Origin of the sequence: Microbacterium pratiae, from assembly GCF_047302165.1 — a bacterium.
Taxonomy (GTDB): domain Bacteria; phylum Actinomycetota; class Actinomycetes; order Actinomycetales; family Microbacteriaceae; genus Microbacterium.
This window is the reverse complement of sequence record NZ_CP154843.1, coordinates 2,156,032-2,210,217: the sequence shown is the minus strand read 5'-3', so window position 1 is coordinate 2,210,217 and position 54,186 is coordinate 2,156,032. Positions and strand designations below refer to the sequence as shown.

At 69.5% G+C, this 54,186-nt stretch carries 59 protein-coding genes and 2 tRNA genes (2 of these 61 cut by a window edge); 16 read left to right on the top strand and 45 right to left on the bottom strand.

Translation table 11 applies throughout. The features are described 5' to 3' along the window. Window positions 1-830, bottom strand: the 5' portion of a protein-coding gene (rpsB, locus tag AA0Y20_RS10480; RefSeq protein ID WP_412939160.1) for a 30S ribosomal protein S2. 67 nt of this gene lie to the left of the window's left edge; only the first 830 of its 897 coding nucleotides appear in the window; the start codon lies at window positions 828-830; its stop codon lies beyond the left edge, outside the window. A 278-nt stretch (window positions 831-1,108) separates the two neighbouring features. On the opposite strand from rpsB, the gene AA0Y20_RS10475 reads away from it, so the two are divergent. Next, window positions 1,109-1,612 (top strand): murein hydrolase activator EnvC family protein, encoded by a 504-nt coding sequence (locus AA0Y20_RS10475; RefSeq protein ID WP_412939159.1) that lies wholly within the window; start codon window positions 1,109-1,111, stop codon window positions 1,610-1,612. A gap of 2 nt (window positions 1,613-1,614) precedes the next feature. On the opposite strand, the gene AA0Y20_RS10470 is transcribed toward AA0Y20_RS10475, so the two are convergent. The 10 genes from AA0Y20_RS10470 to AA0Y20_RS10425 all read right to left on the bottom strand — a co-directional run bounded on the left by AA0Y20_RS10470 (window position 1,615) and on the right by AA0Y20_RS10425 (window position 9,336). Then, window positions 1,615-2,199, bottom strand: coding sequence for a DUF3060 domain-containing protein (locus AA0Y20_RS10470; RefSeq protein WP_412939158.1), 585 nt, complete (start codon window positions 2,197-2,199; stop codon window positions 1,615-1,617). 63 nt (window positions 2,200-2,262) lie between these two features. After that, a complete protein-coding gene (locus tag AA0Y20_RS10465) occupies window positions 2,263-3,174 on the bottom strand; it encodes a tyrosine recombinase XerC (protein WP_412939157.1) in 912 nt (303 codons plus the stop codon). 58 nt (window positions 3,175-3,232) lie between these two features. Then, window positions 3,233-4,414 carry a DNA-processing protein DprA gene (gene dprA, locus AA0Y20_RS10460; protein ID WP_412939156.1) on the bottom strand — a complete coding sequence of 394 codons (1,182 nt, stop codon included), beginning with the start codon at window positions 4,412-4,414 and terminating at the stop codon, window positions 3,233-3,235. Next, window positions 4,411-5,958, bottom strand: a complete 1,548-nt coding sequence (locus AA0Y20_RS10455; protein ID WP_412939155.1) for a YifB family Mg chelatase-like AAA ATPase — start codon at window positions 5,956-5,958, stop codon at window positions 4,411-4,413. The genes dprA and AA0Y20_RS10455 overlap by 4 nt, the downstream gene beginning before the upstream one ends. Then, window positions 5,955-6,317: a YraN family protein gene (locus AA0Y20_RS10450; RefSeq protein ID WP_412939154.1), complete on the bottom strand. Its 363-nt coding sequence runs from the start codon at window positions 6,315-6,317 to the stop codon at window positions 5,955-5,957. Before AA0Y20_RS10450 ends, AA0Y20_RS10455 begins: the two co-directional genes overlap by 4 nt. Before the next feature lie 88 nt (window positions 6,318-6,405). After that, window positions 6,406-6,729 carry a DUF2469 family protein gene (locus AA0Y20_RS10445; protein ID WP_023950963.1) on the bottom strand — a complete coding sequence of 108 codons (324 nt, stop codon included), beginning with the start codon at window positions 6,727-6,729 and terminating at the stop codon, window positions 6,406-6,408. Between the two features lie 68 nt (window positions 6,730-6,797). Further along, on the bottom strand, window positions 6,798-7,457 hold the full coding sequence (locus AA0Y20_RS10440) for a ribonuclease HII (protein ID WP_412939153.1): 660 nt from the start codon (window positions 7,455-7,457) through the stop codon (window positions 6,798-6,800). Beyond that, a complete protein-coding gene (gene lepB / locus AA0Y20_RS10435) occupies window positions 7,454-8,197 on the bottom strand; it encodes a signal peptidase I (protein WP_412939152.1) in 744 nt (247 codons plus the stop codon). The genes AA0Y20_RS10440 and lepB overlap by 4 nt, the downstream gene beginning before the upstream one ends. Before the next feature lie 141 nt (window positions 8,198-8,338). Then, window positions 8,339-8,686, bottom strand: a complete 348-nt coding sequence (rplS, locus tag AA0Y20_RS10430; protein ID WP_210004668.1) for a 50S ribosomal protein L19 — start codon at window positions 8,684-8,686, stop codon at window positions 8,339-8,341. Between the two features lie 155 nt (window positions 8,687-8,841). Continuing rightward, on the bottom strand, window positions 8,842-9,336 hold the full coding sequence (locus tag AA0Y20_RS10425) for an MFS transporter permease (protein WP_412939151.1): 495 nt from the start codon (window positions 9,334-9,336) through the stop codon (window positions 8,842-8,844). A 52-nt stretch (window positions 9,337-9,388) separates the two neighbouring features. On the opposite strand from AA0Y20_RS10425, the gene map reads away from it, so the two are divergent. Then, complete coding sequence (map, locus tag AA0Y20_RS10420; RefSeq protein ID WP_412939150.1) at window positions 9,389-10,171, top strand: type I methionyl aminopeptidase; 783 nt, start codon at window positions 9,389-9,391, stop codon at window positions 10,169-10,171. 24 nt (window positions 10,172-10,195) lie between these two features. Here map and trmD read toward each other — a convergent pair whose 3' ends face one another. From trmD to rpsP, 4 genes are read right to left on the bottom strand one after another with little or no spacing between them, the layout of a single operon-like run. Continuing rightward, complete coding sequence (gene trmD, locus AA0Y20_RS10415) at window positions 10,196-10,897, bottom strand: tRNA (guanosine(37)-N1)-methyltransferase TrmD (RefSeq protein ID WP_412939747.1); 702 nt, start codon at window positions 10,895-10,897, stop codon at window positions 10,196-10,198. Window position 10,898: 1 nt separating this feature from the next. After that, the gene (gene rimM, locus AA0Y20_RS10410) at window positions 10,899-11,519 is read right to left on the bottom strand and encodes a ribosome maturation factor RimM (RefSeq protein WP_412939149.1); all 621 of its coding nucleotides are present in this window, start codon (window positions 11,517-11,519) and stop codon (window positions 10,899-10,901) included. A gap of 1 nt (window position 11,520) precedes the next feature. Next, window positions 11,521-11,751, bottom strand: a complete 231-nt coding sequence (locus AA0Y20_RS10405; protein WP_023950977.1) for an RNA-binding protein — start codon at window positions 11,749-11,751, stop codon at window positions 11,521-11,523. 4 nt (window positions 11,752-11,755) lie between these two features. Next, on the bottom strand, window positions 11,756-12,178 hold the full coding sequence (gene rpsP, locus AA0Y20_RS10400; RefSeq protein ID WP_412939148.1) for a 30S ribosomal protein S16: 423 nt from the start codon (window positions 12,176-12,178) through the stop codon (window positions 11,756-11,758). Between the two features lie 183 nt (window positions 12,179-12,361). Between rpsP and AA0Y20_RS10395 the strand changes: the two genes are divergently transcribed. Continuing rightward, window positions 12,362-13,531 carry a glutamate--cysteine ligase gene (locus AA0Y20_RS10395; protein ID WP_412939147.1) on the top strand — a complete coding sequence of 390 codons (1,170 nt, stop codon included), beginning with the start codon at window positions 12,362-12,364 and terminating at the stop codon, window positions 13,529-13,531. A gap of 28 nt (window positions 13,532-13,559) precedes the next feature. Here AA0Y20_RS10395 and ffh read toward each other — a convergent pair whose 3' ends face one another. Continuing rightward, on the bottom strand, window positions 13,560-15,110 hold the full coding sequence (gene ffh, locus AA0Y20_RS10390; protein WP_412939146.1) for a signal recognition particle protein: 1,551 nt from the start codon (window positions 15,108-15,110) through the stop codon (window positions 13,560-13,562). Between the two features lie 12 nt (window positions 15,111-15,122). Beyond that, window positions 15,123-15,710, bottom strand: a complete 588-nt coding sequence (locus AA0Y20_RS10385; protein ID WP_412939145.1) for a TetR/AcrR family transcriptional regulator — start codon at window positions 15,708-15,710, stop codon at window positions 15,123-15,125. 58 nt (window positions 15,711-15,768) lie between these two features. On the opposite strand from AA0Y20_RS10385, the gene lipB reads away from it, so the two are divergent. Together lipB and lipA are read left to right on the top strand one after the other, a co-directional pair. Beyond that, a complete protein-coding gene (gene lipB, locus AA0Y20_RS10380) occupies window positions 15,769-16,407 on the top strand; it encodes a lipoyl(octanoyl) transferase LipB (protein ID WP_412939144.1) in 639 nt (212 codons plus the stop codon). Then, a complete protein-coding gene (gene lipA / locus AA0Y20_RS10375) occupies window positions 16,404-17,426 on the top strand; it encodes a lipoyl synthase (protein ID WP_412939143.1) in 1,023 nt (340 codons plus the stop codon). The genes lipB and lipA overlap by 4 nt, the downstream gene beginning before the upstream one ends. Window positions 17,427-17,452: 26 nt before the next feature. Here the strand turns inward: lipA and AA0Y20_RS10370 are convergent, their stop codons facing one another. The 4 genes from AA0Y20_RS10370 to smc are packed head-to-tail and all read right to left on the bottom strand — an operon-like array spanning window position 17,453 to window position 22,842. Further along, window positions 17,453-17,896, bottom strand: a complete 444-nt coding sequence (locus tag AA0Y20_RS10370) for an MSMEG_6728 family protein (RefSeq protein WP_412939142.1) — start codon at window positions 17,894-17,896, stop codon at window positions 17,453-17,455. A 1-nt stretch (window position 17,897) separates the two neighbouring features. After that, the gene (locus AA0Y20_RS10365) at window positions 17,898-18,398 is read right to left on the bottom strand and encodes a DUF2004 domain-containing protein (protein ID WP_412939141.1); all 501 of its coding nucleotides are present in this window, start codon (window positions 18,396-18,398) and stop codon (window positions 17,898-17,900) included. A 60-nt stretch (window positions 18,399-18,458) separates the two neighbouring features. Then, on the bottom strand, window positions 18,459-19,331 hold the full coding sequence (gene ftsY / locus AA0Y20_RS10360; protein ID WP_307222304.1) for a signal recognition particle-docking protein FtsY: 873 nt from the start codon (window positions 19,329-19,331) through the stop codon (window positions 18,459-18,461). Window positions 19,332-19,335: 4 nt separating this feature from the next. After that, window positions 19,336-22,842, bottom strand: coding sequence for a chromosome segregation protein SMC (gene smc, locus AA0Y20_RS10355; protein WP_412939140.1), 3,507 nt, complete (start codon window positions 22,840-22,842; stop codon window positions 19,336-19,338). A gap of 368 nt (window positions 22,843-23,210) precedes the next feature. Here smc and AA0Y20_RS10350 point away from each other — a divergent pair, with 368 nt between their 5' ends. Further along, the gene (locus tag AA0Y20_RS10350; RefSeq protein WP_412939139.1) at window positions 23,211-23,462 is read left to right on the top strand and encodes a hypothetical protein; all 252 of its coding nucleotides are present in this window, start codon (window positions 23,211-23,213) and stop codon (window positions 23,460-23,462) included. A 48-nt stretch (window positions 23,463-23,510) separates the two neighbouring features. Then, the gene (locus tag AA0Y20_RS10345) at window positions 23,511-24,638 is read left to right on the top strand and encodes an N-acetyltransferase family protein (RefSeq protein ID WP_412939138.1); all 1,128 of its coding nucleotides are present in this window, start codon (window positions 23,511-23,513) and stop codon (window positions 24,636-24,638) included. Here the strand turns inward: AA0Y20_RS10345 and mutM are convergent. The 6 genes from mutM to AA0Y20_RS10315 all read right to left on the bottom strand — a co-directional run bounded on the left by mutM (window position 24,586) and on the right by AA0Y20_RS10315 (window position 29,660). Then, the gene (mutM, locus tag AA0Y20_RS10340) at window positions 24,586-25,482 is read right to left on the bottom strand and encodes a bifunctional DNA-formamidopyrimidine glycosylase/DNA-(apurinic or apyrimidinic site) lyase (protein ID WP_412939137.1); all 897 of its coding nucleotides are present in this window, start codon (window positions 25,480-25,482) and stop codon (window positions 24,586-24,588) included. The two genes, AA0Y20_RS10345 and mutM, sit on opposite strands and share 53 nt — an antisense overlap. Continuing rightward, window positions 25,475-26,167 carry a ribonuclease III gene (rnc, locus tag AA0Y20_RS10335; protein WP_412939136.1) on the bottom strand — a complete coding sequence of 231 codons (693 nt, stop codon included), beginning with the start codon at window positions 26,165-26,167 and terminating at the stop codon, window positions 25,475-25,477. The genes mutM and rnc overlap by 8 nt, the downstream gene beginning before the upstream one ends. An 11-nt stretch (window positions 26,168-26,178) precedes the next feature. Beyond that, the gene (gene rpmF, locus AA0Y20_RS10330) at window positions 26,179-26,388 is read right to left on the bottom strand and encodes a 50S ribosomal protein L32 (RefSeq protein ID WP_019179169.1); all 210 of its coding nucleotides are present in this window, start codon (window positions 26,386-26,388) and stop codon (window positions 26,179-26,181) included. Between the two features lie 2 nt (window positions 26,389-26,390). Beyond that, window positions 26,391-26,888 (bottom strand): YceD family protein, encoded by a 498-nt coding sequence (locus tag AA0Y20_RS10325; protein ID WP_412939746.1) that lies wholly within the window; start codon window positions 26,886-26,888, stop codon window positions 26,391-26,393. A gap of 105 nt (window positions 26,889-26,993) precedes the next feature. Continuing rightward, a complete protein-coding gene (gene coaD, locus AA0Y20_RS10320) occupies window positions 26,994-27,491 on the bottom strand; it encodes a pantetheine-phosphate adenylyltransferase (RefSeq protein ID WP_023951000.1) in 498 nt (165 codons plus the stop codon). 9 nt (window positions 27,492-27,500) lie between these two features. Continuing rightward, complete coding sequence (locus AA0Y20_RS10315; RefSeq protein ID WP_412939135.1) at window positions 27,501-29,660, bottom strand: ATP-dependent DNA helicase RecG; 2,160 nt, start codon at window positions 29,658-29,660, stop codon at window positions 27,501-27,503. Window positions 29,661-29,717: 57 nt separating this feature from the next. On the opposite strand from AA0Y20_RS10315, the gene AA0Y20_RS10310 reads away from it, so the two are divergent. Further along, on the top strand, window positions 29,718-30,332 hold the full coding sequence (locus AA0Y20_RS10310) for a 1-acyl-sn-glycerol-3-phosphate acyltransferase (RefSeq protein WP_412939134.1): 615 nt from the start codon (window positions 29,718-29,720) through the stop codon (window positions 30,330-30,332). After that, the gene (gene rsmD, locus AA0Y20_RS10305) at window positions 30,329-30,925 is read left to right on the top strand and encodes a 16S rRNA (guanine(966)-N(2))-methyltransferase RsmD (protein WP_412939133.1); all 597 of its coding nucleotides are present in this window, start codon (window positions 30,329-30,331) and stop codon (window positions 30,923-30,925) included. The genes AA0Y20_RS10310 and rsmD overlap by 4 nt, the downstream gene beginning before the upstream one ends. On the opposite strand, the gene thiL is transcribed toward rsmD, so the two are convergent. Further along, the gene (gene thiL / locus AA0Y20_RS10300) at window positions 30,895-31,893 is read right to left on the bottom strand and encodes a thiamine-phosphate kinase (protein ID WP_412939132.1); all 999 of its coding nucleotides are present in this window, start codon (window positions 31,891-31,893) and stop codon (window positions 30,895-30,897) included. The two genes, rsmD and thiL, sit on opposite strands and share 31 nt — an antisense overlap. A 53-nt stretch (window positions 31,894-31,946) precedes the next feature. On the opposite strand from thiL, the gene AA0Y20_RS10295 reads away from it, so the two are divergent. Next, window positions 31,947-32,459: a DUF3515 family protein gene (locus AA0Y20_RS10295; RefSeq protein ID WP_412939131.1), complete on the top strand. Its 513-nt coding sequence runs from the start codon at window positions 31,947-31,949 to the stop codon at window positions 32,457-32,459. A gap of 48 nt (window positions 32,460-32,507) precedes the next feature. Here the strand turns inward: AA0Y20_RS10295 and AA0Y20_RS10290 are convergent, their stop codons facing one another. The 7 genes from AA0Y20_RS10290 to AA0Y20_RS10260 form a co-directional block, all read right to left on the bottom strand. Continuing rightward, window positions 32,508-33,608 carry a D-alanine--D-alanine ligase family protein gene (locus AA0Y20_RS10290; protein ID WP_412939130.1) on the bottom strand — a complete coding sequence of 367 codons (1,101 nt, stop codon included), beginning with the start codon at window positions 33,606-33,608 and terminating at the stop codon, window positions 32,508-32,510. Beyond that, the gene (locus tag AA0Y20_RS10285; RefSeq protein WP_412939129.1) at window positions 33,508-34,644 is read right to left on the bottom strand and encodes an NAD(P)H-dependent glycerol-3-phosphate dehydrogenase; all 1,137 of its coding nucleotides are present in this window, start codon (window positions 34,642-34,644) and stop codon (window positions 33,508-33,510) included. The genes AA0Y20_RS10290 and AA0Y20_RS10285 overlap by 101 nt, the downstream gene beginning before the upstream one ends. Then, window positions 34,634-35,398, bottom strand: coding sequence for a lysophospholipid acyltransferase family protein (locus tag AA0Y20_RS10280; protein ID WP_412939128.1), 765 nt, complete (start codon window positions 35,396-35,398; stop codon window positions 34,634-34,636). The genes AA0Y20_RS10285 and AA0Y20_RS10280 overlap by 11 nt, the downstream gene beginning before the upstream one ends. 3 nt (window positions 35,399-35,401) lie before the next feature. Then, window positions 35,402-36,769: a UDP-N-acetylglucosamine 1-carboxyvinyltransferase gene (gene murA / locus AA0Y20_RS10275; protein ID WP_412939127.1), complete on the bottom strand. Its 1,368-nt coding sequence runs from the start codon at window positions 36,767-36,769 to the stop codon at window positions 35,402-35,404. 72 nt (window positions 36,770-36,841) lie between these two features. Then, on the bottom strand, window positions 36,842-37,438 hold the full coding sequence (leuD, locus tag AA0Y20_RS10270) for a 3-isopropylmalate dehydratase small subunit (protein WP_412939126.1): 597 nt from the start codon (window positions 37,436-37,438) through the stop codon (window positions 36,842-36,844). A gap of 2 nt (window positions 37,439-37,440) precedes the next feature. Then, window positions 37,441-38,889: a 3-isopropylmalate dehydratase large subunit gene (gene leuC / locus AA0Y20_RS10265; RefSeq protein WP_412939125.1), complete on the bottom strand. Its 1,449-nt coding sequence runs from the start codon at window positions 38,887-38,889 to the stop codon at window positions 37,441-37,443. Window positions 38,890-39,041: 152 nt separating this feature from the next. Beyond that, the gene (locus AA0Y20_RS10260) at window positions 39,042-40,115 is read right to left on the bottom strand and encodes a TerC family protein (RefSeq protein WP_412939124.1); all 1,074 of its coding nucleotides are present in this window, start codon (window positions 40,113-40,115) and stop codon (window positions 39,042-39,044) included. 116 nt (window positions 40,116-40,231) lie between these two features. Here AA0Y20_RS10260 and AA0Y20_RS10255 point away from each other — a divergent pair, with 116 nt between their 5' ends. Together AA0Y20_RS10255 and AA0Y20_RS10250 are read left to right on the top strand one after the other, a co-directional pair. Continuing rightward, complete coding sequence (locus AA0Y20_RS10255) at window positions 40,232-40,792, top strand: RNA polymerase sigma factor (protein WP_412939123.1); 561 nt, start codon at window positions 40,232-40,234, stop codon at window positions 40,790-40,792. Beyond that, window positions 40,789-41,901, top strand: coding sequence for a DUF4349 domain-containing protein (locus AA0Y20_RS10250; protein ID WP_412939122.1), 1,113 nt, complete (start codon window positions 40,789-40,791; stop codon window positions 41,899-41,901). The genes AA0Y20_RS10255 and AA0Y20_RS10250 overlap by 4 nt, the downstream gene beginning before the upstream one ends. A gap of 69 nt (window positions 41,902-41,970) precedes the next feature. On the opposite strand, the gene AA0Y20_RS10245 is transcribed toward AA0Y20_RS10250, so the two are convergent. Beyond that, window positions 41,971-42,046, bottom strand: a tRNA-Glu gene (locus AA0Y20_RS10245). A 121-nt stretch (window positions 42,047-42,167) separates the two neighbouring features. Here AA0Y20_RS10245 and AA0Y20_RS10240 point away from each other — a divergent pair. Further along, complete coding sequence (locus AA0Y20_RS10240) at window positions 42,168-42,806, top strand: MBL fold metallo-hydrolase (RefSeq protein ID WP_412939121.1); 639 nt, start codon at window positions 42,168-42,170, stop codon at window positions 42,804-42,806. A 62-nt stretch (window positions 42,807-42,868) separates the two neighbouring features. Here the strand turns inward: AA0Y20_RS10240 and AA0Y20_RS10235 are convergent, their stop codons facing one another. From AA0Y20_RS10235 to AA0Y20_RS10215, 5 genes are all read right to left on the bottom strand, one after another. Beyond that, window positions 42,869-43,138: an HPr family phosphocarrier protein gene (locus AA0Y20_RS10235; RefSeq protein ID WP_091498658.1), complete on the bottom strand. Its 270-nt coding sequence runs from the start codon at window positions 43,136-43,138 to the stop codon at window positions 42,869-42,871. A 12-nt stretch (window positions 43,139-43,150) separates the two neighbouring features. Beyond that, on the bottom strand, window positions 43,151-45,229 hold the full coding sequence (locus AA0Y20_RS10230; RefSeq protein WP_412939120.1) for a fructose-specific PTS transporter subunit EIIC: 2,079 nt from the start codon (window positions 45,227-45,229) through the stop codon (window positions 43,151-43,153). A gap of 38 nt (window positions 45,230-45,267) precedes the next feature. Then, window positions 45,268-46,218: a 1-phosphofructokinase family hexose kinase gene (locus AA0Y20_RS10225; RefSeq protein ID WP_412939745.1), complete on the bottom strand. Its 951-nt coding sequence runs from the start codon at window positions 46,216-46,218 to the stop codon at window positions 45,268-45,270. Beyond that, complete coding sequence (locus tag AA0Y20_RS10220; protein WP_412939119.1) at window positions 46,215-46,991, bottom strand: DeoR/GlpR family DNA-binding transcription regulator; 777 nt, start codon at window positions 46,989-46,991, stop codon at window positions 46,215-46,217. Before AA0Y20_RS10220 ends, AA0Y20_RS10225 begins: the two co-directional genes overlap by 4 nt. A gap of 144 nt (window positions 46,992-47,135) precedes the next feature. Beyond that, window positions 47,136-47,909, bottom strand: a complete 774-nt coding sequence (locus tag AA0Y20_RS10215) for a hypothetical protein (RefSeq protein WP_412939118.1) — start codon at window positions 47,907-47,909, stop codon at window positions 47,136-47,138. Between the two features lie 126 nt (window positions 47,910-48,035). Between AA0Y20_RS10215 and AA0Y20_RS10210 the strand changes: the two genes are divergently transcribed. The 3 genes from AA0Y20_RS10210 to AA0Y20_RS10200 all read left to right on the top strand — a co-directional run bounded on the left by AA0Y20_RS10210 (window position 48,036) and on the right by AA0Y20_RS10200 (window position 52,038). Then, window positions 48,036-50,048 carry a DUF262 domain-containing protein gene (locus AA0Y20_RS10210; protein WP_412939117.1) on the top strand — a complete coding sequence of 671 codons (2,013 nt, stop codon included), beginning with the start codon at window positions 48,036-48,038 and terminating at the stop codon, window positions 50,046-50,048. A 194-nt stretch (window positions 50,049-50,242) separates the two neighbouring features. Beyond that, window positions 50,243-51,832, top strand: coding sequence for an SDR family NAD(P)-dependent oxidoreductase (locus tag AA0Y20_RS10205; RefSeq protein ID WP_412939116.1), 1,590 nt, complete (start codon window positions 50,243-50,245; stop codon window positions 51,830-51,832). Continuing rightward, window positions 51,826-52,038: a hypothetical protein gene (locus AA0Y20_RS10200; RefSeq protein ID WP_412939115.1), complete on the top strand. Its 213-nt coding sequence runs from the start codon at window positions 51,826-51,828 to the stop codon at window positions 52,036-52,038. The genes AA0Y20_RS10205 and AA0Y20_RS10200 overlap by 7 nt, the downstream gene beginning before the upstream one ends. Window positions 52,039-52,126: 88 nt before the next feature. On the opposite strand, the gene AA0Y20_RS10195 is transcribed toward AA0Y20_RS10200, so the two are convergent. From AA0Y20_RS10195 to AA0Y20_RS10180, 4 genes are all read right to left on the bottom strand, one after another. Further along, the gene (locus tag AA0Y20_RS10195) at window positions 52,127-53,179 is read right to left on the bottom strand and encodes a 2,3-butanediol dehydrogenase (RefSeq protein WP_412939114.1); all 1,053 of its coding nucleotides are present in this window, start codon (window positions 53,177-53,179) and stop codon (window positions 52,127-52,129) included. Window positions 53,180-53,204: 25 nt separating this feature from the next. Then, window positions 53,205-53,753: a TetR family transcriptional regulator gene (locus AA0Y20_RS10190; protein WP_412939113.1), complete on the bottom strand. Its 549-nt coding sequence runs from the start codon at window positions 53,751-53,753 to the stop codon at window positions 53,205-53,207. A gap of 47 nt (window positions 53,754-53,800) precedes the next feature. Further along, on the bottom strand, window positions 53,801-54,043 hold the full coding sequence (locus tag AA0Y20_RS10185) for a hypothetical protein (protein WP_412939112.1): 243 nt from the start codon (window positions 54,041-54,043) through the stop codon (window positions 53,801-53,803). 96 nt (window positions 54,044-54,139) lie between these two features. After that, window positions 54,140-54,186 (bottom strand) — tRNA-Gln (locus AA0Y20_RS10180); it runs 25 nt beyond the window's last position.

Genomic DNA, 54,186 nt, shown 5'->3' with positions numbered 1-54,186 from the left:
GTCTCGGTCGCGGCGACCTCGGCGTCAGCGCCCTCGACCACAGCGGTCTCAGCCGGAGCGGTCTCAGCCGGAGCGGTCTCGAGCAGCTCGCGCTCCCAGTCGGCGAGCGGCTCGGCCTCGGCCGACTCGTCGGTCGGCTGGTGGCGCTGGATGAGGCCCTCGGCCGCAGCGTCGGCGATGATGCGCGTGAGCAGGCTCACCGAGCGGATCGCGTCGTCGTTGCCGGGGATCGGGTACTGGAACTCGTCGGGGTCGGCGTTCGTGTCGAGGATGCCGATCACGGGGATGCCGAGCTTCTTGGCCTCGTCGATGGCGAGGTGCTCACGCTTGGCGTCGACGACCCAGATGGCGGAAGGCGTCTTCTGCAGGTTGCGGATACCGCCGAGCGACTTGTGCAGCTTGTCGAGCTCGCGCTTCTTGAGCAGCAGCTCCTTCTTGGTGAAGCCGCTGGCAGCCGGGTTCTCGAAGTCGAGCTCCTCGAGCTCCTTCATGCGGGCGAGGCGCTTCGAGACGGTCTGGAAGTTGGTCAGCAGACCACCGAGCCAGCGCTGGTTGACGTAGGGCTGGCCCACGCGGGTCGCCTGCTCGGCGATGACTTCCTGCGCCTGCTTCTTGGTGCCGACGAAGAGGATGGTGCCACCGTGGGCGACCGTCTCCTTGACGTACTCGTAGGCGCGGTCGATGTACGACAGCGACTGCTGCAGGTCGATGATGTGGATGCCCGAGCGCTCGGTCAGGATGAAGCGCTTGACTTTCGGGTTCCAGCGGCGGGTCTGGTGCCCGAAGTGGACGCCGCTGTCGAGCAGCTGGCGAATGGTGACGACGGCCATGGCCGTTCTCCTTCTGTTTGGGTTGATTCCCCGGACCGACGGCCCGGTGCTCCTGGCGCCCGACGCACTTCCGCTCGCCGCCGGAGCGGGAGACCTGGGGAAGATGCGCCACGATCGGGAGACCGATCGCTCAGGGCACGCGTAGTCACCTCGACGAGCGAGGTGCGGTCATCAGTGTAGCAGTCGGCCGCTCCTCCCCGAGGCTGCCGTCGGTGCGTCGATCCCCGTGTCGGGGCAGCCGCGTTCCGCAGCGACGGCCTGGCGTCCAGCCTCGAAAGGTGACCCGCCCTGTGACCCGGCTCCTCGCAGCAGCCCTCATCGTGACGCTCGGCCTGCTGACCGGATGGTCGATGTCGGGCACGGATGCCGCGGCGCCGGGCGGCGGATGGGTGATGCCGCTTCTCGACGCGACGGTCGTCCGCGGATTCGAAGCGCCCGCGCACGCGTATGCCCCCGGCCATCGTGGGGTCGATCTGTCGGCTCCCGGAACCCCGGTCCGCGCTCCGGCTGACGGGACGATCGCCTTCGCCGGCCCGGTGGCCGGCCGGGCGGTCGTCACGATCGATCACGGACAGGGCTGGGTGACGAGCCTCGAGCCGGTCGAGACGGCCCTGCAGCCCGGAACGGCCGTGTCACGTGGAGATCACGTGGGCACCGTGTCGCCGGGCGGCCACACCGGCGACGGCAGCATCCATTTCGGTGTCCGTCGCGACGGTGAATACATCAATCCGCTGATCATGGTGACCGGCCTGACGCGCCCTGTCTTGTTGCCGTGCTGCTGAGGTCAGCCGGCCCCGACCGTGTTGCGGTCACCGCTCTGGGACACGGCTCCCAGGCGGTCCGCTTCGACACGATTGTCATTGCCCGCCACCGATACCGCGCCGATCTCGTCGGCTTCTACGACGTTCCGGTCTCCCGCGATCGTCACGGCTCCGACGAAGACGGCGTCGACGTCCGCGTTCTGTCCCGTTATCTCGAGCGCGTCGACCGATCCGAGGTCGATCTCGATGCCATCGCCGCTCGCGACCACTCTTCCGACGCGCGCTCGCTCCAGGTCCACGTCGAGCGAAGCGCCCTCGATGCGAACGACGGCGCACTCTCCGGCGAAGGCGACGTCGACGTCGGAGCCGCGAATCGCGACGACGTCGTCGATGCACGCGAAGTCGTCCGCCCCGGGCGCCCCCGGAGCCGTGGCGGAGGATGGCGTTCCCGGTGTCGCCCCGGGTGAGGCCGAGGGCGCCGACGAGCCTGCCGGCGACGTGGGCCGGACGATGCGGTCGGGTTCGTTCGACGTCACCGGCGTGCACGACGCGAGCATCGCGACGAGCACCGTCGCCCCCATCGTCGCCGCTGCGGCAGGTCTCCTCATGCGCGTCCCCCCGTCGTGAGCTTCCGTGATCCTCACGCTACGACGGGCGGGCCCGCCGCGCCATCATGCACGCGGGTGGGCTTGTCGATATGCGGCAGCGAGCCGCTCCCCCGACACGTGGGTGTAGATCTGCGTCGTCCCGAGGCTCGCATGACCGAGGATCTCCTGCACGGCACGCAGATCCGCGCCGCCGTCCAGTAGATGAGTCGCGGCGGAGTGCCGAAGGGTGTGCGGCCCGACGGCATCGACCCCGAGCGCGGGACCGAGTTCCGCTGAGACGGTCGCGTAGACAGCGCGCGGGGTCAGGCGACCGCCCCGAGAGCCGAGGAAGACCGCTCGGGCGCCGGCTGTTCCCGCGGTCGCCCGTGCCGCGAGCACCGGGCGACCACGCACGAGGTATGCCTGGGCCGCGTCGAACGCCGGGCCGCCCACGGGCACCACCCTGTCCTTCTCGCCTTTTCCCGTCACTCGCACCGTGCGGCGTTCGCGGTCGATGTCGTCGATGTCGAGGCCGCACAGCTCGGATACGCGGATGCCGGTCGCGTAGAGGAGCTCCAGGACCGCGTGGTCGCGCAGCCGCAGAGGATCGCCCTCGGCGGCGCGCACCCGCAGATCGTCGAGGACGGATGACATCGTTTCCGCGGTCGCGACTTTGGGCAGGGTCTGCGCCCGCTTCGGCGACGCCAGGCGCAATGCGGGATCCCTGGCGATCACGCCGCGCTCGGTCGCCCACGCGAAGAAACCACGCGCCGTCGCGGTACGGCGAGCGAGGGTGGACCGCGCGTCGCCCCGTTCGCTCGCGCGCCAGACCCAATCGCGGAGCACCTCGATGTCGACGTCTGCGAGCTCGATGTCGCCGGCTGCCGCCGCCAGATCGCCGAGGTCGTTGCGGTACGCGCGGACGGTGTTCTCGGAGAGTCTGCGGACGCGCAGCAGGTGGTCTGCGTACGCCTCCGCCGCCTCCGAGATGAGCATGCAGCAAGCATGACCGATACGACGTTGCCGCCATGCCAGGCTCGCGGGGAGCGGGCGGTCACCTCCCCGCCCGCCGCCACCCGCGCTCGCCGGACACGGCCCGCCCGTCGAGCGACAGGAGCCCCAGCCAGGCGCTCACCTCCTCGCTGGCCACGCCGGAGCGCCGCGCGATCTCGACGACATCCCGCGGCGTGCGCGTACTCAGCGCATCGAGCACCCGGGTGGCGTCATCCGTGTGCCCGTCCCGAGCGGATTCGGCGGCGCATGCGGAATCGTTCGACCATCCGAGCATCTCCCGCACGTCGTCTGCACTCGTGATGCAGCGACCGTCGTATTCGCGGAGGATCCGGTGGCATCCGGACGACGCCGCAGACGTGACCGGCCCCGGCACCGCGCCGAGGGCACGCCCGAGCGCCGACGCGTGCCCGGCGGTGTTCAACGACCCCGACCGCCACCCCGCCTCGATCACGACGGTGGCATCAGACAGCGCGGCGATGAGCCGATTGCGCTGCAAGAAGCGCCACTTCGTCGGTGCGGTGCCGCAGGGCACTTCGCTGACGACCGCGCCACGGCTCGAGACGGCCGTCAGCAACCCGGCGTGGCCGGATGGGTACGCCGTGTCGACGCCGCCCGCCAGTACCGCGACGGTCCGGCCGTCGACGGCGAGACAGGCGCGATGGGCTGCGGCATCGATACCGACGGCCGCGCCCGACACGATCGTCACACCGCTCGCGGAGAGGTCGCCGGCGAGCTCACCGGCGACCTGCACGCCGTACGCGGTCGCGGCCCGCGCTCCGACGAGCGCGACCGCCGCGCCAGGCATCGCGAGAGAATCGGTCACGCCTCTCGTCCAGAGCGCGACGGGCGCGTGGATGCCGAGATCATCGGCCCGTTCGGGCCACGCCGCGTCTCCCGGCACGATGAGCCGTACGCCCACCCGTCGCGCCCGCTCGAGCGCGTACGAGTGGTCATCCTGTCGCGGACGCCATCGCGCACAGGCACGACGCCAGTCGCGAACGCTCAGCTCGAGAACCCCCGGCGGCTCGTCGTGGCGCAGAGCGCTCTCAAGCGCGCCGAAGGCACCGAGATGTCGGATCGCGAGCCCGGCTATGCCGTCACCGGGCTCCGCGAGGACGGACCAGCGCGCCCGCGCCCAACGCTCGCGACAGCTCTCGGGATCTCCCAGATCTGCGGGAGGCGAGAGACCGACCAGCGCGTCCCGCGCCTCATCGCCGCTCATCGGCTGAGCCCTTTCTTCAGGAACAGCGCATGCCCGACATCGTTCGCGGTGAGCCGTTCGCGACCCGCGAGATCGGCGACGGACCACGCCACCCGCAACACCCGGTCGTACCCGCGCAGCGTGAGCGCGCCGCGCTGAAGAGCCGAGTCGAGGGGCGCGCGGACGCGCGGCTCGGGAGCGAGGGGCCCATCTCGCAGCCATGCCCCCGAGACAGCCGCATTGGTGCGCCAGGGCGTTGCGGCCAGTCTCGCGGCCGCACGCGACCGCGCGGCAGCGACCTCGGCGCGTGCGGTTGCCGTCGTCATCCCTCCGGGGCCGCGCGACGTCAGGTCGGCGAGCGACACGCGCGACAGCGAGAGCTCGATGTCGATCCGGTCCAGCAGCGGGCCCGAGAGCCGCCCGAGATAGCGACGGATCGCGAGGGACGGACACGAGCACGTGCCGCCGCGAACACCGTACTGTCCGCACGGGCAGGGGTTGGTGGCCAGCACCAGCTGGAACCGCGCGGGCAACGTCGCCCGGAATCCCGACCGATGAATGTCGATCGACCCCGCCTCGAGCGGCTGTCGGAGCGAGTCCAGTGCGTGGGCGCTGTACTCCCCGGCCTCGTCGAGGAAGAGCACGCCGCCGCTCGCGCGAGCGATCGCCCCCGGCCGAAGCGACCTGCTGCCCCCGCCCACGAGAGCCGCGACGCTGACGCTGTGATGCGGCGCCTCGAACGGAGGGATTCTGCTCAGCGTCTCGATGGTCGAGCCCGACAGGGACCGTATCGATGCCACCTGCAGGGCGGTGTCGTCGTCGAGCGGCGGCAGGATGCCCGGCAGACGCCGTGCCAGCATGGTCTTGCCGGCACCCGGCGGCCCGCTCATGAGCAGATGGTGTCCGCCGGCGGCCGCGACGACGAGGGCCGCGATCGCCTCCTCCTGACCTCGAATGTCCGACAGATCCTCCACGGGCGGATGGTCGCTCCCGCTCTCTCGCCCATCCGCAGGTACCGGGATAACGGCCACGGCCTCATCGTCGCCGTCGACCTCGAGCCCGTGCCAGCGCGCGACGCCCGCGAGCGTGCGGCATCCCACGACGCGGATGCCGTCGACGAGCGAGGCTTCAGCGCGGCAGGCCTCGGGAACGATGACCGTCCGCTTCCCCGCGCGCGCCGCGGCGATGACGGCGGGCAGGACGCCCGGCACGGGGCGCAGTCGTCCGTCGAGGCCGAGCTCGCCGATGTGCACGGTGTCACCGAGAGAAGCGGCATCCATCGGCAATTCGGTTGCGAGCGCCGCGACGGCGATGGCCACGTCGAATCCGGATCCCTGCTTGGGGAGGCTCGCCGGCGAGAGGTTCACCGTGACGCGGCGGCGCGAGAGGGGCAGGCCGCTGTTCTGACAGGCGTTGTGGACCCGTTGCTGCGCTTCGGCGAGGGCGCGGTCGGCGAGCCCGACGATACGGAACGCAGGTGTCTGGTTCGACAGGTCGGCCTCGACCTCGACGAGGTCGCCCGCGAGCCCCGTGAGCGACACCGCCCATGTTCGCCCGAGGCTCACCGCAGGTCCTCGACGTGCTCGAGGGCCGCTGTGTCGACGTCGTCACCCGTGATGCCGATGACGTCGAGGCGGATCCGTCTGCCCCGCACCTCCCCCGGGTGCGCGGCGATCCAGGCGCAGGCGAGCCGCCACAACCGGTCCTTCTTGCGCTCGTCGACCGCCTCGAACGGATGCCCGTACGCCGAGCTCCGCCGGGTCTTGACCTCGACGATGACGAGCTCGTCGCGCGAGACCGCCACGATGTCGATCTCGCCCTGGCGGTCGCGCCAATTGCGGTCGAGGATCTCGTAGCCGAGGCCGGTCAGGTACCGTGCGGCCCGTTCTTCGCCGGCTCGACCCCGGTCGTCTTTCGCTGCCATACGAGGACTCTCGCGTGGCAGCGGATTCCCCCGGCGTCGGTGCGCAGCGACCGGGGAGAACCGCCCCGGCGGCGGCCGCGGGGAGGAATCAGCTGTCGAGCGAGAGCTCGTCGGGCAGTTCGAAGTCGCGACGCTGGAGTTCCTCGACGTTGACGTCCTTGAACGTCAGCACTCGAACGGACTTCACGAAGCGGTCGGCCCGGTAGATGTCCCAGACCCACACGTCGTTCATCGTGAGCTCGAAGTAGAAGTCGTGCTCGGTGTCGCGCCGAACGACGTTGACATCGTTCGCGAGGTAGAAACGACGCTCGGTCTCGATCACGTACTGGAACTGCGACACGACGTCGCGGTACTCCTTGTAGAGGGCCAGCTCCAGCTCGCGGTCATAGTCTTCGAAGACTTCGTCATCCATGGTGCTTCCATCCTAGGCGGCGGCAGCGCGCGGTGAACGTCCTGCCCTCGGCCGCCCTGGGAACGAGGTCAGAACAGCGTCGGCGCGTCGGCGATCGCCCAGGACGCCCGGTGATGACGTGACAGTCCGTGCTCGCGGATCGCTGCCCGGTGGAGCGGGCTGGCGTAGCCCTTGTTCCGTGCCCACTCGTACATCGGCGTCTCATCATGCAGCTCGGTCATGTGGGCATCGCGCGCCACCTTCGCGATGACCGACGCCGCCGCGGCGCTCGCGCAGTCACGATCGGCCTTGATGATCGTCTGCACGGTCATGCCCGGCCCCGCCATGGGAGTGACATAGTCGTGATTGCCGTCCAGGATGACGACGGTCTCCGCGGCGAAGGGGTCGACACCGCCGAGCCCCTGGATCGCGCGGACCGCGGCCAGACCGAGCGCCCGCATGATCCCGATCTCGTCGATCTCGCCCGGCGTGGCCGAACCCACGGCCGACGCCACGACCCAATCGGCCGCGCGCACCGCCAGCTCGGGACGGCGCAGCTCCGTCACGAGCTTGGAGTCGCGGAGTCCCTCGGGGATGCGGCGGCGTGCGCAGCGCGCGTCGAGCACGGCGGCGCCCACCGAGACCGGGCCCGCCAGCGCGCCCCGCCCCACCTCGTCGAGGGCGATGACGTACGCGTGCTCGCGCAACAGCCGCCGCTCGACGGTCAGCCGGGGCGCGACGATCGTCATGGCGTCACGGGTGCGGGGACCCCCGCGAAGACGTCGTGGTGGAAGTCGATGAGGCCGAAGCGATCGAGCGGCCACGTGATGAGGAATGCTCGTCCCACGACGTTGTCGAGCGGAACGAAGCCCTGCGAGGGCTGGTCGCGGTTGTAGCGCGAGTCGCGGGAGTGATCGCGGTTGTCGCCGAGCACCCAGAGAGAGTTCTCCGGCACCGTGACGTCGAACGGCACCTCCTGCGGCGCCGACTGGCCGTCGGCGAGTGAGACGTAGGGCGTCTCGTCGATGGGCACGTCGTTGACAGTGATCTGCCCGACCGCGTTGCAGCACACCACGTGGTCGCCCGGCATCCCGATGATCCTCTTGATGAGGTGGTCCTTACTGTCCGGGGCGGACAGACCCACGACCGAGAGCACCCAGTCCATGCCCTCGACGAGAGGCGGACGCGCCGGCTCGACTGTCGCGGGGAGCCAACCGCCCGGGTCGCGGAAGACGACGACGTCGCCCCGTGAGTAGCCGCCGAACCGAGGCGTGAGCTGGTCGACGAGAATCCGATCGTCCTTCAGGAGCGTGCGTTCCATCGACCCGGAGGGGATGTAGAACGACCTGACGAGGAACGTCTTGACGAGGAACGACACCGCGAGGGCGATGGCGATGATGACGAGGATGTCGCGCAGCAGCAGGCCGAGGCGACGTGATCGTGAACGCGCGGGCTTCGGCGCCTGCGCGGCAAGGTCATCGGTGGTCATTCATCGCCTCTCATCCGACTCGCCCGCCGGGGAGCCCTACCCAGGGTCGCACATTCCGCGACCATCGCCGGTCACCGCGCAGCGGAGACGACGGATGCCCCGAGCCTGAGCCCGGGGCATCCAGAGAATGCGTCGCTGCGATCAGCGGTCGCGCTTCTCCTTGATCTTGGCCTTCTTGCCGCGCAGGTTGCGCAGGTAGTAGAGCTTCGCGCGACGGACGTCACCGCGCGTGACGACCTCGATGTGGTCGATCACGGGGCTGTGCACGGGGAACGTGCGCTCCACGCCGACCTGGAAGCTGATCTTCCGGACGGTGAAGGTCTCGCGAACGCCGTCGCCCGAGCGGCCGATGACGACGCCCTGGAAGACCTGGATACGCGAGCGGTTGCCTTCCGTGATGTTGACGTGCACCTTGACGGTGTCGCCGGGAGCGAAGGCGGGGATGTCGTTGCGCAGCGATGCTGCGTCGACGGAGTCGAGGATCTGCATGATCTGTTCTTCCTGCGACCGCCTCAGGTCGACCACGAAAAAGTTGAATAAGGATGCGGTGCCCCGGGCACCCGCCGGGCGCCGCTCCCCTGAGGCAGAGATCTGTCAGGGCACAAGCGTTCATTCTGCCACGGTGCGCCCCACGGACCAAAACGTCAGCTGTCGCTGCGCCGGACCTCTTCGATGATGACGACCTTCTCGTCCGCACGGCTGTCGGGGTTCGGCCGCATCGCCTCGCGGAGGGAGGTCGGATCCGTCGCGACGGAGAAGAGCGAAACGGGGCGAGCCTCGCGGAAGAGCTGCCACAGCGAGACCCAGAAGACGGCGAGGAACGCCGCGACCGCGGCGAACAACAGCGGCCAGAAGGCGCCCGCGGGATAGAACCCGATCGCGATGATGAGGCCGTGCCAGACCGCGAACACGAGGACGTCCCACCACGACAGCATCCGCGTGTGCCGCACCGTGCCCCGAGCCCGTACGAGGAGCGTCGTCACCAGCTGGCCGATGAGCACGGCGGGTACCGCGATGAAGAGCACCCAGAGGAAGACCCAGCCGCCCGCGCCCGAGATCGCCCAGCCCACGACGAGCCACAGCGGCAGCACGAGAGCTGCCGGGAGGAGCCAGGAGAAGAGCGCGCGTCGCAGCCACATGCTCCTGATGCTACGCCGGTCCGGCAGGATAGAACCTGAAGAGAGGATCACGATGATCGAGCTGCGCACACCTGCCGAGATCGAAGCGATGCGTCCGGCTGGGCGTTTCGTCGCCGAGACACTGGCGACACTTCGGGACGAGACGAAGGTCGGGACGAACCTCCTCGCGATCGACCGCCGCGCGCACGACCTGATCCGCCGGGCGGGCGCGGAGTCGTGCTACATCGACTATCACCCGTCGTTCGGGGCGAGTCCGTTCGGCAAGGTCATCTGCACCTCGATCAACGACGCCGTGCTCCACGGCCTCCCCCACGACTACGCGTTGCGTGACGGCGACCTCGTCACGCTCGATTTCGCCGTCTCGGTCGACGGGTGGGTAGCCGACTCCGCGGTGTCATTCGTGGTCGGCACTCCGCGTGATGAGGACCTCGCTCTCATCGACACCACCGAGCGCGCGCTCGATGCTGCGATCGACGCTGCCGTCGTGGGCAACAAGATCGGCGACATCTCGCACGCCGTCGCGACCGTCGCCCATGCCGACGGACTCTCCATCAACACCGACTTCGGCGGCCACGGCGTGGGCCGTGAGATGCACGGCGATCCGCATGTCCCCAACGACGGCAAGCCCGGCCGGGGCTATCCGCTCCGCGCGGGCCTCGTCGTCGCGCTCGAGCCGTGGTTCCTGCAGAGCACCGACAAGCTCATCACCGACGCGGACGGCTGGACCCTGCGCAGCGCGGACGGCTCACGTGGCGCGCACTCGGAGCACACCGTCGCGATCACCGCCGAGGGTCCGGTCATCCTGACCGACCGTTCGTTCCTCGGGGTCGACTGACCGCTCGCGGACGCGCGGCCGCGATCAGTCCTCGGAGTCGGCGGGGAGCAGATCGGGCCGGCGCGCGCGCGTGCGCTCGACGCGTTGCGCATGGCGCCACTCCGCGACGCGACCGTGATGGCCGCTCAGCAGGACGTCCGGGACATCGTGGCCGCGCCACGATGCCGGCTTCGTGTAGGACGGGTACTCGAGCAGCCCGTCTTCGTGAGACTCCTCGACAAGGCTCTCGGGGTTGCCCACGACACCGGGGATGAGACGTCCGATCGCTTCGATCATCGCCATGGAGGCGACCTCTCCCCCGTTGAGGACGTAGTCGCCGAGACTCATGAGCCGGACGTCGCCGAGAGTCGCCGCATAGGAGAAGACACGCTCGTCGATTCCCTCGTACCGGCCGCAGCCGAAGACCAGGTGTGCGGTCTCGCTGAGCTCGCGAGCGGCGCCCTGCGAGAACCGCTCGCCGGCCGGTGACGGGAAGATGAACGTGGGCCGGCCACCCGCGTCCGCAACGATGGCGTCGAGCGCGAGCCCCCAGGGCTCGGGCTTCATGACCATGCCGGCACCGCCGCCGTAGGGGGTGTCGTCGACGGTGCGGTGACGATCGGTGGCGTAGTCGCGGAGGTCGTGAACGCGCACATCGAGAAGACCCGCGCCGCGCGCTTTTCCGAGGAGCGAGACCTCGAGGACGTCGAAGAATGCGGGGAAGATCGTGACGACGTCGACGCGCACGTCAGTCCTCGTCGAGAGCGCTGTCGCCGCCGTCACGCTCGGACGCTGCGTCGTCCGCGACATCCGGCTCCTCGGCGGCCAGGTCTTCGAACAGGCCCGCCGGCGGCGTCACGATGACACGACCGCCCGCGACATCCACTTCGGGAACGATCGCCTTGACGAACGGCACGAGGATCTCGGTGTCGTCGCCGTCCCGCTGCACGATGAGGAGGTCCTGCGCCGGGAAGTGGTCGACGCGAGCGATGCGTCCGACCTTCTGCCCCTCACGGACCACATCCAGGCCGACGAGCTGGTGATCGAACCAGGCGTCGTCCTCGGCCACGGCCTCGCTGTCCTGATCGACCCACAGGATGGCCTTCACGAGGCTCTCCGCGGCGTCGCGGTCGTTGACGTCCTCGATGAAGAGGACGGGGTGCGAGTTCATCCAGCGGAACTCGCGAACGGTCACGGACTTCCCGTGCCAGGGCGATGCTTCGGGGACCTGCAACGTGAACGTCGCGCCCGGCACGAAGCGGCCGTCGGGGTCATCGGTGTAGAGCTCGAGCTTGAGCGCGCCCTTCAGGCCGTGCGCCTTGACGAGGCGCCCGACGCGCAGCTGGGTGCGAGCGGGTTCGGCGGCCATCTCAGTCGTCCGCGACGTCGACGCGGACCCGCGTGCCATCAGCGAGGGCCGAGATCAGCGCGCGCAGCGCCTTCGCGGTGCGCCCGCCGCGCCCGATCACCCGTCCCCGGTCGTCGGGGTGCACGCGCACCTCGAGCACTTCGCCGCGGGGCGACGAGGAGGAACGGATGACGACATCGTCGGGGTGATCCACGATCCCCTTGACGACGTGCTCGAGCGCGGCGGACAGCAACGGATTACTCCGCGTCGGTCGCGTCGGCGGCGGCCTCGTCGGCGGGAGCCTCGGCGGCGGGCTCCTCGGCCTTCTTGGCGGCCTGCGGCTTGATGACCGACTTCTTCGACGCGTCGGCGACGAACTCGCCCTTTGCCTCGGCCGTGCGGACGGTCGAGACGGCGTCCTTGTCGCCCTTGAACTTGCCCCAGTCGCCCGTGAGCTTGAGCAGCGCCGTGACCTGCTCGGTCGGCTGAGCGCCGACCGACAGCCAGTACTGCGCACGGTCGGAGTCGACCTTGATGACCGAGGGCTCCTCGGTCGGGTGGTACTGGCCGATCTCCTCGATCACGCGGCCGTCGCGCTTGGTGCGCGAGTCGGCGACGACGATGCGGTAGTAGGGGGCGCGGATCTTGCCGAGGCGCTTGAGACGAATCTTGACAGCCACAATTCTCCTGAGTGGTGTGATGTGAAATGAACGTCGCCTGGAGCGTGGGGTGCACACCCGGCGGGAGCTCTGAAGGTGGACCTTCTCGCCGGATAGAGGGTCGAGCGAGCGGTCCAACCGTCTATTTTGCCAGATGATGACGGTCGTCGCGAACCGCGCCGCGCCGCGTGTCAGACTGAGCGCATGACGGTCCCCTTCGCCACGTCTGCCCGTTCCACCGTGGGCATCGAGTGGGAGTTGATGCTCGCCGACCGCGACACGGGGGATCTTGCCCCCCGAGCGCCGGAGGTGCTCGCCGAAGTCGAGGACTCCTCGGCGCTGGAGCGCTACACGATCACCGGCGAGCTGCTGACGAACACGATCGAGGTGACCAGCGGAGTAGGGGACACCGTCGCGGCCGCGGTGGACGACATCGACGACGCCATCCAGCGCGTGCGCGAGTTCGCCGCGCCGCGCGGCCTCGAGATGCTCTGCGCGGGAAGCCACCCCTTCGCACGGTGGTACGAGCAGGAGATCACCGACAAGACCCGCTACCACAAGCTCATCGAGCGGACCCAGTGGTGGGGACGCAACATGATGATCTGGGGCATCCACATCCACGTCGGCGTCGAGGACGTCAACAAGGTGTTCCCCCTGATCAACGCACTGTCGCTCTACCTCCCCCATTTGCAGGCCCTGTCTGCGTCCAGCCCGTTCTGGGCCGGAGACCGCACCGGGTACGCGTCCAACCGCGCCCTCGTCTTCCAGCAGCTGCCCACGGCCGGCCTGCCGTGGAGCTTCACACAGTGGAGCGACTTCGAGAACTATCTCGACGGCATGGTGCGCACGGGCGTCATGGAGGACGCCTCCGAGGTGCGCTGGGACATCCGTCCGGCGCCCAAGTGGGGAACGCTCGAGATCCGCGCCTGCGACGGGATGTCGACGCTGCCTGAGCTCGCGGCGGTGGCCTCCCTCGTCCAAGTACTCACCGAGCACCTGTCTCGCCAGCTCGACGAAGGCCGAGAGCTGCCGACGATCCCGCCGTGGTTCGTCCGCGAGAACAAGTGGCGCGCGGCGCGGTATGGATTGGACGCACGGCTGATCGTCGACGCCGACGGCACTCAGCGTCACGTCGTCGAGCACCTTCGCGACACGATCGCCGAACTCGAGCCGATCGCGGAGGAGCTGCATTGCGCTCGGGAGTTCCGCGGCCTCACCACGATTCTCGACCAGGGCGCCAGCTACCTCCGGCAGACACGCGTCGCGGACGCGGCCGACGGCGATCTCCGAGAGGTCGTCCAGCATCTGATCCGCGAGTTCCGCGACGGCCCGACGCTGCGCCAGCACCTGGCGCAGCCTGACGTCGGTCGCTGAGTCGGCCCCGGGGGGCTCGGCCTTCGCCTCAGCTCTTGCCGAAGAGCTTCTGGATCTCGGCGAGGTCGGCCTCGCTCGGCTGAGCCTGTCCGCCACCGAGTCCGAAGCCCGAGCCGGTGGGTGCCGTCGCGGTCGCGAGCCCGGCGTTCTCAGCGGCGCGCTTCGCCGGGTTCCCGGATCGCGAACCGCCCTTGCTCTTGGCCTGCTTGCCGCGCTTGCTCGACGCGCCGGGCTTCCCACCCATCGGGCCCATGCCCGGGATGTTGGGAACGCCGCCGCGAGCAACGGTCTTCATCATCTTCGCGGCCTGCTCGAAACGCTGGACGAGCTGGTTCACGTCGGTCACCGTCATGCCCGAACCGCGCGCGATGCGAAGGCGACGCGAGCCGTTGAGGACCTTGGGGTTGCGACGCTCGGACGGCGTCATCGACCGGATGATCGCCTCGGTGCGGTCGATCTCGCGCTCGTCGAACTGCTCAAGCTGCTGCTTCATCTGGCCCATGCCCGGCAGCATGCCGAGCATCTTCTTCATCGACCCCATCTTCTTCATCTGCTGAAGCTGGTCGAGGAAGTCCTCCAGCGTGAACTGCTCCTTCGCGAGCTTCTCGGCGACCGCGAGGGCCTCCTGCTCGTCGAAGGCCTGCTGAGCCTGCTCGATCAGGGTGAGGATGTCACCCAGGTCGAGGATGCGGCTGGCCATCCGGTCCGGGTGGAACGGCTCGAGATCGTCGAGCCCTTCGCCCGTGGACGCGAAGATGATCGGCCGCTGGGTGACCGACGCGACCGACAGTGCCGCACCACCGCGGGCGTCGCCGTCGAGCTTGGAGAGCACCACACCGGTGAAGTCGACGCCCTCCTGGAACGCCTTCGCGGTGTTGACCGCGTCCTGGCCGATCATCGCGTCGATGACGAAGAGCACCTCGTCGGGGTCGGTCGCCTTTCGGATGGACGCTGCCTGCTTCATCAGCTCGGCATCGACGCCGAGGCGACCCGCCGTGTCGATGATGACCACGTCGTGCTGCTGACGACGCGCGTGCTCGACGCCGTCCCGAGCGACGCGAACGGGGTCGCCGACGCCGTTGCCGGGCTCGGGCGCGTAGATGGCGGCCCCGGCACGCTCGGCGACGACCTGGAGCTGGTTCACCGCGTTGGGACGCTGGAGGTCACAGGCGACGAGGAGCGGCGTATGACCGTCCTTCTCGAGCTGCTTGGCGAGCTTGCCGGCGAATGTCGTCTTGCCCGAGCCCTGGAGGCCCGCGAGCATGATGACGGTCGGCGGGTTCTTCGCGAACTGCAGGCGCCGCTGCTCGCCGCCCAGGATAGCGACGAGCTCCTCGTTGACGATCTGCACGACCTGCTGAGCCGGGTTCAGCGCGCGATTTACCTCGTCGCCGAGAGCGCGCTCGCGCACCTTGGCGGTGAACTCCTTGACCACCACGAGGGCGACGTCGGCGTCGAGCAGCGCGCGGCGGATCTCACGGACGGTCTGGTCGACGTCAGCCGCCGAGAGCTTTCCTTTGGTGCGGAGGTTCCGGAAGGTCTCGGTAAGACGGTCGGAGAGCGTGCCGAAAGTTGCCATGATCCCTCGATTCTATGCGAGCGGGTGACCCGGTCCGCGCCCCCGGACGAAGGCGATCGCGCGCGCCATCTCCTCAGCCAGGTCCGTTCGGCCCGCTCCCCCACGCGCCCACGAGCGGACCGCGCCGAGCACCGCACCGCCCCAGGCCGCACCCAGGATGTCGGCTTCGAGCCGTGCCGCTCCCGACCGGTGCAGGGCCGCGGCGACGGCCGCCGCGATCCGGGCAGCCCGCAGCGCGGCGTCGCGGGCGAGCTCGTCGGACAGCCCCATCGCGACGTCGTTGACGATCGCCAGGGCGAGGGCATCGGGCGCGAGTCCGCGAGCGAGGTCGGCGACGGCGGACGCGACGTCGTCGGCGCCGCCGGCGCTGCGCAAGGCGAGCTCGAGCGCCGCGATGCGCTCGTCGAGCCCCGACCACAGGACCGCGGACTTCGATGAGAAGTAGTTGAAGAAGCTCGAACGGCTGACCCCGGCGCGGCGGGTGATGTCAGCCACCGTCGTCGCCTCATAGCCACGCTCGAGGAACAGCTCGCAGGCAGCCTCCGCCAGCGTCTCGCGGGACGACACGCGGGGCCTGCCGGCGCGAGTGGAGGACGTCACCAGGACAGCCTAAGCGTGCCGTATTGTTGGACGCGGTCCATTAACTCGAGGAGGATCCGTGCTCGATGTCCGCGTCGTGGGGCTCGCCCCCGCCGTCGTCCCTTACGCAGAAGGCTGGGAGCTGCAGCGTCGCGTCCATGACGCCGTCGTCGCCGGCGGCCCGGACACGCTGCTCCTGCTCGAGCATGAGGCTGTCTTCACTGCCGGAGCCCGCACCGATCCCCACGAGCGACCGACCGACGGGACCGCCGTCGTCGACGTCGACCGCGGCGGCAAGATCACCTGGCACGGTCCCGGTCAACTCGTGGGGTATCCGATCCTGCGTCTCCCCGAACCGGTCGACGTCGTGGCTCATGTCCGGAGGCTGGAACGGGTCCTCATCGCCGCCGTCGCCGATCTGGGGGTCACCGGCCGCCAGGTGACGGGCCGCAGCGGGGTCTGGGTCGGTCAGGCCGGCCGCGATGCGAAGATCGCCGCGATCGGCGTCCGGGTCCAGCGCGGCGTGACGATGCACGGCTTCGCTCTCAACTGCGACAACGACCTGGCGCCCTTCGCGCAGATCATCCCGTGCGGCATCACCGACGCCGGCGTCGCCTCGCTCTCGACGGTGCTGGGGCGCGACGTCTCCCCCGCCGACGTCGTCGACAGCGTCACGCGCCGCTTCCGCGCCGAGTTCGAGACGGCGGTCGCAGCATGAGCGGCGGCTGCGCCGTGCCCGCCGCCCCGGCCGCCGGGGGTCCGGAGGGACGCAAGCTGCTCCGCCTGGAGGTCCGGAACGCGCAGACGCCGATCGAGCGCAAGCCCGAGTGGATCAAGACGAAGGCGCGCATGGGCGAGGAGTACCGCGCGCTGCACGACCTGGTCAAGGACGAGGGGCTGCACACGGTCTGCCAGGAGGCGGGATGCCCGAACATCTATGAATGCTGGGAGGACCGCGAGGCGACCTTCCTCATCGGCGGCTCGCAGTGCACGCGGCGCTGCGATTTCTGCCAGATCGACACCGGGAAGCCGGCCGAGTACGACACCGACGAACCGCGACGCGTCGCCGAGAGCGTCAGCCGGATGCAGCTGCGCTACGCGACGGTCACCGGCGTGGCGCGCGATGACCTCCCCGACGGCGGCGCCTGGCTGCACGCGGAGACGGTGCGCCGGATCCACGCCGACAACCCGGGTACGGGTGTCGAGATCCTCGCGACGGATTTCAACGGCGACCCGGCACAGCTCGACGAGGTGTTCTCATCGCGGCCGGAGGTCTTCGCCCACAACGTCGAGACGGTCCCCCGCATCTTCAAACGGATCCGGCCCGCCTTCCGTTACGAGCGCTCGCTCGGCGTGATCACGCGCGCTCGCGAGGCGGGTCTCATCACCAAATCGAACCTCATCCTCGGTATGGGCGAGACCCCCGATGAGGTCATCCAGGCACTCCAAGACCTCCATGACGCGGGCACCGACATCATCACAATCACGCAGTACCTTCGCCCGACGCCTCGGCACCTGCCGGTGGACCGATGGGTGAAGCCGGAGGAGTTCGTCGGCTTCCGAGAGGAAGCGGAGCGCATCGGCTTCCTCGGCGTGCTGGCCGGACCGCTCGTGCGGTCCTCCTATCGTGCGGGGCGTCTGTGGGCGCAGTCGATGACGGCGAAGGGGCGGGATATCCCGCCGGGCCTCGCGCACCTCGCCGACTCGGCGCAGTCCGGGTTCGCGCAGGCCGTCTGACGAGACGCCGGATCCGGTCGCGTGGCTCAGGACGCGGTCGGGTCCGGCGGCCAGATGTACGGGAGATCGTCAGGGACGTCGCCGAACCGCGGCCGGTAGAAGGCCGCATCCTTCCGCACGAGGTTCGATCGGTGCGAGAGATGGAACGCCTCGTCACCCAGCCACGGCGGCATCTCGAGCTCGCCCTGCGCCGTGCCGTCGACCTCCGGTGCGAACTCGATCAGCTGCCGGCGCACGGTGTCCGCACGCCCGGCCGCGATCCAGGCGTCGGTCATCGCGAGACCGTACGCGGTGAGAGCCGGGAGGTAGCCCCGCCACATCTTCGCTGCGGGGTGGTTCCGCCATCCGTAGCCCGCGACGGTGTTCGCGCGCAGCAGCTGCAGCGTCTCTACGCGCTGCTTGCCGAGCCGGGCCGTGTCGAGGGCTGCAGCCGACTCCGCGAAAGAGGGGTACGGCAGGAAGGTCTGCACGTCAGTCTGCGCTGGTGACCGATTGGATGCTGCCGTCGCTCGTGAGATTGACCAGGAGGACCTCTTCGGTCGAGTCGGGGTCGAGGGCGTACTCCAGCACGGCGAACGGGTCCGAACCGCCATGCTCGTCGGCGAGGATCGTCATGCTGATCAGTTGCAGCGAGCGGATGACGTCCATGTGCACATCGCCCGAGATGTCGACCAGGTAGGACTCGATGTCCTCGCCCAGCTCCTCTTGCTGCTGGAGGATGAACTCGATCACCTCGCTCGTGCGGTCGCTGAGTTCGGAGACCATGGCATTGCGGGCCGACAGGTCGATCGACTCGATCGCGGAGATCATGGCGGCAGCGACATCCAGGGCGGCAGCCGAGACGTCGTCCTGATCCGGGGCCGTCAGATCGACGGTGACCGTCTGGTCGCCGATCTCGACGTGATCGGACCAGAAGATCGATCCGTCCGGACCCGACTCGAGGAGTCCGAAGTAGTCGTGCTCGATCGCCATGTGTTTATGAAACCAGCCGTGAGGGTGCGGGGGAAGTGCTGATGCGGCGCGGCGCGCGACTCAGTCGACGAGCGCCGATGCGAACACGTGCGGGGTGAAGCCGGTGAGGTCGTTGATGCCCTCTCCCTGCCCGAGCAGTTTGACCGGGATGCCGGTGCGCTCCTGCACCGCGAGCACGAATCCACCGCGCGCGGAGCCGTCGAGCTTGGTGAGCACGAGACCGGTGACGCCGGCGTGCTCCAGGAAGGCCTCGGCCTGCATGACGCCGTTCTGGCCGGTCGTCGCATCGAGGACGAGCAGCACTTCGCTGATCGGCGCCTGCTTCTCGATGACACGCCGGATCTTCGTGAGCTCGTCCATCAGCCCGCCCTTGGTGTGCAGGCGGCCCGCCGTGTCGACGAGCACGATCTCCGTCCCCGTGCGCTTGGCGTAGTCGATCGTCTGGAAGGCCACGGAGGCGGGATCCTGCCCCTCCTGCTGCGGCCGGACGATCTGGGCTCCGCCGCGCTCAGCCCACGTTGCGAGCTGGTCCACGGCAGCCGCGCGGAACGTATCGGCCGCTCCGACCACGACCGATCGACCGTATCGCTGGAGGAACTTCGCGAACTTGCCGATGGTCGTCGTCTTCCCGACGCCGTTCACCCCCACCACGAGGACGACGGCCGGGCGCTCGGTCAGGCGCAGCGTCGAATCGAAGGCGGCGAACCGCTCCTCGAGCGTCTCCTTGAGCATCCGCTGGAGGTCGCGTGGATCAGTCGTGCGGTAGCGCTCGACCTTGCCGCGCAGGTCGTCGACAAGGCGTTCGGTGATGTCGGGCCCGAAATCGGCGGTCAGGAGCGCCGTCTCGAGGTCGTCCCACGTGTTCTCGTCGATGGTCGGCTTGACGAAGAGCCCGCGCAGCGCGCGCGAGAGCGACCAGGGATTGTCGGCCATGCACTCAGCCTACGGCGCCTGCACGCTCGCGCACGCGCTGCCCGACGACCGCGGACACGCCGTCCTGACGCATCGAGACGCCGTACAGGGCGTCGGCGATCTCCATCGTGCGCTTCTGGTGCGTGATCACGATGAGCTGGCTCGATGCGCGCAGCTGCTCGAACACGCCGAGCAGACGCCCGAGGTTCGCGTCGTCGAGGGCCGCCTCGACCTCGTCGAGGATGTAGAAGGGGCTGGGACGAGCTTTGAAGATCGCCGTCAGAAGCGCGACGGCGGCGAGGGACCGTTCGCCACCCGAGAGCAGCGACAACCGCTCGATCTTCTTGCCGACGGGCCGGACCGCGACATCGATGCCGGTGGTCAGGGGATTGTCGGGGTCGGTGAGCGAGATGCTGCCCGTGCCCCCGGGGAACAGGATCGGGAACACCTCACCGAATGCGATCCTCGTGTCCTCGAACGCGGCCAGGAAGATCGTCTGCATCCGCTCATCCAGCTCACCGATGATCGTGAGGAGGTCAGCGCGCGTCTGCGTCAGGTCCGCGAGCTGCTCCGTCAGGAACGCATGACGCTGCTCGAGCGCCGCGTACTCCTCCAGCGCCAGCGGGTTGACACGCCCCAACTGCGCGAGCTTTCGCTCCGCCTCGGTGAGGCGTCGACGCTGGGAGGTCCGGTCGAATGGCACCGACTCGCCGGAATCATCGAGAACGGACTGATCCGGTCCATATTCCGAAACGAGAATGTCCTCGTCGAAGCCGAGCTCGGAGCCGACGCGTTCGAGCAGGCTGGTCACGTGCAGCTTCTTCTCGTGCATCTGCATCTCGAGTCCGTGGACGGACTCGGTGAGGGCGGCCAGACGGCCCCGCGCCGCCTGGTCCTGACGGCGCAGCTCCGCGAGTTCGCTCGTGATCTCGCTCCGCGCCTGCTCCGCACGGCCGAGCTCCACGCGGGCGGCGGCCACCGACCTGTCGATCGACTCCAGGAGCGGTGGCAGCTGTGCGGCGACAGCATCCGCGAGCGCGCGCTGCTGCCGACGGATGACCGCGCGCCGCGCAGCCTCCGCGGCGGCGGCGCGCTCGCGCTCACGCTGACGTTCGAGCTGCACCACGCGCGCCTCGCCGGCCCGGACGCGCTCGCGAAGCGTCTCGACGTCGAGACGTGCACGCATCTCCCGCTCGCGGGCCTCTTCGAGGGCATCCAGGAGACCGTCCCGCGCCGACGCATCGAGGATGGGGCGCGGAGCGGCCGCCGCCGACGCGAGTGCGTCCTCGGCCTCGCGGGCCGCCGACTCGGCATCCGTCACGGCGCTGACGGCGGGAGCGATCCCGGCTTCGAGGCGATCGCATTCCGCCGCCGCCGCCTCATAGCGCACGGTCGCGCGGTTCAGCTTCTCGGCCTCCGCGGCCATCGCGGCGTCATGCGCACGCAGGGTCTCAAGGGCTGTCCGCGTCCGCGCCCGCGCCTCGGACCACGCCGCCTGGGCCTCCGTCAGTGACTCGCGCAACGCGTCGGCGACCACGCTCATCTCGCTCAGCCGCTCGGCCGCTGCATCGCGCTCCGCGGCGAGCTCGAGCCGAGAGCGTCCCTGGCCCGAGCCGGCTCGCACCGTGCGCCATGAAACGACCTCGCCCTGCTTGGTCACCACCACCGCGCGCTCGCGTTCATCGGCGCTCCAGCCGTCGCGGATGCGAACAGCCGCGTGGAGGTCATCTGCGATCAGCACGTTCTCGAGCTGCCCGACGACGCCGTCGGGACCGCTCACGACATCGACCGCTCGCACAGCACCGGCCGGCGCCGCCACGGGCTCGCCCCGGGCCGCGTCCGCCAGCACGATGTCGACGACGCCCAGATCATCCGCCGAGGCGGTGGCAGCCGCTCGCAGCGCTGCCGCGACGTCGATCGCGAGCACGCCCTCAGCGAGTGCCCCGAGAGCGGCCGCGACCGGCGCCTCGTAGCCTGACTCGACTTTCAGGGCGTCGGCGACGAGCGACCGCAACCCGTCATCATCACGCGAGAGGAGGTCGGCGGCCGCATTACGGACCTCGAGCGCACGCCCCAGCGCCGCCGTCTGCGCCGTGAGCGACTCGACCTCGCGCTCGGCAGCATGCAGCCTCTCGCGGATCCCCGTCAGCTCGGCCTCGGCGTCCGAAGCGTCGCGCTGGGCCCGCTCGTAGGCGGCGGTCTGCTCCGCGGAGCCCGAACCGGGCGCCGCCTCCGACTGCACCTCGTGGAGGGCCGTCTCCGCTTCCGCGCGGCGTGCTCGCGCCGCATCCAGGCCGCGCTGCTGACGTTCCACCGTCGCGCGGAGGGCGTCGAGACGCGAGGCGGCGGCCTCGGCACGACCGCGCAGCTTGGTGAGGCGCATGTCGTGCTCGGAGACGAGGGCGCTCTGGGCGGCGATGTCGGAGTCGAGCGCATCGAGCTCGGCTCGCGCACGGATGACGTCTCGTGATGCCGCAGCTGCGGCATCCTGCGCCTCACCGACCCCCGACGCGATCTCGTCGACCTCGTGGCGGGCTTCATCGATCGCAGACTGCCCCACCGTCGCGACCTCGATGGACAGCTGACCGTCGTCTTCGAGCAACGCCCGGCGCTGAGCCGTGAGGGTGTGCAGGCCTCGCACCCGCTCCTGGACCTGCTCGAGCGCGAAGGCGGTTGCTCGCGCACGATCGACGGCCTCGGATCGCTGTTCGGCTTCGAGTTCGTCGATGCGCCGTTTCACCCCGTCGAGCCGGTCCTGCAGCACCAGCCGCTCGGCATGCCGCTCGTGCTCGTCCCGGGCGTGGTCGGCCAGCTGAGCCCGCAACGCGACCAGATCGTCCGCGAAGAGCCGAGCCTTCGCGTCTCGGACGACGGCTGCGATCGTCGCGGCCTCGCGAGCGATCTCGGCCTGCTTGCCCAGCGGCTTGAGCTGCCGCCGCAGCTCGCCGGCGAGGTCGCTCAACCGCGTGAGGTTCGCTTCCATTGCCTCGAGTTTGCGTACGGTCTTCTCCTTGCGGCGACGGTGTTTCAGGATGCCGGCGGCTTCCTCGATGAACCCGCGTCGGTCCTCGGCGCTCGCCTGCAGCACGGTGTCGAGGCGCCCTTGCCCGACGATGACGTGCATCTCGCGGCCGAGGCCCGAGTCGCTCAGCAGCTCCTGCACATCGAGCAGCCGGCAGGTCTCGCCGTTGATGGCGTACTCGCTCGACCCGTTGCGGAAGAGCGTGCGACTGATCGTCACCTCGGTGTAGTCGATGGGCAGGACGCCGTCGTGGTTGTCGATCGTCAGCTGGACCTCAGCGCGTCCGAGGGGCCCGCGTGTCGCGGTGCCGGCGAAGATGACGTCCTCCATCTTGCCGCCACGGAGGGTCTTCGCCCCTTGCTCGCCCATGACCCACGCCAGCGCGTCGACGACGTTCGACTTGCCCGATCCGTTGGGTCCGACGATGCAGGTGACGCCCGGTTCGAGCAGGAACGTCGTCGGTTGCGCGAACGACTTGAAGCCCTTGAGCGTGACGCTCTTCAGGTGCATCTCGGGCCCTCCCGGCGCTCGGTGGATGTCCACACGCTACCGGAGGATGACAGGCCGGACTTGACGCCGCACCGGGCGGACCGCTAGCGTCACTTTCCGCATCCCTGACGAAAGGAGGTTCCCCGATGTTGATTTCTGTCACCGCGTTTAACGCTGTTGCTGTTCGTTCCGAGCACCGCGACCGTTTCACCTGCGCGATCGGTGGAGCCGCCGTCATGGGTGCTCCGCTGAACGTCTGAGTCTGCGAGTCCCTCGCCCCGTTCCGCCTTCCCTGCCCGCGTGGTCTCCACGCGTCGGCAGCAGCCCATCGCTGCACCCGCGACGCATGTCGTCGCCTCGCATTTCCGCCCTCTTCGAACGAGGACACCATGAACACCGTCGTACAACGACGTCCTGAGGCCGCGCCTGCGCAGCCGACCATCTCCGAGCAGACGGCTCTCAGCCGCCCGACCATCGCCCAGCGCCTCGCTCTCCGGGTCGCGCTCCACCTGATCGTGTGGAGCGCGAGCCGCGGTGCCAGCTCTGCACCCGAGGTCGCGTACCGCCGCGAACAGCTCGCCGCACGCGAAGCCCGGGAACGGCGCTGGCAGCGCGAGTACCTGCTCATCACCCACCGTTGATCCGCGCGGGGTCTCGGCGACGAGACCCCGCGCCATCGAAAGAGAATCATGAACGACCTCAGCGCGCGGCTCGAGCTGCGCCCTCTCCACATACCTGAGACCATCGACGCGGCGGATGCCGCGGACTTCCGCGAGATGGTGCGTGTCCGCAATCTCGTCTACCGCGAGATCACGGGCGGCGATGACGACGCCGCCCGGCCTGACGAACTGCTCCCCCACTACCAGCCGAGCCCCGATGAGACGAGGTTCAGCTGGCTCACCGTCTGGGACGGCAGAGTCGTCGGGCGCGTGGGTCTCGACGTCCCCCACGAGGCCGGCTCCGACACTGCGTACTGGCTCATCGAACTGTTGCGGGAAGTCCACGGGCTCGGCATCGGTTCGCGTGCACACCGACTGATCGAGAGCACCGCCCGCGACCAGGGCCGCCACGTTCTGCAGACGTACGCCGAGCATCCCGATGAGCCGGGCGCCCGGCTGGCCGCGCCGACGGGATACGGCGACATCCCGCGCGACCATGCCGCGCGCTTCCTGCTGCGTCACGGCCACACGCTCGAGCAGATCAACCGGAAGAGCGTGCTCGATCTGATCGGCTCCGCCGCAACGGTCGACATGCACCTGGCGCGAGCCACGGCCGCGGCCGCCGGCTACCGCGTCGTGCGATGGACCGTGCCGACCCCGCCCGAGTTCGCCAAAGGGTACGCGTGGCTCAAGTCACGCATGTCGACCGACGCGCCCGCCGCCGGACTCGAGATCGACGAGGAGGAATGGGATGCCGCGCGCCTGGCCCGCCACGATGCGCGCTACGTCGAGGCGGACCAGACGCTGCTCGTGACCGCGGCGCAGCACATCGAGACGGGCGAGCTCGCGGCCTTCAACGAGCTCATGATCAGTTCCGACCGCACCGGCGCGACCCACCAGCACGACACGCTCGTGGCGGCGAGTCATCGCGGCCACCGACTCGGAATGCTCGTGAAGTGCGCGGCGCTCGTGGCGTGGCGCGACATCGCACCGGACTCACCCCGCGTCATCACCTACAACGCCGAAGAGAATCGCCCGATGCTCGACATCAACGAGGCCCTCGGCTTCCGGCCGCTGTCTTACGAGGGCGCCTGGAAGACGCGTCTCAGTGACCGCGACGCTGGCAGCGCGGGCAGTAGTGCGACGACCGATTGGTGAACGCGACCCGCACGATGGCCGAGCCGCACCGCGAGCACTCCGCTCCGGTGCGGCCGTAGGCCTCGAGTGAGTGGGCGAAGTACCCGGCCTGGCCGTTCACGTTGACGTACTGCGAGTCGAAACTCGTCCCGCCTTCGGCGAGAGCCTTCGTCATGACGGCGACGACAGCCTGCAACAGGCGATCCCGCGCGGGTCGCGAGAGGAGGGATGCTGCGGTCTCAGGATGGATGCGCGCGGCCCACAGCGCTTCGTCGGCGTAGATGTTGCCGACGCCGCTGACCACGCCCTGATCGAGCAGAACGCGCTTGATGCCCGACGACCGCCGAGTGAGCTCGCGATGGAAACGCGAGACGTCGAACGCGGGGTCGAGAGGGTCGCGGGCGATGTGCCGCACCTGGCCCGGAATGAGCGCGGCATCCGTTCCCCGACCGGCTGCGGCGCCATCCGCGGTGGGCTCGAGGTCGTCGACCGCGAGCGATCCGAAGGTCCGCTGGTCGACGAACAGGACCGAGAGCTCGCCGTGCTCGGGGTGCACGATGTCCCAGCGGATGCGTTCGTGACGTTCGGTGGGCGCGCCCGGCTCCCGCAAGAGCATCTGCCCGCTCATGCCGAGGTGCGCGATGACGGCGCGAGCCGTGCCCGCCACCGGGAACCACAGGAACTTGCCGCGGCGCGCGGCCGCGCTCAGTGACCGGCCGGTCAGCTCGCGCTCGAAGGACTCCGGAGTCCCGGCGTGCCGTGTGAGCGCGCGGGCATCGAGAACAGTGCATCCCTCGATCCGGGCGCCGGCGAGGGCCGGCTCGAGACCCGCTCGGACGACCTCGACCTCGGGAAGCTCAGGCACGGGCCGACAGCACGTGCCACACGGCGAGGGCGGCGGCCATCTCGGCCTGCTTCTTGCTGCTTCCGACTCCCTCGCGGCTCACGTCGCCGACGGTGACGGTCGCGGTGAACACGCGGTGGTGGTCGGGTCCCGACGCCTCGATGCCGTAGACGGGCGGCGCAATGCCCAGGTGGGCGGCGAGCTCTTGAAGCGAGGTCTTCGGATCCATCGCGGCGCCGTACCGCGCCGGGTCGGCGAGCAGCGGCGCCACGAGACGAAGGACGAGCTCTTGCGCGCGCTCCGGACCTGCCGAGAGGAATGCCGCGCCGATCACGGCTTCCATGGCATCCGCGAGGATGGAGTCCTTGTCGCGCCCACCCGTCTGCATCTCGCCGCGTCCGAGCAGGATGTGGTCGCCGAGTCCGATCGCACGGGCCACCTCGGCGAGGGCGACCGTCGAGACGACGCTCGCACGCCGCTTAGCCAAGGCGCCCTCGTCGAGGTCGGGGTGCGTGCGGAACAGATGCACGGTCACGGCCTGCCCCAGGATCGAATCGCCCAGGAACTCGAGACGCTCGTTATGAGGCGTCCCACCGTTCTCGTATGCGTAGGAGCGATGGGTGAGGGCAAGCGACAGAAGCTCGGGGTCGATATCGGCCCCGAGCTTGTCGGTGAGCGCCGAGCGCTCGATGATGTTCTCAGTCACGCCGCGCGTCGTCAGACGTCAGCGACCTTGCGACCCTTGTACTCGAGGAACAGCTCGGTGCCCTGCGAGTCGGTGACGACCTTCGCCTGGTGGGGACGGCTGTAGACGACCTTGCCGTTCTCGATGGTCTTGACGAGGGTGGGAGCCTCGGCCTTCCACTGCGCGCGACGCGAACGCGTGTTGGAGCGGGAGACCTTCCGCTTCGGGGGGTTACCTGCCATGGCTAGCTCTTCTCTGTGTCGGGCGCGACGCGGTGGTCTGCGTCGTCGTGGTCTGGGGTGTAGGCCGTCAGCGCGGCCCAGCGCGGGTCGATCTGCACCTGCTCCGCAGGTTCCGTCCCTGGCATCAGCTTCTCACCCGTGACCGGGTCGAGCCCGGGGCAATCCGGCTGACACACCGGCTGGAACGGAAGCGCCAGGACGATCGAGTCCCTGACCGGAGTTTCAAGATCCACGTGGTCGTCTTGAACCTCGAAGTCAGACGCTTCGTCCCCAGAATACCCGAAGAGTTCCTGAAACTCGATTCGGAGGGGGCGTGTCAGCTCGGTGAGGCACCGACCGCACACTCCTTCGTAAACGGTGTCGGCCTCGGCCGTCGCCAGGATGCCCTCATGCACCGACTCGAGGCGCACCTCGAGATCGATCGGCTGGCCCGCAGAGACGGAGACGAGACCCTCGCCCCATTTGTCGGGCGCGGGCACGCTGAAGGCGAACTCCCGCATCTCCCCCGGCTGCCGCACGATGTCGTGCACGGGGATGACGAATGGTCCGGTGACGTGCTTTCTACCCACGATCGACCATGGTAGTCGCCGTGGCGACGGCCGGACTCAGATGCCGCGTGATCCGGTGTCGAGGAACCGAGCGACCGGCCCCGGAACGAACGGCGAGACATCCCCGCCGAGCGAGGCGACCTGGCGCACGAGTGAGCTCGATACGAGCGCGTGGGCGGGGTCGGGAAGCAGGAACACGGTCTCGATCTGAGCAAGGTGCCGATTGACGATCGCCATCGGCGTCTCGTACGCCACGTCGACCTGCGAACGGATCCCCTTGACGAGGATCCCCGCACCCACGTCGGTCGCGTAGTCGACGAGCAGGCCCATGCTCCAGGCGGCGACGACGATCTCGCCCTCGATCCCGGCGTCGTCGATCGACTGCTCGAGAAGCGCCTGCCGCTGCGCGATGGGGAGCATCGCCTCTTTGCCCGGGTTGTGGACCACCAGCACATGGAGCTGGTCGTACAGGGCCGCCGCCCGGCGGATGACGTCAAGATGGCCGAGTGTCGGCGGATCGAAGGAGCCGGGCACGACCGCGATCCGGTTGCTCATGCTCCGAGCCTAGTTCCTGTGCAGCGCGCCGCGCTCGTCTTCGCCCAGCCGCCGCGCAATCGCGGCGGCGAGTCCCGGATGCCGGGAGAGGTCGGGGTCGTCTCGCAGCACCGCCGCGGCTTCGTCACGCGCCTGCGCGATCAGGTCGGCGTCGGCGACGACGCGAAGCAGACGAAGGGACGAGCGGGCCCCCGACTGCGCATCACCGAGGACATCGCCCTCGCCGCGGAGCTCGAGGTCGACCTCGGCCAGGGAGAAGCCGTCGGTCGTCGCCGCGACGGCCTCGACCCGCGAGCGTGCCGCCGTATCGGGATCGGCCTCGGTGACCAGCAGGCAGAGACCGGGTACGCTCCCCCGCCCGACCCGCCCGCGCAGCTGATGCAGCTGCGAGACGCCGAAGCGTTCGGCTTCGAGGATCACCATCGTCGAGGCGTTCGGCACGTCGACACCGACCTCGACGACGGTCGTCGCCACGAGCACGTCGATCTCACCGCGGGCGAAGGCCTGCATGACGGCATCCTTCTCATCCGCCGGCATCTTGCCGTGCAGCGTCGCGACGGTGAGGTCGGCGAAGGACGGATGCTGCGCGAGCATCGCCGTGGCCTGCACGACGCCCCAGCGCGTACGCGTGCGCGTCCCGTCGTCGAGCATGCCCGCGTCATCGGTGTCGTCGACGACGGCCTTCTCGGCGTCGATCGCCGCGCACACGACGAAGGCCTGCCTGCCCGCGCCGACCTCCTCGGCCACGCGCTCCCAGACGCGACCGAACCAGCCGGGCTTCTCGGCCAACGGAGCGACGAACGTGGAGATACCCGCGCGTCCGGTCGGCATCGTGCGGATGGTCGACACGTCGAGGTCTCCGAACACCGTCATCGCCACGGTGCGCGGGATCGGCGTCGCCGTGAGGACGAGCACGTGGGGAGAGGCGCCTTTCGCCCGAAGCGCCTCGCGCTGTTCGACACCGAAGCGGTGCTGCTCGTCGACGACGACCAGACCGAGATCGGCGAACGTCGTCGACGCGCTCAGGAGAGCGTGGGTGCCCACGACGATCCGCGCTTGCCCGGATGCCGCGCGCAGGGCGGCCTTCCGTCGTTCCGCCGCCGGTTGGGCGCCGGTGAGAAGCGTGGGCATGAGCTCGGGGGCCAGCCGCGGGCCGAGCATCTTCGCGATCGACCGCACGTGCTGCGCAGCGAGGACCTCGGTCGGCGCGATGAGCGCGGCCTGACCCCCCGACTGCGCGACCTGCAGCATGGCGCGCAGTGCCACGAGGGTCTTGCCCGACCCGACCTCGCCCTGCACCAAGCGGTTCATCGGCCACTCGTTCACGAGATCGTCGGCGATCGCGTCGCCGACCGCGATCTGGTCGGGTGTGCGTTCGAAGGGCAAAGCGGCGTCGAACTGCTCGAGCAGGTCGCCCGCGGGTCGCGACGTCGCCGCGAGTTGCCGCACCTGCACCCGGTGCTGCAGGAGCGCTGCCTGCAGCACGAACGCCTCGTGCATGCGCAGCGTCTCGAAGCCCGGGCGCACCTGTTCCGGAACCGTCGGCGTGTGCACCTGGACGAGCGCCGTCCGCGCGTCGAGGAGCTGGTGCCGCTGCCGCAGCTCCTCGGGCAGCGGGTCGGGCACGTCACCGAGGCGACCGATCACGTCGGCGATGATCTTGCGCAGCTGCCAGCTCGTGATGGTGCTGGTGGCGGAGTAGATGGGGATCGGCTCGAGGCTTCGTGCGACGGCCGTCACGCGCGCTTCGAGCTCGTCGTCGAAGAGCTCGTAGTCGGGATGGGCGAACTGCTGCTTGCCCTTGAAGACGCCGACCTTGCCGGAGAAGATGCCCTGCCGCCCGACGCGGAGCTCTTGCAGACGCCACTTCTGTCCGAAGAACGTCAGTGTCGCCTCGCCGACGCCATCGCTGATGACGACCTCGATGAGCGACCCGCGCCGCTGACGCATCGGGCGCTCCGACACGGATTTCACCTCGGCGACGATCGTCGCCATCTCGCCCACGGGAAGCGACGAGATGGGTGTGAGCTCTCCCCGCCGGGCGTAGCGACGGGGGTAGTGCGCCAGCAGATCACCGACCGTCGACATGCCGAACGCCCGGGAAAGGGTGGCCGCGACCTTCTCGCCCACGGCCGCCGGCAGCGGGGTATCCAGGTCGACCTGCGGCATGGAGTCGAGTCTAGGCAGGAGGTCGGACACACCGCCGCCAGGCTCTACGGTAAGAGGATGCTCCGACGCGCGATCGCCCGCCTCTTCTGGACGTTCAGCCGCTGGCGCCTCGTCAGCACCCCCGCTCCCACGCGCCCCACGATCCTCATCGGGGCACCGCACACGTCCAACTGGGACTTCGTGCTCATGCTCGCCATCGCATGGCGGCTGCAGATCCCGATCCGGTGGCTCGGGAAGAAAAGCCTCTTCCACGGCTGGCGCGACGCGCCGATGCGGCGGCTCGGAGGCATCCCGGTGGATCGCGACGACCCCTCGCGCGTCGTCGACGACGTCCTCGCCCGGATCGCAGCAGGCGACGTCTTCGGCCTCGTCATCACCCCCGACGGCACGCGCACGTCGCGCACCGGGTGGAAGTCGGGCTTCTACCGCATCGCTCGAGCCTCGGGCCTGCCGGTAACGCTCGGCTACGTCGACCGCACGACGATGACCACGGGGCTCGGGCCGACGATCGACCTCACGGGCGACGTGGCCGCCGACATGGACGTCATCCGCGACTTCTACGCCGACAAGGCCGGCTTCCGGCCCGAGCTCCGCAGTGAGCCGCGTCTGCGCGACGAGGCCCGCAGCGTCGGCGACGCAGACGCTGCAGCGGGCGCGGCGGATCCGTCGTGACCCGGATCATCGCCGGGGCGGCAGGCTCGCTCGCGCTGCGCGTACCCGATCGCGGGACTCGCCCCACGAGCGACCGGGTGCGCGAGTCGCTCTTCGGCGGGCTCGACGCCTCGGGCATTCTCGACGGCGCCCGCGTCCTCGACCTCTACGCCGGTTCGGGCGCCCTCGGACTGGAGGCCGTCAGCCGGGGCGCAGCGTCGGTCGATCTCGTCGAGAAGTCGGCCTCGGCAGCCGCCGTGACGGAACGGAACGCCCGCACGGTCGCGCGCGCCGTCGGCTCGTCGACGGTCCGGGTGCACCGCAGCAGCGCCGACCTCTTCCTGCAGTCGACGCGCGGACTCTTCGACCTCGTCTTCGTCGATCCGCCCTACGACCTCGACGATGGAGCCCTCGCGGCGACGCTCGCGCTCCTCGCCGACGTGGCCGCTCCCGGAGCGATCGTCATCGTCGAACGAGCGAGCCGCTCCCCCGAGCCCGGCGTTCCCGCGCAGCTCGGCCTCCTCCGCACGAAGCGCTATGGCGACACGACACTGTGGTGGTTCGAACGCGAGCTCGACGCGGATCAGCCCGCGGCGCCGTCCCAGTCTCGATAGGGATCCCATCCGCCGGCCGAACGTTCGGCGCGGCCGTCGACGGTCAGGGGGTCGGGCCCGGCCTCCCTCGTCGAACCGATCACCCGGAAGCCCTCCGGCAGAATCGTGCCCTCGGGAAAGGTCGCGAGAAGCGCATGATCCTCTCCGCCCCGAAGCGCGCGCTCGCTATCCGCGCCGAGCGTCGTCCGGTCGAGGTCGATCGTGACGCCCGAGGCGGAGGCGAGCCGGCGGGCATCCCGTACCAGCCCGTCGGAGACGTCCATCATCGCGGTCGCACCCGCGCGCGCCGCGGCCGGACCGGACGAGATCGGCGGCCGCGGACGCAGCTGACCCGCGACAGCCGCTCGCTCCGACGCGGTCAGCGCATCGGTGTCGACGGGGACGGCAGCGCCTCGCTCATCGCGGAACCGTTCGAACAGGATGTCGAGACCTGCCGCCGCGAGCCCCACGTCTCCGCAGATCGCCACGACGTCGCCGGGACGCGCCCCCGAGCGCAGCACCGCATCGCGACCGGGCGCGAGCTCGCCGACCGCGGTCACCGCGATCGTGAGCGTGTCCGAGCTGGTGAGATCGCCGCCGGCGACGCGGCATCCCGGCGCGAGCTCGTCGCACGCCTCGCGGAGGCCTGTCGCGAGATCACCGACGAACGCGATGCTCGTCTCGGGGGGCATCGCGAGGGCGACGAACAGGGCGACCGGACGGGCCCCCATTGCCGCGACGTCCGCGAGGTTGACGGCCGCGGCCTTCGCACCGAGATCGCGACCCGACGACCAGGCGAGGCGGAAATCGGGGCCGTGGATGAGCGTGTCGGTCGTCACGACGACACGTGCATCGGCGAGCCGGAGGACCGCCGCGTCATCGCCCGGCCCGACGAGCGCATCGGCCGGCCCGAGTCGATCGAGGATGACCGCGAGCACCGCCTCCTCCGACAGCGAGCCGACAGGGGTGGCGGATGCGGCCTCGGTCATGGCTCCACGCTACCGTCGCGGTCGGCCTCGTCACGGCGCAGTACCCTGGAGATGTGCCCCGCCGCCGAACCGCCCCCGCTCTCATCCTGGCCTCGGTGACCTTCCTCCTCGCCGGTTGCGCGGGAACGGTGAACGTTCCCGCCGCACCACAGGCGAACGCTCCCGAGTGCGCGGACGTCATGGTGCGCCTCCCGCAGACGGTCGCGGGGGCGGAACGCCGGTGGACGGACAGCCAGGCCACTGCTGCGTGGGGCGATCCCGCCACCATCATCCTGTCGTGCGGCGTGGCATCTCCCGGTCCGACGACGCTGCGATGCGAGTCCGTGGCGGGGGTCGACTGGGTGATCGACGAATCCGAGGCGCCGCGGTTCCGCGTCGTCACCTTCGGGCGCACCCCGGCCATCGAGCTCTACTTCGACACCGAGTCCTCGGAAGACGTGCAGGGCGTGTCGAGCCGTCAGGTCCTCGACGAGCTCTCGCGAGTCGTCTCACGCCTCCCGCGTGACGGCGGCGAATGCGTCGATCGTGAGGACGCGACGCCGGTGCCCACACCGGTCGGCCCCTGAGCCCCGGACGACACCGACCGTCGACGGCGTCGGCTCAGAGGCGTCGGCTCAGACGCGAGCCGACGTGCGCGAGAGCGCGACCTCGATGAGCTCCGAGATCAGATCGCCGTAGCTGAGGCCGGAGGCGATCCAGCACTTGGGGAACATCGAGATCGGGGTGAACCCGGGCATCGTGTTGAGCTCGTTGACGTACAGGCCGTCCGCGGTCTGGAAGAAGTCGACGCGCGCCAGCCCGCGGCCGTCGACGGCATCGAAAGCCGCGACCGCCATGCGCTGCAGCGCAGCGATCTCGTCGACCGTGACGTCGGCGGGGCAGACGACCTCGGCACCGTCACCGCCGAGGTACTTGCCCTCGAAGTCGTAGAACTCGCGGGTCGTGAGGACGATCTCACCCGGCAGGGAGGCGCGTGCCGGCTCATCCCCGCGACCTTCCAAGACCGCGACCTCCACTTCGCGGCCGACGATCGCCGGCTCGATCAGCACCTTCCCGTCCTCCGCGAACGCCAGCTCGAGCGCCGCGTCGAGCTCGCCTGCCGCGTGGACCTTCGAGACGCCCACACTCGAACCGGCACGTGCCGGCTTCACGAAGCTCGGCAGGCCCAGCGCAGCGGCGTCCGCGCGAACGGCGTCGGGATCGCGACGCCACCGAGCCTCGTCGACCGTCACCCAGGGGGCCACGGGGATGCCGGCGGCCTGCAGCACGATCTTCATGAAGTGCTTGTCCATGCACAGCGCGGAGTCGAAGACCCCGCCGCCGGCGTAGGGCAGCTGCAGCGTGTCGAAGAAGCCCTGGATCGTGCCGTCCTCGCCGTGCGGGCCGTGCAGGATCGGCAGCACCACGTCGATCTCGCCGAGAGCGTCGATCGAGCCGTCGGCGCGGCGGACGTGCAGCTCGCGACGACCGCCGGGTTCCGGCCACAGCACCCGCGTGCCGTTGTCGGCCACCTCGGGCATCCGCTCCGGGTTCAGCGCGAACTTGTCGGCGTCGTCGTCCTCGAGGACGAAGGCACCTTCGCGCGTGATCCCGACGGGAATCACGCGGTAGCGCTCACGATCGATCGCGCGCAGAACCCCGGCCGCCGTTGCGGAACTGATCGAATGCTCGCTGGAACGCCCGCCGAAGAGCACCGCTACTGTTGTCGTCGCCATGGGGGGTCCTCTCGCCGGTCGGCTTGTCGTCGTCGGTGGTCAGGTGGGGCGCGATGTCGCGCGGGTTCATCGTGCCGTCGAGGACCATCTTGACCTGCTCGACGATAGGCATCTGCACGCCCGCCGCCCGGGCGAGGGTCAGAACAGGCGCTACCGATGCGAGGCCCTCGGCGGTCTGGTCCATCTGCTTCACGACATCTTGGAACGAGAAGCCCTGTCCGAGCAGACGTCCCGCGGTGTTGTTGCGGCTGAGGGGCGACTGGCACGTCGCGATGAGGTCGCCGAGCCCGGCGAGACCCTGGAGCGTCTCGGGGTGCGCGCCCTGAGCAACCGCGAAATCGGTCATCTCGACGAGGCCGCGGGTGATGATGGAGGCCTTCGTGTTCTCGCCGTAGCCGACGCCGTCGACGATCCCGATGGCGACGGCGATCAGGTTCTTCAGCACGCCGCCGAACTCGGTCCCGATGACGTCGGTGTTCACGAACGATCGGAAGTAGGCGTTCCGCGAGCGCAGCGCGACGGCCTCGGCGGTCTCGTGACTGGCCGATGCGATGACGGCGGCCGTGGGCTGTTCGCGGGCGATCTCGAGGGCCAGGTTCGGGCCGGATGCCACGGCGATGCGATTCGGGTCGCAGTCGAGACCCTGCTCGATGACTTGGCTCATCCGCAGCCCGGTGCGCTTCTCGACGCCCTTCATGAGGGAGACGACGGGCATGGAGCTCCCGGCGATGAGCGGACGGATCGCGGTGAGGTTCTCGCGCAGCGCCTGACTCGAGACGGCGAGGTACACCTGCTCGGCGCCCTGCAGCGCCTCGGACAGATGATGGGTGGCCGTCATCGACCGCGGCAGGTTGATGCCCGGCAGGTACCGGCTGTTGCGCTTGCCCTCGCGGATCTCGTGCGCCAGCTCGGCGCGGCGCGCCCACATCGTGACCTGCGCCCCGCCGTCGGCGAGCACCTTTCCGAAGGTCGTTCCCCAGCTGCCGGACCCGATGACGGTGACGCGGGGGGCGGGGGTCTCGGTCTTACGGCTCAAGGCGACCCGTCTCCTTCTGACCGTGCTGTCCCGGGTTCCAGCGCTCGGCCGGCGGGTCCTCGCCGCGAAGCTCGCCCAGCAGACCCGCGATACGCGCCATCACGGCATCCGTGCCGGCCACCAGCTGCGCCGGTGAGGGGGTCACGCCGGGCTCGAAGGGAAGCTCGACCTTCGGACCGAAACGCACGCGGATGCGCTTGCGGAGCGGCCAGGCGCTGAACTTCCCATAACGCGGAAGGATCGACTGCACGCCCCAGGTGGCAACCGGGATGATCGGGATGTCACCGGCGGCGGCGACGCGGACGGCGCCCGACTTCCCGCGCATCGGCCACAGGTCGGGCTCACGGGTCAGCGATCCCTCGGGGTAGACGATCACGCCGCGGCCGTCGGCGACGAGCCCGGCGGCCTGCGAGATCGCCTGTCCCGCTGCCGAGGCAGACGTCGTCCGCGAGACGGGGATCATCCCGAGGCCCTTCAGCACGGCACCGACGACGGGAACGCGGAAGAGGCTCTCCTTCGCCATGAACCGCGGCGCACGCCCCAGTCGCCAGGTCGCGACGGCGATGACGATGGGGTCGAACTCGCTGTAGTGATTGGGCGCGAGGACGTACGGGCCCTCTTCCGGAAGGTGCTCCGCACCCTCGATCTCGATCCGCGCGAGCAGACCGACCGCCGGCACGACGACGGCCGCGGCCAACCAGAAGGGAGTCGGCTTCGTCTTCTCCGCAGACGCGCGACGTCGGTTCTCGGACACGTGTCAGCCGATGATGTCGAAGTCGGCGCCGAGAGCCTCGAGCTTGTCGAAGAACTTCTCGTATCCCCGGCGGATGATCCCGACGTTGCGGACGACCGACGTGCCCTCGGCTGCGAGGGCCGCGATCACGTAGCTGTAACCGCCGCGGAGATCGGGGACGACGACATCCGCTCCGTGAAGCGGCGTCGGGCCCGTGATGACCGCCGCCTGCTCGAGCGCACGACGCGGGACTCGGCGATCCGGGCTCGCGATGCCCTCGGGGTGCACGACGATCTGCGCACCCATCTTGTTGAGCGCCTGGGTGAATCCGAGACGGTTCTCGTACACCGTCTCGTGCACCGTCGAGACCCCGGGGGCCTGCGTGAGGGCGACGATGAGCGGCTGCTGCCAGTCGGTCATGAATCCCGGGTGGACGTCGGTCTCGACCGAGACGGGACGCAGTGCCCCGTCTCGGCGGAAGCGGATGCCGTCCTCCTGGATGTCGAAGTCGCCGCCGGCCTTGCGGAAGACGTTGAGGAAGGTCAGCATCTCCTGCTGCTTCGCGCCGCCGACGAAGATGTCGCCGTCGGTCGCAAGGGCCGCGCACGCCCAAGACGCCGCTTCGTTGCGATCGAAGATCGATCGGTGGTCGTAGCCCCGGAGCTTGTCGACACCCTCGATGAAGATGACGCGGTTCGGCTCGTAGGAGATGATCGCGCCCATCTTCTGCAGGACGGCGATCAGGTCCATGATCTCGGGCTCGATCGCGGCGTTGCGCAACTCCGTCGTGCCTTTGGCCCGCACCGCGGTCAGCAGGACCTGCTCCGTGGCCCCGACGCTCGGGTAAGGCAGTTCGATGTCCGCCCCGTGAAGGCCGTCGGGCGCCGAGAGACGGATGCCGCTGGGCTGCTTGTCGACGGTCGCGCCGAACTTGCGAAGCGCGTCGAGGTGGAAGTCGATCGGACGGTCGCCGATGCGGCATCCGCCGAGGTCGGGGATGAACGCCTGACCGAGGAGGTGGAGGAGAGGCCCGCAGAAGAGGATCGGGATGCGCGACGCTCCCGCGTGCGCGTCGATCTCTTCGAAGCCCGCCGACTCGGCCCCGCTCGGGTCGAGCCGGTACGTGCCCGCACCGTCATCGACGACCGTCACACCGTGCACCTCGAGGAGCGAGCGCACGACCGCCACGTCGCTGATCTCGGGGACGTCGCGCAGGACGCTCTCAGTCCCGCCGAGCAGCGAGGCGACCATCGCCTTGGTCGCGAAGTTCTTCGCTCCCTTGACGTCGACACGTCCGACGAGGGGGCGTCCGCCCCGGATCTCGAGGATCTCGCCGTTCTCGCGGCGGCTGCCGTTCTCCGATGCGGTCGGCTCACTCGTCGGAGTGCTCATGCAGGACTTCCTCACTTGGTGATCGAGGGCGGGGCGGATCTTCGCCCCACGGGTCAGGGGCGTGATCCGGGGCTACGCGACGGGGAGTGTCCGGGGTCGCCACGCCTCACGGCGCGCCTCGAACTGCGCGATGGCCTCTTCATTGCGCAGCGTGAGCCCGATGTCGTCGAGCCCTTCGAGAAGCCTCCAACGAGTGTAATCGTCGATCTCGAAGGGGACTCGGAGGTCACCGAGAGCGGCGATGCGAGCCTCGAGATCGACCGTCATGCGCACGCCGGGCTGTGCATCCACGGCAGCCCAGATCGCCTCGCGGTCCGACTCGGAGATCACGCCGGCGAGCAGCCCCTGCTTGCCGGCGTTGCCGCGGAAGATGTCCGCGAACTTGGGGGCGAGCACGACGCGGAAGCCGTAGTCGCGCAACGCCCAGACGGCGTGCTCGCGACTCGACCCGGTTCCGAAGTCGGGACCGGCGACGAGGATCGACGCATCCGCGAAGGCGGACTGGTTGAGCACGAACTCGGGGTCCTGACGCCAGTTCGCGAAGAGGGCGTCCTCGAAGCCGGTCTTGGTGACGCGCTTGAGGTAGACGGCGGGGATGATCTGGTCGGTGTCGACCGCGGAACGCTTCAGCGGAGCGACGACGCCGGTGTGGGTCTCGAACTTCTCCATCGTCAGGCCTCGACCTTCTCGCGTGCGGGCAGATCGCTCGGTGACGCGAGGCGTCCGAGCACAGCGGTGGCGGCGGCCACGAGCGGCGACACCAGGTGGGTGCGACCCCCCTTGCCCTGACGGCCCTCGAAGTTGCGGTTGCTCGTCGAAGCGCACCGCTCCCCCGGCGCGAGCTGATCGGGATTCATGCCCAGACACATCGAGCAGCCGGCGAAGCGCCACTCGGCGCCGAACTCGGTGAAGACGCGATCGAGACCCTCGGCCTCGGCTTCGAGACGGACGCGGGCAGAGCCCGGGACGACCATGACGCGGACACCGTCGGCTTTCGTGCGTCCCTCGATGATCGACGCGAACGCACGCAGGTCCTCGATGCGACTGTTGGTGCACGACCCCATGAAGACCGCATCGACCGGGATCTCCTTGAGCGGAGTGCCCGGCTGCAGGTCCATGTATTCGAGTGCGCGCTCGGCGGCGGCCTTCTCGTTCGGGTCGACGAAGTCGTCGGGCGACGGGACCGTCGCGCTCAGCGAGACACCCTGGCCGGGGTTGGTGCCCCAGGTGACGAAGGGCTCGAGCTCGGCCGCGTCGATGAAGATCTCGGCGTCGTAGACCGCGCCCTCGTCGCTGGGGAGCGTGCGCCAGTAGGCGACGGCGTCTTCCCAGTCCTGCCCGGTCGGGGCATGCGGACGCCCCTTGACGTAATCGAAGGTGATGTCGTCGGGGGCCACCATCCCGGCACGGGCGCCGGCCTCGATCGACATGTTGCACATGGTCATGCGCCCCTCCATCGAGAGGGCGCGGATCGCGCTGCCGCGGTACTCGAGCACGTAGCCCTGACCACCGTTGGTCCCGATCTCGGCGATCACGGCGAGGATGATGTCCTTCGCCGTCACGCCCTCCTTCAGCTCGCCCTCGACGGTGATCGCCATGGTCTTGAACGGCTTCAGAGGCAGCGTCTGGGTCGCCATGACGTGCTCGACCTCGCTCGTGCCGATGCCGAACGCCATGGCGCCGAACGCGCCGTGCGTCGAGGTGTGGCTGTCGCCGCACACGACGGTGATGCCGGGCATCGTCAGACCCAGCTGCGGGCCGACGACGTGGACGATTCCCTGTTCGGCGTCACCGAGAGAGTGCAGGCGGACGCCGAACTCCTCGGCGTTGCGCCGCAGGGTCTCGATCTGGGTCCGGCTCGTGAGATCGGCAATCGGCTTGTCGATGTCGAGGGTCGGGGTGTTGTGGTCCTCGGTGGCGATCGTGAGGTCGAGCCGCCGCAGCGGGCGCCCCTCTGCGCGCAGGCCGTCGAAGGCCTGCGGGCTCGTGACCTCGTGCACGAGGTGCAGGTCGATGTAGATCAGGTCGGGCTGACCGTCTTCACCCTTGACGACGAGGTGGTCGTCCCAGACCTTCTCGGCCAGGGTGCGCGGGCGCTCGGGAGGGGTGGGAATGCTCATGGGGTTTCGTTCTCCTTGCGAACCGGGATCAAGCCCACGACGGACTCCGCGGCGAGGAAGGGCTCAGAACGAGACCTCGCCGCGGCCGCTAAGGAGAAGGCGAGCGATCCGCATGGGGTCAGAATACCACCGGGCGCGAGGACGGCGACCGGTCACGAGCGCTCGTCGTCCCGAGCTCGCGGCTGCTGGACCGTCGGGGGCGTGCCCTGCTCTCCGGCGACGGCGGCGGCTGCTTCGGTCGGGCCGGCGGCATCGCCGTCGCGACGAGCGGCGATCAGGCTGGCGACGGTCGCGACGAGCATCGCGCCGATGATGACCCCGAGAGAGACCCACGTCGAGATCTCCGGAGCCCACGCGATCCCGTCTCCGCCGTTGATGAACGCGAGCTCGTTCTCGTGCATGGCGTGGAGGATCAGCTTGACGCCGATGAACGCGAGGATGAACGCGATGCCGTAGTGCAGGTACTTCAGCCGGTCGAGCAGATCGCCGAGCAGGAAGTAGAGCTGACGCAGCCCCATGAGCGCGAAGATGTTCGCCGTGAACACCAGGAACGGATCCTGGGTGATGCCGAAGATGGCGGGGATCGAATCGAGGGCGAACAGCAGATCGGTGACACCGATCGCGACGAACACGATGATCATCGGGGTGAACATCCGCTTGCCGTTGACGACGGTGCGCACCTTGGGCCCGTCGTACTCGTCGGAGATGTCGACGGTCCGCCGGATGATGCGGACGAGGAAGCTCTCCTTCTTCACATCGTCGTCGTGATCGCCCTCGGGGAGCGCCTGCTTGATCGCCGTGTAGATCAGGAAGGCCCCGAAGATGTAGAAGACCCAGCTGAACTGCTCGATGATCGCTGCCCCGGCGAGGATGAACAGGCCGCGCAGCACGAGCGCGATGATGATGCCGACCATCAGGACCTTCTGCTGATACCGCCGCGGTACCGAGAACTGGCTCATGATCAGCACGAACACGAAGAGGTTGTCGATCGACAGGCTGTACTCCGTGAGCCATCCCGCGACGAACTGTCCGGCATGCTCGACATCGGCCACCGCCCAGAGGATGCCGGCGAACACCAGCGCGAGCGACACGTAGAACAGCACCCACAGCGTCGATTCCTTCGGCGACGGGATGTGGGGCCGCTTGACGATGATGAGCAGATCGGCGACGAGCACGAGCACCAGGACGACGAGTGCGACGATCTGGAACGGCACGGGGAGGTCCATGCGAGCCTTTCGGGGAGGAAGCCTCCCGAGACTACACCCCGGCTCCCCCGCGCCCCGGGTGTGAGACGGTGTGCGACGACGCGACACTGATGGGGTGAGGGAAGGAACTCGGACGCATGGTCGACATGGTCACACGCGGTGACGCCGAACTCGTCGAGGCGGCGGCATCCGGAAGCGAGCACGCCTTCCGCGCGCTCTACCGGGCCTACGTACGACCGGTGTACTGGCTCGCACACGGGCTGCTGGGCGATCCCGCAGAAGCCGAGGACGCGACCCAGGAGACGTTCCTCGTCGCCTGGCGCAAGCTCCCCGACCTCGATCTGGCGGGCGAGTCCCTCCTCCCGTGGCTCGTCACGATCTGCAGGTTCCAGAGCGCGAACCGGATCCGTCGCCGCCAACGGGAACGTCGGCATACGACCGACGCGGATGCCGCAGACGTCGCTGACACGGTGGACGTCGAGCGGCAGGTCGTGCAGAGCGATCTCGTCGAGCGCATCCTCGCCGCCGTCGGCTCCCTCAGCCCACTCGACCAGGACATCTTCCGGCTCTGCGCCGCGGAGGGGTTCGCCTATCAGGCGGCAGCCGACCGGCTCGGCGTCAGCCACGGGACGGTCCGGAACCGCCTGTCCCGCATCCGCACATTCGTCCGTTCGAGCGTTGAACCGGAGCAGTCATGAACGATCTACCCACCCTGGACGACCGCCGCGTCGATGCGATCGAAGAGGCGCTGTTCGCGGACATCGCACGCGAGCGAGCTGAACGGCAGGCCCGAGACGACCTCTCCGCGGCCCGGCGACGACGTCGCCGCCGCGCGTGGTGGGGCGCATCGGGCGCAGCGGCGGCCGTGATCGTCGTGGCCGCGGCCATCGCGCCGCAGTTGACGGGCGCGAGCGGAGGGGCCTCTTCGGTCGCCCCCGCCGCCGAACCGGGCTGGACGCTCGGCACGCTCGAGGACGGTGGCGTCTCGCGAGACGGCAGCATGTCCGACGCGGCTCCTGAGCCTTTCGCCCTCGACGGCTCCGACGCCGGGATCTCGGCGAGCCGTGCCGAGACCGGCGCCGCAGCAGACGGACGCGACGTCGTCGCGACGGCGTCGGCCTCGGTGACCGCCGGCGATCCGCGCGCTGCGGCGCAGACGATCGCCGACGCAGCGATCGCCGCCGGCGGCTACGTCGAGTCGATGAGCCTCGGCGACGGCGGATCGGCGCCCCTCGACGGTGTCGCGACGTGGCCCCGCTCGTCGGGGACGGCATGGGTGAGCGTGCGCGTTCCGGCGACGAGCCTCGAGGACATCATCGCGGGTCTTACAGATATCGGGGAGGTCGAGAGCTCGCAGGTCTCGCGCGACGATGTGACGACCCAGGCCACGGATCTCCGTGCTCGAGTCGCCGCCGGGCAGGCCTCGGTCGAGCGGCTGACGGAGCTCATGGGTCAAGCCGGTTCGGTCGCGGATCTCATCGCGGCCGAGTCCGCGCTCGCCGAGCGCCAAGCCGACCTCGACTCGTTGCAGCAGCAGCTCACCGCGCTCGAGTCGCAGGTCGCCCTGTCATCGCTCACCGTCCAGCTGCAGGCGCCGGCCGAGAAGGTCGACGCCGACCCCGCAGGATTCGGTGACGGCCTCGCGACGGGGTGGAACGGTCTCATCGCGACGTTCAACGGGATCGTCGTGGCACTCGGCTTCCTGCTGCCCTGGCTCGCCGTGATCGGGCTCGCGGCCCTGCTGATCTGGCTCGTCGTCTCGACGACTCGTCGGCGCCGCGCGCGGCGGAGCTCGACCGGCTCCTGACCGCACGGCACCGGGTGGCCGTTCCCCGGAAACGCGAAACGCCCATCCAGATGGATGGGCGTTTCGTGATGGTGACCCCAGCGGGATTCGAACCCGCGTTACCGCCGTGAGAGGGCGGCGTACTAGGCCGCTATACGATGGGGCCGTACTTTTTTGTCTTCTCCGGGGCTCCGGAGGCAACCGTTAAAGTATGCCACGGCCTCGCGCATCCGGCAAAATCGGGGCCCCCGTTGCCCTCTCGGGCGTGTCGGGCGTTGACTGGGGGCATGCACGTCACCAAGCACGAACACGCCTGCCTGCGCCTCGAAAGCGACGGCAAGACCCTCATCATCGACCCCGGCACGTTCACCTCGCCGCTCCAGGACCTGCACGACGTCGTGGCCGTCGTCATCACGCACGAGCACCCCGACCACTGGACGTCACAGCACCTGTCGGACATCCTCGAGCAGTTCCCGAACATCCCGGTCTACGGGCCCGAGGGCGTCGTACGCGCGGCCGCAGGGTTCGACATCCGCGAGGTATCCCCCGGAGACAAGCTCGAAGCGGGACCGTTCAGCCTCGAGTTCTTCGGCGGACGCCACGCGGTGATCCACGAGTCGATCCCAGTGATCGACAACGTCGGCGTCCTCGTCGACGATGCGTTCTACTACCCCGGCGATTCGTACGCGGTGCCCAAGGGTGCGGACGTGAAGCTCCTGGCGGCCCCCGTGGGGGCACCGTGGCTGAAGATCGGCGACGCGATGGACTTCGTGCTCGAGATCAAGCCGCAGCGCGTCTTCGCGACCCACGACATGACACTCTCGCCGGCGGGGCTCTCGATGGGACGGGAACGGCTGACGTGGGCGGCGCAGCAGAACGGCGGCGACTTCGTCGCGCTCGACCCGGGCGACGCCACCGACATCTGACCCGCGGAAACGACGGATGCCGTGGACCCGAAGGTCCACGGCATCCGTGTGTTCCGAGCGGATCAGGCCGCGTCGTGGTCGATCTCGAGGAAGGCGACGAGCTCGTCGAGGGCCTTCTCGGCACCCTCGCCCTCAGCCTTGAGCGTCACGACCGAGCCCTGCGAGGCGCCCAGGCCCATGATGCTCAGGATGCTGCCGGCGTTCAGGTCGGCGCCGCCCTCGACGGCGATCGTGACGGGAACGCCCTTCGACTGCACCTCCTGCACGAAGAGCTTCGCGGGGCGGGCGTGCAGTCCGGAGCTGCTCGCGATGGTGGCGGTGCGTTCTGCCATGGTGGTGTCTCCTCAGACTGTCGCGGTCGCCACGGCCGGGGCCGGGGCGGTGGGGCTCTTGCGGACGTACTTCTTGAGCACGACGAGCAACAGCGCAGAAACGACCGTACCCGCCAGAAGCGCGACGAAGAAACCCCACACCGGCGAGATGGCGAAGAGCACGAACACGCCGCCGTGCGGAGCGAAGCTCTGGACGCCGAACCACATGCTCAGCGCACCGGTGATCGCGCCGCCGACGAGCGAGGCAGGGATGACGCGCAGCGGGTCGGCCGCGGCGAACGGGATCGCGCCCTCGCTGATGAAGGAAGCGCCGAGCAGCCAGGCCGCCTTGCCGTTCTCGCGCTCGACGGGGGTGAAGAGCGGCCGGGCGAGGACCGTCGAGGCGAGCGCCAGGGCCAGGGGCGGGACCATGCCGGCGGTCATGACCGCGGCCATGATCAGGTACGGCGCGGTGTTCTCGGTGGAGGCGGCCGCAAGTCCGGTCGTCGCGAATACGTAGGCGACCTTGTTGATCGGACCGCCGAGGTCGAAGCACATCATCAGGCCGAGGATCACGCCGACGACGATGAGGCCCGCTCCGCTCTGGGTGAGGTTCGTGAGCCCGTCGGTCAGGAGCGCCATGAGCGCGGCGATGGGGCGGCCCAGGAACAGGATCATGAGACCCGAGGCGACGATCGAACCGAGCAGCGGAATGATGACCACGGGCATCAGACCGCGCAGCCAGCGCGGGGCGGGGAGGCGTCCGAGCCACCAGGCCACGAAACCGGCGAGGAAACCTCCGATGATGCCGCCGATGAAGCCGGCGCTCATCGTGACCGCGATCGCACCGGCGACGAATCCGGGAGCGATGCCCGGACGGTCGGCGATCGCGTAGGCGATGTAGCCGGCGAGGGCCGCCACCAGGAACCCCATGGATGTCGAGCCGATCATGAACGCCACCGACCCGAGGTACTGGCCGAGCGGCCCGAACGGCGAGGTGATGTCGGTGGTCGGCAGGTTCCACAGCGCGTTGTCGATGATGACGTTCTTCGCGTTGTCGGTGACTTCGTAGCCGCCGAGGGCGAAGCCGAGGGCGATCAGCAGTCCACCGCCGGCGACGAAGGGGATCATGTAGCTGACGCCGGTGAGCAGGATGCGCTGGATCTTCGCGCCCCACGACAGGTTCTGCGTCGCGGTGCCCGCGCCGGAACCGGCATCCGCTGCGGCACCGCTCACACGCGCGGCGCTCGGGTTGGATGCTGCGGCGACGGCCTCACGGATCATCTGCGCCGGCTGCTCGATGCCGCGCTTGACACCCGAACGGATGACCGGCTTGCCTGCGAAGCGCGAGATCTCGCGGACGTCGACGTCGGTGGCGAAGATGACGGCATCGGCGTTGTCGATGACGGATGCGGGCAGCGCCTGGTATCCGCTCGAGCCCTGGGGCTCGACGACGAGGTCGACTCCGGCTTCCTTGCCCGCCGCCGTCAGGGCGTCAGCAGCCATGAAGGTGTGGGCGATGCCCGTGGCGCATGAGGTGACGGCGACGATGCGGGCGGGTCGGCCGTCGATCGTGAGGTCATCGGCCGGGGCGGTGGCGGGAGCGGCCGGCGCGGCAGCGGCCGGCGCGGACGTCGGCGCTGCAGCCGTTGCGGCGTCCCCCTCGCCGATCGCGGCACGAACCGTCCGCACGACGTCGTCGGGCGTCGCCGCGGCGCGGAGGTCGCTCGTGAACGTGTCCTGCATCAGACTCCGCGCGAGACGCGACAGGACGGCGAGGTGCTCCTCGGCGGCGTGCTCGGGCGCGGCGATGAGGAAGACCAGGTCGGCGGGGCCATCGGGCGCCCCGAAGGCCACGCCGGGCTTCAGGCGCGCGAACGCGAGCGACGCCTGCGTCACCGCGGCGCTCTTCGCGTGCGGGATCGCGATGCCGCCCGGAAGTCCGGTCTCATCCTTGTCCTCGCGGGCGATCGCGTCGTTCGCGAGCGCATCGGCGTCCGTGGCGCGGCCCTGCGCTGCGACGAGGCGAGCGAGGGCGCGGATCACGTCCTTCTTGTCGGTCCCGAGGGGCGCGTCGAGGCTGACGAGCTCCGGGGTGATGGTGTCGGACACGGTGTCCTCCTGGGTCGAGTGTTGCGGGGTCGTTGGGATCAGAGAGGGAGCGCACGGACGGGGATGTCCGCGGTGGGGAGGTCGGCGGGTGCCGGTGCTTGCGTGCCGTCGAGGGCCGCAGCAGCCGAGCCGTATCGGATGGCGGAGACGAGCGATGAGGCGGGCTCTTCCCCGCGCGAATCGGCCAGCAGGAAGCCCGCAAGCGAGCTGTCGCCCGCGCCGACCGTGCTGCGCACGCGGGTGGGAGGCGGCGAGGCCGCCCACGCGCCGCGGTCGGACACGAAGACCGCCCCGTCGCCGCCGAGAGTGACGAGCGCGGCCCCCACCGTCGCGGGGACGAGCTCGCGAGCGGCGAGGTGCACCGCGTCGGCGAGGGTGTCGGCTGCCGGCAGTGCAGCACCGAGGAGATCGGCGAGCTCTTCGTCGTTCGGTTTGATGAGGTCGGGACGCCCGTCGGCCACAACCGCGCGCAGAGCCGGCCCCGACGTGTCGACAGCGATACGGGGGGCGTCAGCGCCGAGCCGCTCGCGTACCGCGCGGATGACTCGTACATAGGCGTCGTCGGGCAGACCGGGCGCGAGCGAACCGGCGAGCACGAGCCACTGGGCGCCGCGAGCGCATTCCGCGACCACGTCGATCACGTCGTCGAGGTCTGCGGAGCTCAGGGCCACGCCGGGGAGATTGATCTTCGTGGTCTCTCCCGCGGGATCCGTGACCGCGATGTTGGCGCGGGTGCGGCCGCGCACCGGTACCGCCCGTACGTCGAGGTCCTCTGCCGCGAGCGCAGCCGCGAACGGGTCGGCGGGGTCAAGCGGAAGCACGGCGAGGCTGTCGGCTCCCGACGCGCGCAGGACACGTGCCACGTTGATGCCCTTGCCCCCGGCGTCCTCACGGACAGCGGACGCCGTCTGGACCTCGCCGACGCGCAGGGCGGCGTCGATCGAGATCGTCCGGTCGAGCGACGGGTGCACCGTCAGGGTCACGATCATGCGGTCCATACCTCCACGTCGGCTTCGCGCAGGGCGCGGGTGAGATCGGCGTCGGGCTCCCGGTCGGTCACGACGACATCGAGGTCCGACAGGTCGGCGAACGAGACGAGCAGCTCGGCGTCGAACTTGTCCGCGTCGACGAGCAGGATGACGCGCCGGGCTCCGGCGACGACGGCGCGCTTCACAGCGGCCTCGTCCGGGTCGGGCGTCGTGAGCCCGGCACCGCGGGCGATCCCGTTCGTGCCGAGGAACGCCACGTCGGGGCGCAGCCGCGAGATGGCGGCGACGGTGTCCGACCCGACGGCCGCCGCGGTGAGACCGCGGACCCGCCCGCCGATCGCGGTCAGGCCGATGCCGCTGGCGCCCGCGAGCGAGTGGGCGATTGTCATGGAGTGCGTGACGACCTCGAGTCCGCTGTCAGCGCCGCGCGCGACCAGGGCGGCCGCGAAGGCGCCGGTGGTCGTTCCGGCGTCGACGTAGATGGAGCCCGCGGCGACCGGCAGAGCCGCGAGAGCCCGCTCCGCGATCCGTTCCTTGGCGGCCGAATGACGCTGGGATCGTTCCGCGACCGAAGGCTCGGCCGTACTGACCCGCTCGGCGGACACCGCGCCGCCGTGGACGCGCCGAAGGACGCCGGATTCCTCGAGGACCGCGAGGTCACGACGGACGGTCTCGGTCGTGACGTCGAAGCGTGATGCCAGGTCGACGACGGCCACGCGACCGTTCGCGGTGAGCATTCGTTCGATGAGCTGCTGGCGCTCCATTGCGTACACGACATCCTCCTTCGGATGCCCACACGTTACAACGCAATCAAACCTAAAGCAACACAAACCAACATCGACGTCGATCACGCGTCGCGAACGACGAAGGGAGGCGCCGGCCGAAGCCGACGCCTCCCCTCAGGAAGAACCCGAGACTCAGGCCTCGCTCATCGCGATGACCTCCTGCTGGCCGCGTGCCGCGAGGGCCGCGGCGCGGGCCGCGATGCGGCGCTCCTGCTCGATCTGTCCGGAGTCGAGGATCTCCTGGTCGACCGGGTAGCTGTCGACCTTGTTCACGCCGTTGTACTTGGCGATGTAGGCGTCGAGCTCCGGACCCGACTCCCACGACGTGATGAGGCAGTAGCGGGGCTCGTCGCCGTAGTGAGCGGCGGCGTGCCACAGGCGCTGCGTGTCGACGATCAGCTGCGCACCGGCGGGAAGCGCGATGCGCGTCTCCTCGCTGGGGTCGGTGCGGTTCTCGCGGAGCACGAAGTAGCTCGTCTTGTCGTCCGTGAGGTTGAAGAAACCACGGACGACCCACCCGGTGCCGTCGGGGTTGAGGCGGTTGTTGTCGTCCTGGTGAAGGTTGTAGAGGCAGTCGGCGTAGGTGTTCGGCTGCAGCTCGATGATGCGGCAGCGGCCGACGTTGGCGCCGGGCTCCTGTGCGCGCGCGGTGAGGGTCGGTGCGATCGCGGTCTGCGAGTCGATCCAGACGCCGTCCTTATCGGTGCGCGGCGGCTTGTGGTTCCAGAAACCGTTGCACTCGATCTCACCCTTGGCGGAGGCCAGCGGGGCGAAGCGGGTGTCGCCGGAGGACTTCCAGTCGACGTACTCGACGTCGAGCCATTCCTTCGGATCGATCTCCTTGTTGTAGCGGTCGAGGACGACGTAGCCGGTCTCCTCGAGGGCAGCGGACTTGATGTAACCCATGACGGATCATGACCTTTCTGTCGGACAAGCGAAGTTTTTACAGGCCCGACTTAGGTCAGCCTACCTAGGGCTCCTGAGCGCGCCGGTAGACTCGTCCGAGGTTTTCGAGGAGCGATTTCGGAGAACATGAGCACTGCCACGAATGTCGAAGCGACCGCTGTCAACACGATCGGCTGGCTCTCGGCATCCGAGACCACCATCGTCGTCCCGGTCTATCAACGGCAGTATCGCTGGGACATCGGCGGCTGCGAGCAGCTGCTCGGCGACATCCGGTCGGTCTCCGCGTCCGATGACTCCCACACGCACTTCATCGGATCGATCCTCTCCACCGCGAGCACCTCGGCGGACGACGATGCCCAGCTCGTGCTCATCGACGGTCAGCAGCGCATCACCACTCTGATGCTCCTCGTGGCAGCGCTTCATCACACCCTGCGTGACGACGACCCCGACCTCGCGCGCGAACTGGAAGCGGTGCTGGTGCGTGCGGAAGACCCCACGCGCACCAAACTCCGTCCCCACCGCGCGTGGGCCGATGTGTTCGAGAGCGTCGTCCTCGATCAGCGCGGCCCCGACGACGAGCAGCGCGCCTCGCGCTTCGACGACAACTACGCGTTCTTCCGCAGCCAGATCCGCCCCGGCGAGGCCGCCGCGCTGTGGCGCGGCCTGCAGAAGCTGGAGCACGTCGCGATCACCCTGGGGCCGCAGGCCAACGCGCAGCAGATCTTCGAGAGCCTGAACTCGACCGGCGAACCGCTGCGCGACCACGAGCTCATCCACAACTACGTGCTCATGGGGCTGACGCACGCCGAGCAGAACGAGATCGAGCAGGAGTACTGGCTCCCGATCGAGCAGAACACCGGCGACGCGATCGGGTCGTTCTGGAACCACTATCTCGTCATGCTGACCGGCCGCGAGGTGCTCATCACGGGCGGGCGCGGCGTGTACGACGTCTTCCGGCAGCAGTTCCCCCGGCTCGACATCAGCAGCCTGCGCGAACACGCGACGAGCTGGCTGACGTTCTCGGAGATCTACCGCGAGCTCCTCGACCCGACCACGAGCGACGACCCGGAGGTCGGGCGGCAGCTCGGCTACCTGGCCGTTCTGGGACGCCAGATGTTCCCCCTCGCGATGCGACTCGTCCACGACCAGCGCGCCGGCATCCTGCCCCGCGATGAGCTGATCGCCCGGCTCGAGGACATCCAGTCGCTTCTGCTGCGGCGTGTGGTCGTCGGCATCGCGACCGAGCGGCTCGTCGCGCGCCTGTGCCGCGCGTACGCCGACGGACCGGATGCCCTCACCCGTGCCATCGCCCGCATCACGCCCTCGGACGAGCGCGTGCGCGTGGGCCTGAAGTACAGCGACCTCCCCCATCCGCGCTACGTGCTGGGCCGCCTTGCCGGCGTCGACCCCGCCGACCTCCTCGACGTCTCGCCTGTCTTCCCCGCCGGCGCCGGCGACGACTGGACCGGAGACGGCACGCGACGGTTCGCCGACTACAGCGAGGACGAGCAGAACAGCCACCGCGCTCTGGCCCACACGATCGGCAACCTCACGCTGCTCGAACAGGACCGCGCAGAGCGTGCGCTCGACGCCGCCTTCCCGCAGCTGCGTCCCCTCCTGGCCGGCAGCGCCGTGGAGATGTCGCGCGACCTCGCGGAACGCCCGCACTGGGACACCGCCGCGATCGGAGCACGTACCGAGGAGCTCGCGGCCCGCTTCGTCGACCTCTGGCGCCGTCCGTCTCTCACGGGGATCGACGACGACAACCTCACCCCGATCCTCGACGCCAAGCTGCGCCGAGGCTGGCCGCGGGGCTGGCAACGCGAGTTCGACTACGTCGAATTCCGCGGCGAGCACTGGGAGGTTCCGGACGTCCGGTACCTGTTCAACCGCGTCTTCAAGCGGCTGTGGGTCGACTCCCGCCAGAGCGTCGTGGACTTCAGCGCCCGTCGCGGCGGACCGGTGTATCCCGCGATGGCATGGAACGGCCAGTGGGACGAACTCGGCGAGGGCAGCTACCTCTACATGGGCTGGGACTCGCGCTACATGCTCACGGCGGTCCAGGGCGTGCTCGAGGAGGCCGGTTGGGCGTCGGAGGTCTTCCTGAAGTACTCGTACATCGGTGAGGCGATGCGCTGATCGCCTACCAGAGTGCGGAGGGCGGCGTCAACAACCCCGACAGACGGTCTGAAACCGCGTAGCTTCACTCTTGTACGTGAGCGGCTCGGTAGAGACGGTGTTCGGGTCACTTTCTCCCAGGGCTCACTGACGGCCCCGCTGTGAGATCTCATCTCCAGCGGGGCCGTCCCCTTTCACCCCGGCGTCGGCGACGTATGGCTCGCAGTTCCCGACATCCATCGCAGTTCAAGCTGCGCCCGACGCGCGAAGGTGCGCCGCATGCTCCACCGGAGTCGCTCAGGCCGGGTGTCGTAGAATTCCGTGTGCTTCCCGACACGACCTTCCCCGCTTCCGTCGCGCCCAGCGGCATCGATCCGGCCGACCTCGCCGCAACGCTCCGCGTTCTGGAGCAGCTCGCCGACATCGACCACGCCCACCCGGACTACGTCACGGTGCGTCGCGCGACGGCGGCGATGTTCAAGGCGGCGAAGAAAGTGCGGCGGCGCGAGATCCGGGATGCCATCGCCTCGGCCGATCGCGCCGTGGTTCACGCCACGGCGACGGGGGCTCCGGACCGCATCGATGACGAGACCCGCGGCATCCCGATCTCTTCGTCGACGACCGCACCGGTCGCGGGCACGCTCATCAAGGCGCGCGCCTGCTACATCTGCAAGCAGCCGTACACGCTCGTCGATGCCTTCTACCACCAGCTGTGCCCGGACTGCGCGGCGCTGAGCCACGCCAAGCGCGAAGCGCGCACCGACCTCACCGGACGCCGCGCCCTCCTGACGGGAGGCCGGGCGAAGATCGGGATGTACATCGCCCTGCGGCTGCTGCGCGATGGTGCACACACGACCATCACGACGCGCTTCCCGCGTGACGCGGTACGCCGCTTCACGAGCCTGCCCGACTCGTCGGAGTGGATCGAGCGGCTCAAGGTCGTCGGCATCGACCTGCGCGATCCTGCCCAGGTCGTCGGGCTCGCGGATGACGTCGCCGCGGCCGGTCCGCTCGACATCCTGATCAACAACGCGACGCAGACGGTCCGGCGCTCCCCCGGCGCCTACCAGCCCCTCGTCGACGCCGAGCTCTCCCCGCTGCCGGACGGACCGCTGCCCGAGCTGGTCACGTTCGGCCACACCAACGACATGCACCCGCAGGCGCTCGAGCGCTCGGTCAACGCTCACCCGATCCTCGCCGCGGCAGCTTCGCGTGCCGACGAGCTCACCGAGCAGGCTATGGCTGCGGGCTCGAGCTCGCTCGAACGCCTCGCCGCCGGCACGGCGATCGACGCCGGCGGGCTCATCCCCGACCTCGACAGCGTCAACTCGTGGACGCAGCGCGTCGGCGACGTCGACCCGCTCGAGATGCTCGAGGTGCAGCTCGCCAACACCACCGCGCCCTTCCTGCTCGTCTCGAAGCTGCGGGCCTCGCTGGCAGCGAGCCCGGCCCGCCGCACCTACGTCGTCAACGTCAGCGCGATGGAAGGCGTGTTCAACCGCGGCTACAAGGGCCCCGGCCACCCGCACACGAACATGGCCAAGGCCGCGGTGAACATGCTCACGCGCACGAGCGCCCGCGAGATGTTCGAGACCGACGGCATCCTGATGACGAGCGTCGACACCGGATGGATCACCGACGAGCGCCCCCACCCGACCAAGGTCCGTCTCGCTGAGGAGGGATTCCACGCTCCGCTCGACCTCGTCGACGGCGCCGCACGCGTCTACGACCCGATCGTCCGCGGTGAGGCGGGCGAGGACCTCTTCGGCGTCTTCCTCAAGGACTACTCCCCCGGCGCATGGTGAGACTGCCCGCTCCCGGCAACCGTGTGGTCGTCCGCTACCTGCTGCCGACGGGACAGGCGACGGACGCGCTCGGCGAGCTGCTGAGCGCGGACGACGAGCTGGTCGTGGTCGACGGCAAGCGCGGTGTCGAGCGCATCCGCCGCTCGGACATCGTTGCGGCGAAGCCCGTACCGCCGCCGCCCGCGCCGCGGCCGCGCCGCATCTGAGGCCCCTCTTGCGACCGAGGATGCGAGAGCCCGCGAGTCGATGACATCGAATCGCGGGCTGTCGCTTCGAGGCGTCAGGCGTCAGGCGTCAGGCCTCGGAGCGCACCAGGATCTTCGCGCCCGCGCCGCCCCGCAGTTTCTCGATGGCGCCGACCACGTCGTCGATCGGGACCTCCTCGACCCACCCTGTCGTGTCGTAGACACCGCGCGACATCGCATCGATGACCGCATCGAAGTCGGCCGGGAGGTACGCCAGCGCACCCGCGATCTCGGTCTCGGCCATCACGAGCTGCGTCGGCGAGAACTCCATGGCGCGCTCGTGGATCGCGACGACGACCAGGCGTCCGCCGGGCACCAGGCTCGCGAGTCCCGACGTGATCGCGGGTCCGGCGCCGGCGGCGTCGAACGCGACATCGGCACCGCGTCCGCCGGTCAGCTCGGCCACCGCGGCGGCGAGGTCGCCCGAGACGGGGTCGACGACCGTCGCCCCGAGCGCGGCGATCGTCTCGCGTCGAGACGCGCTCGGCTCGGAGACGAGGACCTTGTCGACACCGCGGGCCTTGAGAGCGAACCAGACACCGATGCCGATAGGACCGGCACCCGCGACGATCGCAGTCTGCCCCTCCTTCACGTACGAGCGCTCGACAGCGTGCCAGGCGACGGCCATGGGTTCGACGAGGGCGCCCATCCGCAGATCGACGTTCTCGGGAAGCTTGTGAAGCATCGAGACCGGAACCGTCGTGTATTCCGCCATGCCACCGCCGTGCGAGCTGAGGCCGTGGAAGCCGATGTTCTGGCATGCGTTGAACATGCCCTTCTCGCACGCGGGGCACTCGCCGCAGTAATACACAGGCCAGACCGCGGCGCGATCACCGACCGAGACGCCCTCGACGCCCTCTCCCACCTCGACGACGGTTCCCGCGAACTCGTGACCGAGGATCTGCGGAAGCTGTGCGCCTGTCACGGGGTGCGGTTCGTCGAGTGTCAGGCCTGCCGCTTCGGGAGCGTAGTAGACGTGCAGGTCCGACCCGCAGATGCCCGCGAAAGCGTTCTTCAGCTTCACCTGACCCGCGCCCGCCGTCGGTTCGTCGACGTTCTCGACGCGGAGATCCTCCTTCGCGTGGAACACTGCTGCCTTCATCGTGATCTCCTCTCGTTCGGCTGCGTCACCGCAGCCACCATTCCGGTGATGCGGCGAGGATCGCCCTCGTCGCCCACGTCACATCGTCCGCGCCCGAGCGCAACCAGGCCTCGATGGCCGCAACCGTGCCGCCCGCGGCGTAGGCCACGGCGATCTCTCGCGACGGGAGGTCGGCGATCGCCGGTGGCTCGATCTCGGGATGCCGTTCGAGCCACTCTTCGAGTCCCGACGTGATGACCCGCTCGAGTACGGCCCGGATCGGTGCGGCGAGGGATGGATGCAGCGCACCACGGTAGACGTCAGCGCGTCCCTTCACGTGAGCGAGCAGCAGAGCCTCCGCCGTCGAGAGCGAATCGAGCTCGCCGACGCCGGCGAGGACGTCCGCCAGCTCGACGCTCAGGGCATCGGCGACGAGCGAGACAGGCGCATCGGCGTGACGATAGAAGGTGTCGCGGGTGACGCCTGCGGCTCGGCAGACCTCGGACACCGACAGCTCGGCGAGGGGCCGGGCGGCCGCGAGATCGAGCGCGGCTCGGCGCAACGCCTCTCGGCTGCGCATCGACCGCGGGTCCATGACCTCAGTCTATCCGACACCTGTCAGATAGAGCGCGGATCGTGTCGTCAGCCCTCGCGACGCCGGTCGGCCCGCTCGTCGGCGTGGGCATCGGCCGCCTCGGGCACCGCTGAGATGTCGATCGGGATGCCGACGGACGAGATCCCGACCCCGCCGAAGGGCACCCCAGCGGGATCCGCAAGCGGAGCCTCGTCGGGCAGGAGCTCGGCGTTCGACTTACGACGCAGGGGCTCGGAGGGCAGGCCCGCCCACTCGCTCGGTTCCTCCGGTCGCTGCATGAAGAGTCCCATAGGCCCATTCTCACCCCGGACGCGGGGTCGGCGCATGACCTCACACGCAACGCAGATGAAACAGAAAAGCCCCGCCGTAGCGGGGCTTCCTCGAAGCTGGGGTACCTGGACTCGAACCAAGAACAACGGTACCAGAAACCGCC

Bases quoted from the DNA above. Each gene is read 5' to 3' on its own strand.
- AA0Y20_RS10470 (WP_412939158.1), bottom strand. From the start codon at position 2,199: ATGAGGAGACCTGCCGCAGCGGCGACGATGGGGGCGACGGTGCTCGTC.
- AA0Y20_RS10465 (WP_412939157.1), bottom strand. From the start codon at position 3,174: ATGCTCATCTCGGAGGCGGCGGAGGCGTACGCAGACCACCTGCTGCGC.
- dprA (WP_412939156.1), bottom strand. From the start codon at position 4,414: ATGAGCGGCGATGAGGCGCGGGACGCGCTGGTCGGTCTCTCGCCTCCC.
- AA0Y20_RS10450 (WP_412939154.1), bottom strand. From the start codon at position 6,317: ATGGCAGCGAAAGACGACCGGGGTCGAGCCGGCGAAGAACGGGCCGCA.
- AA0Y20_RS10445 (WP_023950963.1), bottom strand. From the start codon at position 6,729: ATGGATGACGAAGTCTTCGAAGACTATGACCGCGAGCTGGAGCTGGCC.
- AA0Y20_RS10440 (WP_412939153.1), bottom strand. From the start codon at position 7,457: ATGACGATCGTCGCGCCCCGGCTGACCGTCGAGCGGCGGCTGTTGCGC.
- lepB (WP_412939152.1), bottom strand. From the start codon at position 8,197: ATGACCACCGATGACCTTGCCGCGCAGGCGCCGAAGCCCGCGCGTTCA.
- rplS (WP_210004668.1), bottom strand. From the start codon at position 8,686: ATGCAGATCCTCGACTCCGTCGACGCAGCATCGCTGCGCAACGACATC.
- AA0Y20_RS10425 (WP_412939151.1), bottom strand. From the start codon at position 9,336: ATGTGGCTGCGACGCGCGCTCTTCTCCTGGCTCCTCCCGGCAGCTCTC.
- map (WP_412939150.1), top strand. From the start codon at position 9,389: ATGATCGAGCTGCGCACACCTGCCGAGATCGAAGCGATGCGTCCGGCT.
- rimM (WP_412939149.1), bottom strand. From the start codon at position 11,519: ATGGCCGCCGAACCCGCTCGCACCCAGCTGCGCGTCGGGCGCCTCGTC.
- AA0Y20_RS10395 (WP_412939147.1), top strand. From the start codon at position 12,362: ATGACGGTCCCCTTCGCCACGTCTGCCCGTTCCACCGTGGGCATCGAG.
- ffh (WP_412939146.1), bottom strand. From the start codon at position 15,110: ATGGCAACTTTCGGCACGCTCTCCGACCGTCTTACCGAGACCTTCCGG.
- lipA (WP_412939143.1), top strand. From the start codon at position 16,404: ATGAGCGGCGGCTGCGCCGTGCCCGCCGCCCCGGCCGCCGGGGGTCCG.
- AA0Y20_RS10365 (WP_412939141.1), bottom strand. From the start codon at position 18,398: ATGGCGATCGAGCACGACTACTTCGGACTCCTCGAGTCGGGTCCGGAC.
- ftsY (WP_307222304.1), bottom strand. From the start codon at position 19,331: ATGGCCGACAATCCCTGGTCGCTCTCGCGCGCGCTGCGCGGGCTCTTC.
- smc (WP_412939140.1), bottom strand. From the start codon at position 22,842: ATGCACCTGAAGAGCGTCACGCTCAAGGGCTTCAAGTCGTTCGCGCAA.
- AA0Y20_RS10350 (WP_412939139.1), top strand. From the start codon at position 23,211: ATGAACACCGTCGTACAACGACGTCCTGAGGCCGCGCCTGCGCAGCCG.
- AA0Y20_RS10345 (WP_412939138.1), top strand. From the start codon at position 23,511: ATGAACGACCTCAGCGCGCGGCTCGAGCTGCGCCCTCTCCACATACCT.
- rpmF (WP_019179169.1), bottom strand. From the start codon at position 26,388: ATGGCAGGTAACCCCCCGAAGCGGAAGGTCTCCCGCTCCAACACGCGT.
- AA0Y20_RS10325 (WP_412939746.1), bottom strand. From the start codon at position 26,888: ATGCGGGAGTTCGCCTTCAGCGTGCCCGCGCCCGACAAATGGGGCGAG.
- coaD (WP_023951000.1), bottom strand. From the start codon at position 27,491: ATGAGCAACCGGATCGCGGTCGTGCCCGGCTCCTTCGATCCGCCGACA.
- AA0Y20_RS10315 (WP_412939135.1), bottom strand. From the start codon at position 29,660: ATGCCGCAGGTCGACCTGGATACCCCGCTGCCGGCGGCCGTGGGCGAG.
- AA0Y20_RS10310 (WP_412939134.1), top strand. From the start codon at position 29,718: ATGCTCCGACGCGCGATCGCCCGCCTCTTCTGGACGTTCAGCCGCTGG.
- thiL (WP_412939132.1), bottom strand. From the start codon at position 31,893: ATGACCGAGGCCGCATCCGCCACCCCTGTCGGCTCGCTGTCGGAGGAG.
- AA0Y20_RS10290 (WP_412939130.1), bottom strand. From the start codon at position 33,608: ATGGCGACGACAACAGTAGCGGTGCTCTTCGGCGGGCGTTCCAGCGAG.
- murA (WP_412939127.1), bottom strand. From the start codon at position 36,769: ATGAGCACTCCGACGAGTGAGCCGACCGCATCGGAGAACGGCAGCCGC.
- leuD (WP_412939126.1), bottom strand. From the start codon at position 37,438: ATGGAGAAGTTCGAGACCCACACCGGCGTCGTCGCTCCGCTGAAGCGT.
- leuC (WP_412939125.1), bottom strand. From the start codon at position 38,889: ATGAGCATTCCCACCCCTCCCGAGCGCCCGCGCACCCTGGCCGAGAAG.
- AA0Y20_RS10260 (WP_412939124.1), bottom strand. From the start codon at position 40,115: ATGGACCTCCCCGTGCCGTTCCAGATCGTCGCACTCGTCGTCCTGGTG.
- AA0Y20_RS10255 (WP_412939123.1), top strand. From the start codon at position 40,232: ATGGTCGACATGGTCACACGCGGTGACGCCGAACTCGTCGAGGCGGCG.
- AA0Y20_RS10250 (WP_412939122.1), top strand. From the start codon at position 40,789: ATGAACGATCTACCCACCCTGGACGACCGCCGCGTCGATGCGATCGAA.
- AA0Y20_RS10240 (WP_412939121.1), top strand. From the start codon at position 42,168: ATGCACGTCACCAAGCACGAACACGCCTGCCTGCGCCTCGAAAGCGAC.
- AA0Y20_RS10235 (WP_091498658.1), bottom strand. From the start codon at position 43,138: ATGGCAGAACGCACCGCCACCATCGCGAGCAGCTCCGGACTGCACGCC.
- AA0Y20_RS10225 (WP_412939745.1), bottom strand. From the start codon at position 46,218: ATGATCGTGACCCTGACGGTGCACCCGTCGCTCGACCGGACGATCTCG.
- AA0Y20_RS10215 (WP_412939118.1), bottom strand. From the start codon at position 47,909: ATGGGTTACATCAAGTCCGCTGCCCTCGAGGAGACCGGCTACGTCGTC.
- AA0Y20_RS10210 (WP_412939117.1), top strand. From the start codon at position 48,036: ATGAGCACTGCCACGAATGTCGAAGCGACCGCTGTCAACACGATCGGC.
- AA0Y20_RS10205 (WP_412939116.1), top strand. From the start codon at position 50,243: ATGGCTCGCAGTTCCCGACATCCATCGCAGTTCAAGCTGCGCCCGACG.
- AA0Y20_RS10200 (WP_412939115.1), top strand. From the start codon at position 51,826: ATGGTGAGACTGCCCGCTCCCGGCAACCGTGTGGTCGTCCGCTACCTG.
- AA0Y20_RS10195 (WP_412939114.1), bottom strand. From the start codon at position 53,179: ATGAAGGCAGCAGTGTTCCACGCGAAGGAGGATCTCCGCGTCGAGAAC.
- AA0Y20_RS10190 (WP_412939113.1), bottom strand. From the start codon at position 53,753: ATGGACCCGCGGTCGATGCGCAGCCGAGAGGCGTTGCGCCGAGCCGCG.
- AA0Y20_RS10185 (WP_412939112.1), bottom strand. From the start codon at position 54,043: ATGGGACTCTTCATGCAGCGACCGGAGGAACCGAGCGAGTGGGCGGGC.